45 protein-coding genes (1 of these 45 running past the window's edge) are annotated in these 57,671 nt (G+C 67.8%); 16 read left to right on the forward strand and 29 right to left on the reverse strand.

What is annotated here, in order from left to right:
- The 3 genes from BMX32_RS17450 to BMX32_RS17460 all read right to left on the reverse strand — a co-directional run.
- Positions 1 to 1,536: ESPR-type extended signal peptide-containing protein (locus tag BMX32_RS17450; protein WP_280140861.1), on the reverse strand; the 1,536-nt coding region annotated here is incomplete at its 3' end.
- A gap of 227 nt (positions 1,537 to 1,763) precedes the next feature.
- Complete coding sequence (locus BMX32_RS17455; RefSeq protein ID WP_089981264.1) at positions 1,764 to 3,728, reverse strand: PA domain-containing protein; 1,965 nt, start codon at positions 3,726 to 3,728, stop codon at positions 1,764 to 1,766.
- The gene (locus BMX32_RS17460; protein ID WP_089981265.1) at positions 3,725 to 4,162 is read right to left on the reverse strand and encodes a post-PEP-CTERM-1 domain-containing protein; all 438 of its coding nucleotides are present in this window, start codon (positions 4,160 to 4,162) and stop codon (positions 3,725 to 3,727) included. Before BMX32_RS17460 ends, BMX32_RS17455 begins: the two co-directional genes overlap by 4 nt.
- A gap of 604 nt (positions 4,163 to 4,766) precedes the next feature.
- On the opposite strand from BMX32_RS17460, the gene BMX32_RS17465 reads away from it, so the two are divergent.
- A complete protein-coding gene (locus BMX32_RS17465; protein WP_089981479.1) occupies positions 4,767 to 5,552 on the forward strand; it encodes a TatD family hydrolase in 786 nt (261 codons plus the stop codon).
- Positions 5,553 to 5,562: 10 nt separating this feature from the next.
- Here the strand turns inward: BMX32_RS17465 and BMX32_RS17470 are convergent, their stop codons facing one another.
- The 3 genes from BMX32_RS17470 to BMX32_RS17480 all read right to left on the reverse strand — a co-directional run bounded on the left by BMX32_RS17470 (position 5,563) and on the right by BMX32_RS17480 (position 9,353).
- Complete coding sequence (locus tag BMX32_RS17470) at positions 5,563 to 7,221, reverse strand: Na+/H+ antiporter (protein WP_089981267.1); 1,659 nt, start codon at positions 7,219 to 7,221, stop codon at positions 5,563 to 5,565.
- 354 nt (positions 7,222 to 7,575) lie between these two features.
- A complete protein-coding gene (locus BMX32_RS17475; protein ID WP_089981269.1) occupies positions 7,576 to 8,460 on the reverse strand; it encodes an EamA family transporter in 885 nt (294 codons plus the stop codon).
- A 107-nt stretch (positions 8,461 to 8,567) separates the two neighbouring features.
- Positions 8,568 to 9,353 (reverse strand): AMP nucleosidase, encoded by a 786-nt coding sequence (locus BMX32_RS17480; RefSeq protein ID WP_089981272.1) that lies wholly within the window; start codon positions 9,351 to 9,353, stop codon positions 8,568 to 8,570.
- Between the two features lie 194 nt (positions 9,354 to 9,547).
- On the opposite strand from BMX32_RS17480, the gene BMX32_RS17485 reads away from it, so the two are divergent.
- Positions 9,548 to 10,492: a DegV family protein gene (locus tag BMX32_RS17485; RefSeq protein WP_170843729.1), complete on the forward strand. Its 945-nt coding sequence runs from the start codon at positions 9,548 to 9,550 to the stop codon at positions 10,490 to 10,492.
- Between the two features lie 2 nt (positions 10,493 to 10,494).
- Positions 10,495 to 11,139, forward strand: a complete 645-nt coding sequence (locus tag BMX32_RS17490; RefSeq protein WP_089981274.1) for a hypothetical protein — start codon at positions 10,495 to 10,497, stop codon at positions 11,137 to 11,139.
- Positions 11,140 to 11,199: 60 nt separating this feature from the next.
- On the opposite strand, the gene BMX32_RS17495 is transcribed toward BMX32_RS17490, so the two are convergent.
- Positions 11,200 to 12,603, reverse strand: coding sequence for an Hsp70 family protein (locus tag BMX32_RS17495; RefSeq protein WP_089981276.1), 1,404 nt, complete (start codon positions 12,601 to 12,603; stop codon positions 11,200 to 11,202).
- 77 nt (positions 12,604 to 12,680) lie between these two features.
- Positions 12,681 to 13,463, reverse strand: coding sequence for an SDR family oxidoreductase (locus BMX32_RS17500; protein WP_089981278.1), 783 nt, complete (start codon positions 13,461 to 13,463; stop codon positions 12,681 to 12,683).
- A 103-nt stretch (positions 13,464 to 13,566) separates the two neighbouring features.
- Here BMX32_RS17500 and BMX32_RS17505 point away from each other — a divergent pair, with 103 nt between their 5' ends.
- Complete coding sequence (locus tag BMX32_RS17505; RefSeq protein ID WP_089981280.1) at positions 13,567 to 14,367, forward strand: ABC transporter ATP-binding protein; 801 nt, start codon at positions 13,567 to 13,569, stop codon at positions 14,365 to 14,367.
- Between the two features lie 44 nt (positions 14,368 to 14,411).
- On the forward strand, positions 14,412 to 14,624 hold the full coding sequence (locus tag BMX32_RS17510) for a hypothetical protein (RefSeq protein WP_089981282.1): 213 nt from the start codon (positions 14,412 to 14,414) through the stop codon (positions 14,622 to 14,624).
- 27 nt (positions 14,625 to 14,651) lie between these two features.
- Here BMX32_RS17510 and sppA read toward each other — a convergent pair whose 3' ends face one another.
- Positions 14,652 to 16,571 carry a signal peptide peptidase SppA gene (gene sppA, locus BMX32_RS17515; RefSeq protein WP_089981285.1) on the reverse strand — a complete coding sequence of 640 codons (1,920 nt, stop codon included), beginning with the start codon at positions 16,569 to 16,571 and terminating at the stop codon, positions 14,652 to 14,654.
- Positions 16,572 to 16,624: 53 nt separating this feature from the next.
- The gene (locus BMX32_RS17520) at positions 16,625 to 18,013 is read right to left on the reverse strand and encodes an MATE family efflux transporter (protein ID WP_089981287.1); all 1,389 of its coding nucleotides are present in this window, start codon (positions 18,011 to 18,013) and stop codon (positions 16,625 to 16,627) included.
- Positions 18,014 to 18,102: 89 nt separating this feature from the next.
- Between BMX32_RS17520 and BMX32_RS17525 the strand changes: the two genes are divergently transcribed.
- The 3 genes from BMX32_RS17525 (at position 18,103) to tal (ending at position 22,921) form a co-directional block, all read left to right on the forward strand.
- Positions 18,103 to 19,266, forward strand: coding sequence for a DUF3667 domain-containing protein (locus BMX32_RS17525; RefSeq protein ID WP_089981290.1), 1,164 nt, complete (start codon positions 18,103 to 18,105; stop codon positions 19,264 to 19,266).
- 372 nt (positions 19,267 to 19,638) lie between these two features.
- A complete protein-coding gene (locus tag BMX32_RS17530; protein WP_089981291.1) occupies positions 19,639 to 21,810 on the forward strand; it encodes a primosomal protein N' in 2,172 nt (723 codons plus the stop codon).
- Between the two features lie 130 nt (positions 21,811 to 21,940).
- The gene (gene tal / locus BMX32_RS17535) at positions 21,941 to 22,921 is read left to right on the forward strand and encodes a transaldolase (protein ID WP_089981294.1); all 981 of its coding nucleotides are present in this window, start codon (positions 21,941 to 21,943) and stop codon (positions 22,919 to 22,921) included.
- 92 nt (positions 22,922 to 23,013) lie between these two features.
- On the opposite strand, the gene BMX32_RS17540 is transcribed toward tal, so the two are convergent.
- The 7 genes from BMX32_RS17540 to rpoH all read right to left on the reverse strand — a co-directional run bounded on the left by BMX32_RS17540 (position 23,014) and on the right by rpoH (position 33,335).
- The gene (locus tag BMX32_RS17540) at positions 23,014 to 24,408 is read right to left on the reverse strand and encodes a coniferyl aldehyde dehydrogenase (RefSeq protein ID WP_089981297.1); all 1,395 of its coding nucleotides are present in this window, start codon (positions 24,406 to 24,408) and stop codon (positions 23,014 to 23,016) included.
- 59 nt (positions 24,409 to 24,467) lie between these two features.
- Positions 24,468 to 25,883, reverse strand: coding sequence for an efflux transporter outer membrane subunit (locus tag BMX32_RS17545; protein WP_089981299.1), 1,416 nt, complete (start codon positions 25,881 to 25,883; stop codon positions 24,468 to 24,470).
- A complete protein-coding gene (locus tag BMX32_RS17550) occupies positions 25,870 to 27,045 on the reverse strand; it encodes an efflux RND transporter periplasmic adaptor subunit (protein WP_089981301.1) in 1,176 nt (391 codons plus the stop codon). The genes BMX32_RS17545 and BMX32_RS17550 overlap by 14 nt, the downstream gene beginning before the upstream one ends.
- On the reverse strand, positions 27,035 to 30,238 hold the full coding sequence (locus BMX32_RS17555; RefSeq protein WP_089981303.1) for an efflux RND transporter permease subunit: 3,204 nt from the start codon (positions 30,236 to 30,238) through the stop codon (positions 27,035 to 27,037). Before BMX32_RS17555 ends, BMX32_RS17550 begins: the two co-directional genes overlap by 11 nt.
- Positions 30,239 to 30,355: 117 nt before the next feature.
- Positions 30,356 to 31,729 (reverse strand): sensor histidine kinase, encoded by a 1,374-nt coding sequence (locus BMX32_RS17560; protein WP_089981305.1) that lies wholly within the window; start codon positions 31,727 to 31,729, stop codon positions 30,356 to 30,358.
- The gene (locus BMX32_RS17565; protein ID WP_089981307.1) at positions 31,707 to 32,387 is read right to left on the reverse strand and encodes a response regulator transcription factor; all 681 of its coding nucleotides are present in this window, start codon (positions 32,385 to 32,387) and stop codon (positions 31,707 to 31,709) included. The genes BMX32_RS17560 and BMX32_RS17565 overlap by 23 nt, the downstream gene beginning before the upstream one ends.
- Before the next feature lie 87 nt (positions 32,388 to 32,474).
- Positions 32,475 to 33,335 carry an RNA polymerase sigma factor RpoH gene (gene rpoH / locus BMX32_RS17570; protein ID WP_089981309.1) on the reverse strand — a complete coding sequence of 287 codons (861 nt, stop codon included), beginning with the start codon at positions 33,333 to 33,335 and terminating at the stop codon, positions 32,475 to 32,477.
- Between the two features lie 231 nt (positions 33,336 to 33,566).
- On the opposite strand from rpoH, the gene BMX32_RS17575 reads away from it, so the two are divergent.
- Both BMX32_RS17575 and BMX32_RS17580 read left to right on the forward strand, forming a co-directional pair.
- Positions 33,567 to 34,199: a nucleoside/nucleotide kinase family protein gene (locus BMX32_RS17575; RefSeq protein WP_089981311.1), complete on the forward strand. Its 633-nt coding sequence runs from the start codon at positions 33,567 to 33,569 to the stop codon at positions 34,197 to 34,199.
- A 25-nt stretch (positions 34,200 to 34,224) separates the two neighbouring features.
- Positions 34,225 to 35,640: a sugar porter family MFS transporter gene (locus BMX32_RS17580; protein ID WP_089981315.1), complete on the forward strand. Its 1,416-nt coding sequence runs from the start codon at positions 34,225 to 34,227 to the stop codon at positions 35,638 to 35,640.
- 6 nt (positions 35,641 to 35,646) lie between these two features.
- Here the strand turns inward: BMX32_RS17580 and ung are convergent, their stop codons facing one another.
- The 5 genes from ung to BMX32_RS17605 all read right to left on the reverse strand — a co-directional run bounded on the left by ung (position 35,647) and on the right by BMX32_RS17605 (position 40,821).
- On the reverse strand, positions 35,647 to 36,351 hold the full coding sequence (gene ung / locus BMX32_RS17585; RefSeq protein ID WP_089981317.1) for a uracil-DNA glycosylase: 705 nt from the start codon (positions 36,349 to 36,351) through the stop codon (positions 35,647 to 35,649).
- A complete protein-coding gene (locus tag BMX32_RS17590) occupies positions 36,348 to 37,187 on the reverse strand; it encodes a response regulator (RefSeq protein WP_244511601.1) in 840 nt (279 codons plus the stop codon). The genes ung and BMX32_RS17590 overlap by 4 nt, the downstream gene beginning before the upstream one ends.
- Positions 37,188 to 37,208: 21 nt before the next feature.
- Complete coding sequence (gene ftsX, locus BMX32_RS17595; RefSeq protein WP_089981320.1) at positions 37,209 to 38,195, reverse strand: permease-like cell division protein FtsX; 987 nt, start codon at positions 38,193 to 38,195, stop codon at positions 37,209 to 37,211.
- The gene (ftsE, locus tag BMX32_RS17600) at positions 38,192 to 38,881 is read right to left on the reverse strand and encodes a cell division ATP-binding protein FtsE (protein WP_170843730.1); all 690 of its coding nucleotides are present in this window, start codon (positions 38,879 to 38,881) and stop codon (positions 38,192 to 38,194) included. Before ftsE ends, ftsX begins: the two co-directional genes overlap by 4 nt.
- Positions 38,882 to 39,078: 197 nt before the next feature.
- Entirely contained in the window at positions 39,079 to 40,821 is a 1,743-nt protein-coding gene (locus BMX32_RS17605) for a DEAD/DEAH box helicase (RefSeq protein ID WP_089981322.1), read from the reverse strand.
- 373 nt (positions 40,822 to 41,194) lie between these two features.
- Here BMX32_RS17605 and trxA point away from each other — a divergent pair, with 373 nt between their 5' ends.
- From trxA to BMX32_RS17620, 3 genes are all read left to right on the forward strand, one after another.
- Positions 41,195 to 41,575 carry a thioredoxin TrxA gene (gene trxA, locus BMX32_RS17610; RefSeq protein WP_343123865.1) on the forward strand — a complete coding sequence of 127 codons (381 nt, stop codon included), beginning with the start codon at positions 41,195 to 41,197 and terminating at the stop codon, positions 41,573 to 41,575.
- 170 nt (positions 41,576 to 41,745) lie between these two features.
- On the forward strand, positions 41,746 to 43,527 hold the full coding sequence (rho, locus tag BMX32_RS17615; protein WP_089981331.1) for a transcription termination factor Rho: 1,782 nt from the start codon (positions 41,746 to 41,748) through the stop codon (positions 43,525 to 43,527).
- A gap of 172 nt (positions 43,528 to 43,699) precedes the next feature.
- The gene (locus tag BMX32_RS17620) at positions 43,700 to 45,070 is read left to right on the forward strand and encodes a glutamate--cysteine ligase (RefSeq protein WP_089981336.1); all 1,371 of its coding nucleotides are present in this window, start codon (positions 43,700 to 43,702) and stop codon (positions 45,068 to 45,070) included.
- An 89-nt stretch (positions 45,071 to 45,159) separates the two neighbouring features.
- Here BMX32_RS17620 and BMX32_RS17625 read toward each other — a convergent pair whose 3' ends face one another.
- Positions 45,160 to 46,587, reverse strand: a complete 1,428-nt coding sequence (locus BMX32_RS17625) for an OmpP1/FadL family transporter (protein ID WP_089981339.1) — start codon at positions 46,585 to 46,587, stop codon at positions 45,160 to 45,162.
- 234 nt (positions 46,588 to 46,821) lie between these two features.
- Between BMX32_RS17625 and BMX32_RS17630 the strand changes: the two genes are divergently transcribed.
- Together BMX32_RS17630 and BMX32_RS17635 are read left to right on the forward strand one after the other, a co-directional pair.
- On the forward strand, positions 46,822 to 47,124 hold the full coding sequence (locus BMX32_RS17630; RefSeq protein WP_089981343.1) for a YcgL domain-containing protein: 303 nt from the start codon (positions 46,822 to 46,824) through the stop codon (positions 47,122 to 47,124).
- Between the two features lie 90 nt (positions 47,125 to 47,214).
- Positions 47,215 to 50,640, forward strand: a complete 3,426-nt coding sequence (locus BMX32_RS17635) for an ankyrin repeat domain-containing protein (RefSeq protein ID WP_089981346.1) — start codon at positions 47,215 to 47,217, stop codon at positions 50,638 to 50,640.
- Position 50,641: 1 nt separating this feature from the next.
- Here the strand turns inward: BMX32_RS17635 and BMX32_RS17640 are convergent, their stop codons facing one another.
- The 3 genes from BMX32_RS17640 to ugpC form a co-directional block, all read right to left on the reverse strand.
- The gene (locus BMX32_RS17640) at positions 50,642 to 52,453 is read right to left on the reverse strand and encodes a monovalent cation:proton antiporter-2 (CPA2) family protein (RefSeq protein ID WP_089981348.1); all 1,812 of its coding nucleotides are present in this window, start codon (positions 52,451 to 52,453) and stop codon (positions 50,642 to 50,644) included.
- A gap of 76 nt (positions 52,454 to 52,529) precedes the next feature.
- Positions 52,530 to 53,519 carry a porphobilinogen synthase gene (gene hemB, locus BMX32_RS17645; RefSeq protein ID WP_089981351.1) on the reverse strand — a complete coding sequence of 330 codons (990 nt, stop codon included), beginning with the start codon at positions 53,517 to 53,519 and terminating at the stop codon, positions 52,530 to 52,532.
- A gap of 86 nt (positions 53,520 to 53,605) precedes the next feature.
- Positions 53,606 to 54,700 (reverse strand): ABC transporter ATP-binding protein, encoded by a 1,095-nt coding sequence (gene ugpC, locus BMX32_RS17650; protein ID WP_089981353.1) that lies wholly within the window; start codon positions 54,698 to 54,700, stop codon positions 53,606 to 53,608.
- 226 nt (positions 54,701 to 54,926) lie between these two features.
- On the opposite strand from ugpC, the gene BMX32_RS17655 reads away from it, so the two are divergent.
- Positions 54,927 to 55,988: a glucokinase gene (locus BMX32_RS17655; protein WP_089981355.1), complete on the forward strand. Its 1,062-nt coding sequence runs from the start codon at positions 54,927 to 54,929 to the stop codon at positions 55,986 to 55,988.
- 73 nt (positions 55,989 to 56,061) lie between these two features.
- Here the strand turns inward: BMX32_RS17655 and BMX32_RS17660 are convergent, their stop codons facing one another.
- From BMX32_RS17660 to BMX32_RS17670, 3 genes are all read right to left on the reverse strand, one after another.
- A complete protein-coding gene (locus BMX32_RS17660; RefSeq protein ID WP_089981357.1) occupies positions 56,062 to 56,349 on the reverse strand; it encodes an addiction module antidote protein in 288 nt (95 codons plus the stop codon).
- Positions 56,249 to 56,665, reverse strand: coding sequence for a type II toxin-antitoxin system RelE/ParE family toxin (locus BMX32_RS19070; protein ID WP_343123866.1), 417 nt, complete (start codon positions 56,663 to 56,665; stop codon positions 56,249 to 56,251). Before BMX32_RS19070 ends, BMX32_RS17660 begins: the two co-directional genes overlap by 101 nt.
- Positions 56,666 to 56,746: 81 nt before the next feature.
- A protein-coding gene (locus BMX32_RS17670; RefSeq protein WP_089981361.1) for a DEAD/DEAH box helicase crosses the window boundary here: on the reverse strand, positions 56,747 to 57,671 show its final stretch. 2,087 nt of this gene lie beyond the right edge of the window; only the last 925 of its 3,012 coding nucleotides appear in the window; the start codon falls outside the window, past its right edge — the gene reads right to left on this strand; it ends in the stop codon at positions 56,747 to 56,749.

Below are 57,671 nucleotides of genomic sequence, written 5' to 3' on the forward strand. Positions count from 1 at the left end.
CAGCGCCACCGAGTTCGTGCCCAGCGCCCAGGCGTTCGCACCCAGCGCCGTGCCGTTGTCCGCGAGTACCCAGCTGCCCGAGCCGATCGCCGTGGCGTTCACCGCCTCGATACCGAACAGGCCGAAACCCGTCTCCGCGTAGTTGCCGATCGCGACGCTGCCTTCGCCCGCCGCGCTCGCGCCGCCACCGATCGCCGTCGAACCGGCGCTGTAGGCCGCCGTGCCGTAGCCGACCGCCGTCGACAGCTCGCCATCGGCGAACGCCTGCGCACCGTTCGCGACCGCACCCGCACCCGACGCCTGCGAGAGGAAACCGCTCGCCGTCGACTGCTCGCCCTGCGCGAACGCCGCCGTGCCCAGCGCCGTGGCGAACTGGCCTTCGGCCTGCGCGCTCGAACCCACCGCGGTCGAGGCCAGGCCGGACGCCTTCGCCGGACCCACCGCCTCGCCCGTCGCCGAATACGTGATCAGCGGATTGCCGTCCGCATCCAGCGCCTGACCGCCGATCGCCGTCGCGCTGTTGGCGGACGCTTCCGCACCCGAACCGTACGCCGCGCTGTTCTGGCCCGACGCCACCGCGCCGTAGCCGGTCGCCGTGGACTGCACGCCGACAGCCGTCGCACCCGAACCGAACGCGCTCGCTCCTTGCGCGCCGGCGAACGCGCCGGATCCGGCGGCCGTCGCGTTCGTGCCGTTGGTCTGCGCGTCGTCGCTGCCGTCGCCGAGACCGGTCGCGGCGAAATAATGATTCGCGTCGTCGACATCCGCGGCCAGCTGATTCACCTGGTTCGACACACCGTCGACGCGCGTGGTCAGCGTGTCCACGCGTGCCGAGACGCCACCGACCGTCGTCGATACCTTGTCCAGCTGACGCTTGTTCACCGCATCGGTGTCCTGCGTGCCGTCGGCGACGTGCACGAGCTGGCGATCTTCGTTGACCTTGCCGATCGACACCGTGTTCGCGCGATCGGCGATCGAGCCGTCGCCGAGCGCGACGGAGTTCTTCGCCGTCGCGCGCGAATCAGTGCCGAAGGCCGACGCCGCCGAGCCGCTGGCGAACGACGACTCGCCGATGGCCGTCGCACCCGTGCCGCTGGCGCGCGCGTTCTGACCGATCGCCGTCGACCACAGTCCATCGGAACGCGCCCCCTGGCCGATCGCGGTCGACCACGAGCCGTCCGACAGCGCCGCCTGGCCGAGCGCCACGCTGTACGCGCCGCTGGCGACCGCCGCGGTGCCTACCGCGGTGCTGTAATCGCCGGCCGCCTTGGCGGCGGTGCCGCAGGCGAACGCGTCGTTGCCTTTCGCGACGGGCGACTTGCCCTGGATGCCGAGGAGGTAACCGCCGCAGATGTTGCCCGCCTGTGCAGGCGAGCTGCCCAGCGCCAGCACGATGCCGGCGGCCAGAGGCAGCGCGGCCATCGCGGCGCGCACACGTCGGGACGCACCGCCCTTGCCGTTGGCACGTGCCAGTTCCGAGGCAACGACCAGGATGCCGAGCGATTTGTTCCAGACCTTGCTGTAGATGGTATTCACGTCAACCTTCCTCCCGGGAATGTCCGCATGTATTCGATGGAAGCGCAGGCGCGCCACGCGCTGCCCGTCGCCGGTCCGTCGCGACAGCGGCGGACGATCAGTCCTTCATGACCGGCGGCGATGCCGTCGGGCCTTCGATGCGATGAGTCGAACCCCTGCCCGCGACGCGGGCCCCCTTGCCAAGGAGAGAGGCCCCGGCGAACCGGGGCCTCTGACCTTGTCGTGCGTTACTTCGAGTACGTACCCAGCACGCTGACGCCGGAGTACGCCTTCACGCCCTTCACCGTGAGCGTCCAGACACCGGCCGCCGGGTTGGTCGCCGTGAACGCCTCGCTGTTACCCGCCTTGTTCGGCTGGTCCTTGACCACGCCGGCAGGGTTGGTCACGGAGATCGACACGTCGCCGGATCCGCCGAACGTGCGCAGGCCGAGGGTCTTCTGACCCGTGGGCACCGTGAGCACGTACACCTTGGTCGAACCGGCCGCACCCGCCGCCGTCTTGGCGACGTTGTTGGTGAGCTCGATACCCGGAGGCGGCGGCGGGGCACCCCACGCGGTGAACTGCGCCTGGGTATTCGCGTTCGACAGACAGATGTTCAGGCTCGACGCCTGCGCCGCGTCGATCAGGCCATCGCTGGCGAGCTTCGCGGCGTATGCTGTCATGCCCGAGCGATAGACGTCGACGTTGGCGGCGTTCGCGGCGATGATCCTGGCGTTGGCGATCACGTTGGCACCGATGACGAGACCGCCCGGGACGAGGCGCGGGATGCCGGTATCGCAGGTGAGCAGCGTCTGGTTGCTGCGATCGATGCCCCAACCGATGTCCTGGAACAGCGCCGGGGTCAGATCGAGGTCGATCTCACCGCGGAGGTCCTGATTGATCGCGTACTCCATGATCGCGTTCGGCGTCAGGCGCGTGTCGTAATGCGAGAACGACGAGCCCGGCGACAGCACCGCCGGCGCGTAGATCAGCACACCGTCGGCGTTCGTGCCGGCGAGACCCGTGCCCTTGCCCACGCTGCCGGTGAGGCCGGCGAGGTTCGCCTTCAGCTTCGCGCCATCGGCCTGGCTCACGAGGATCACCGGAATGTTCACCGGCGATGCCGGCGTGCCACCCGGGGTGACGCCCGCGGCCTGGTTGTTGGCGAGAAGCACGGCGGTAGCGCCGGCGGCCTGCGCATTGAGCGACTTCACCGTGAAGTCGCACGAACCACGATCGATCAGCGCGACCTTGCCGGCGACGGCGGACGCGTTGGTGATCGCCGCGCAGCCGTCGTTCGGCACGGCCTGCACGACGCTGCCCGTGAAGTTCGACGCGGTCGCGGTCGGACCGAAGCTGGCCTGCGCGAACCCGTATTCGCCCACCGCGGCGGCGGGTGCGGTGACGCGATAGACGTCGGGCAGACCCAGGGCGAGCGGCGCTTCGCTGATGACGGTGGCGCCCGAGAATGCGAGGTGGCCGTCGTCGAGCGCGGCGCTGACACGCTGCGCCGGCGTGAGGTTGTTCCACAGCACGCCATCGTGCTTCACGTAGGTACCGTAGATGTTCGGGTACGAACCGGCGCCGCCCGGGAAATCCTCGCCCGTCTGGAGGTCGGTCAGGTCGAGGAAGCCGAGGCCGTGGCCCATCTCGTGCAGCACGACGTTGAGGAAATCGATCTGTCCCGCGGGCACCTGGTGGTCGAGGCCCATGTACCACTTCGAGCCTTCGATACAACCCGGCGAACCGAGCGCGCCGTTGAACTGGCTCTGGATGTCGGCGTTACCCGGATCGAGGTCCTCGCCTGCGAGCGCGTCGGCCGTGGGACCGGCGTACCAGGTGTCGGCGAGCGCGCCGGGTGGCAGTGTGGCGTCGGCGTTGAAGGTGAATACGGAGAGCGGGCCGGACGAACCGAGCACGCCACCGGTGGCGTCGCACTCCAGGGGCTCGAACGTGGCGTTGTTGATGATCGTCACGTTGCTCTTGAGGTACGAGCCGTGGATCTGCGCCGCGAAGGTGAAGACGTTCAGGGCCTGCTGGCCGAACGTGGTACCCGGATTGCCGCCGACCGGAGCGGCCGGCGTGGGATCGTCGAGACCCTGTCCGGTGCCGACATCCTGATTGACGATCTTGATTTCGGCGGCGTTGACGCTGATGGCGCCACACAGTCCGGCGGTGAGGAGGGCTGAGTAGAGGAGGCCGCGGCGGATCATCGGGTTGCCTCCGGGGCCTGCGGCGCGGCCGGAACGGCCGCGTCGTCGTGCTTGATGGTGATCGTGCCGTCGGCGGCACGGGTGGCGACGAGGCTCGTCATGCGCGACTGCGGCAGGCGTACGCCCGTGGCTTTCACGCCGTTGCTCAGCGTCACCTTGCGCAGCGTGGTCTTCGCGTCGGCGTTGGTCAGCGGCTGACCCGACGTGGCGGAGAGCCGTGCCTGGCGGGCCTGGAACGCCCTGGAGTACGCGGCGCGCTCGGCGGCGGTCGGTTCCCGCAGCTTGCCGGTCGCCGGATCGATGGCTACCTGGACGCCCGCGGCACGCGGAGCGGCCTGGGCCTGCGGCGCTTCCGCGGCCTGCGCCGCCGTCGCCACGGTGAACATGCCCGTCAGCACGAGGCCAAGCGCCTGTGCCAGTGTTCGTGAAGTCATTACCAGTACCTCCCTAGTGCGGCGCCGGGACCCCTCCCTGCACGCCCACCGGCGAAGACCCCCTCGCCGGCGTAAACACTCGAGGATTCGACGTTCCCCTCAACGCAAACCCTGCCCGCCGCCGCGGCTCGCGCGGCGGCGTTCGATCAAGACGCGCTCTGAAAGCCGGGAACGCCGGCCGGACGAAGGGATGCGACGAAGGTGCCCGGGGAACGTCCCGGAACGGGCGAGGCGACGAACGGCCTCGCGGCGCTTGCGTTTACCATCTGCACTACCCCTTGCCCCGTGGTACTTCAGCAGGCGGCCAATTGCAGGCCGCCTTCCCTTTTGGTGCCCTGTGGACACCCCCTGCGAAAAAGGTGGTTCCGGGTCGTTCTGTCCATCGATCAACGCGACGCCTTTTTGGCGCCCGTCGTTGGAACGTAGCAGCACGAAAATGCGAACGTCAATCTTTTGACGGGCGTTTTCATGTCGTCCGAACGGCCTATGCGAAAATCCCGCAAAAACGTCGGCCGGACGGCTAAACCCACATCGATTCATGGCCTTGCGTGGCGATAACGAACGCCTGTCGCATACCGCCCAAACCTTCAAAGCGAAAGAAAACATGGACTTGATCGACATCGGTGCCAATCTCACTCACGAATCCTTTCGTCAGGATCTTGACGCCGTCCTCGAGCGCGCGACCGCACATGGCGTGGGCCGCATGGTGGTCACCGGCGCGTCGCGGGAGGGCAGTCTTCACGCACTGGAACTCGCGAAGGCGAGCGGTGGACGCCTTTTCGCCACCGCGGGCGTACATCCGCATCACGCCGTGGAATACGACGACGCCACGGACGCGCAGCTGCGCGAACTGGCCGCCGCGCCGGAAGTGCGCGCGGTCGGCGAAACGGGGCTCGACTACAACCGCAACTATTCGCCGCGCGACATCCAGCGCGACGTCTTCGAACGGCAGCTGCGGATCGCGGCGGATCTCGGCAAGCCGCTCTTCCTGCATCAGCGCGACGCGCATCACGATTTCCTCGCGATCCTAAAGCGGTATCGCGACCTCGTGCCCGCGGCAGTCGTTCACTGCTTCACGGATACCGGCGAGGCACTGCGCGATTACCTCGACCTGGACTGCTACATCGGCATCACGGGCTGGATCTGCGACGAGCGCCGCGGGGCGCACCTGCGCGAGCTGGTGAAGGCCATTCCGGCGAACCGCCTGTTACTGGAAACGGACGCGCCCTACCTGCTCCCCCGTACCATCCGCCCGATGCCGAAGGACCGTCGCAACGAACCGATGTATCTCGCGCATATACGCGACGAAGTGGCACGGGATCGCGGCGAGTCGCGCGAAGCGCTCACCGAATCGTCGACGCGTGCGGCGGAGACGTTCTTCGGGATTTAAGGTATGCCGTTCACTCGGCATGCAACCCGGTCAACGACGCCTCCGCGAGATCCAGCTCGCGGATCAGCGCACGCAGCGTTTCATCGTTGATGCGATGACTGCGTCGCAGGTCGAAGAGTTCGCGGCGTTCGGCGCGGAGCGCCGCGAGCCGCATGATCCGTTCCGTGCCGGCTTCCGCCCGTGCCTTCTCGGGCACGTCGCCCTCCTCGCCCGCCGCCTCCAGCCGCTGCTGGTAGTCCCCAACCACACGCGCGGCGACACGCGACGCCAGTGCGATCGCCTTCTCGTCGCGCGTCTCCTCCACGCGCTTCTGCTCTTCCGCGATGCCACGCAACGCGGCTTCCGCGCTCAGTGCGCGTGCCATGCGCTCCTCCTTCACCCGCGGATCTTCCCCCGGAAGCTTCAGCTTCTTCGCGGACAACGGTAGTCCGATGGCACCGATGAGCAGCGTGGCGAGGATGACGCCGGTGGCGAGGAAGATCATCAGGTCGCGGGTCGGAAACGGCACGTCTTCCGCTTTCATGAGCGGGATCGACAGCACGCCCGCCAGCGTGATGGCGCCGCGCACGCCCGCGAGTGCCGCCGTCCACATGAGCCGCGTGCCGACCTTCGGCCGTTGTTCGCCGCGATGCAGCGCACGCATCAGCACGAACCGAAGCGACAGCCACACCCACACGAAACGCAGCACGATCAGCGCCAGCGTGATCGCGGCGACGTAGGCCGCGAGATACCAGAGCTCACCACCGCCGGCCTGCGCGAGATCGAGCTTCGCGTTGCCGACGATGCCGGGCAATTGCATGCCGAGGAGAACGAAGATCAGGCCGTTGAACGTGAACTCGACCATCGACCACACCGCCACGCTCTGCACGCGCGTGGCGACATAGCCACCTTTCGACACGTCGGTGAAGTTCACCGTCATGCCTGCCGCCACCGCGGCGAGGATGCCCGACACCCCGAAGTGTTCCGCCAGCAGGTAGGCCGCGAACGGCATGAGCAGCAGGAGGCTGACCTGGCTCGCGGGATCGACCTCGCTGCTCCAGCGCACGAGGCGGCGACGCACGACGCCGAACGCCGCGCTCACGAACACGCCCGCGGCCACGCCGCCGAGCGCCGTGAGTGCGAAATCGCCCGCCGCCGTGGTCAGCGAGAAATGCCCTGTGAGCTCCGCGGCCACCGCGAACTGCAGCGCGACCAGGCCCGACGCATCGTTGAGCAGCGCCTCGCCCGAGAGAACGTGCATCAGCCGCGGCGGAATCGTGGCGTGGCCCGTGATCGAGGTCACCGCCACCGCGTCGGTCGGCGACAGCACGGCGGCGAGCGCGAACGCCACGGCGAGCGGCACCGTCGGTATGAGCCAGTGCACGAAGTACCCGACGCCCACGATCGTGAAGAACACGAGCCCCACGGCGAGCGCGAGGATCGGACCCCGCAGGAGGAACAGTTCGCGCTTGGGTATCCGCCAGCCATCGGCGAACAACAGGGGCGGGATGAACAGAAGGAAGAACAACCCGGGATCGAACTCCACGTGCAGGCCAAAGGGTCGCGCGAGCAATGCGCCCGTGGCGATCTGCAGCAGCGGCAGCGGCAACCGGATGGGGAGAATGCGGACGACGGCGCCGGACAGCGCGACGACCAGCAGGAGGACGAGAATGGTGATGACGAGATCCATGCCGGAACGCTACCCGCGCACGGTGCGGGGAACAAGATCGCCATAGCAGATCGCGCAAGCCACGTCATGAGAATAGTGCGCGACTTCGTACGTCAGTAGCGGAAATGCCGACCCGTTCCCATCTCCGGACGTAACGGCCGTTACTCAGATTTCTTCCATATCGGCACCCTTCGCGGCCCCCTACGCTGGATTCCGGGAGCCAATCGTCGTTCTTGGATCCTGCGCTCTTGGCCGCTCCTTCGGGAGCGGTCCTTTTTCCGGACGATGCGTCCCGTCTCCGCACAACATGACGACCCCGGATTGCCGCCCGCTCCCACGGGCGGTCTTTTTTGTTCGCCTGCTTCGTACGTTCGGTCAGGCCGCGGCGGGCCGTTTCATGCGCAGCCATGGGGCAGCCACGAACATCGCGATGCCGGCAAGGATGACCGCGATGCCCGCCCATACATGCAGGGCGAATCGCTCGTCGAACGCGAGATACGACGTCACGATGCCCGAGACGGGCACGAGCAACGAGAGCGGCGCCACCGAAGCCGCCGGATACGTCTTCATCAGGTTGTTCCACACCAGGTAACCGAAGACGGTGGTCACATAAGCCTGGAACGCCACCGAACCGGCAGCGCGCCACGACAGTCCCGTCGCCAGCGAGGCGAAGGGCGCATTCCCCTCGTAAAGCCAGGTGAGCACGAACAGCGCCGGCGCGGAGAACGCGCTCGACCAGACGATGAACGCGAGCATGTTTTCAGGCCGATGTCGCTTCACGATCAGGTTGCATGCGCTCCAGCTCAGCGCGGCGGCGATCACGAGCGCCGCACCGATGGCCGTCGACGATGCCGGCGCACGACCGATCACGAGCGCCATGCCGCAGAGTGCCAGGATCATGCCGAGCACCTGAGGCATCCGCACCCGTTCCCGCAGGAATATCGCACTCAGCACCACGGTGAAGAACGCACTGAACTGAAGCAGCACCGACGAAAGGCCGGGCGACATCCCTCTCGCCATGGCGAGGTTCACCACCCACCACAGGCCGACGCCGAAGAGGATGCCGTACGACGCCAGCGCGGCGACGGGAACGCCGCGCGGCCTTTCGATGAAGAACACGAGCGGCAGCGCCGTGAACGTAAAGCGGAGCGCCGTGAGCAGAAACGGATCGAGATCGCGCAGACCCGCCTCGATCACGGAGAAATTACTGCCCCAGATCACCGTGACGAGTATGCCGAGTGCGAGGTCACGTGCCTTCATGCGGCCGTCCTTGATCGGGTCGTGGATTCATCGACGTGACCGTAGCCGATGCGACACCCCCCGCCCATGGAAGAAATCGCAAAGTTCGGCGCGCCCTGGCCGGAGCCCTATTCTCCGTCGTCCTCGAAGCGCAGGTGCTTCACGCTACGCCCATGGCGACGCACGAGCTTCAGCGCCTCGATGCCGACCTTGATGTGCCGCTCGACGAAGTTGGCGGTGACCGCGGCGTCGCTGGTTTCGGTCTTCACGCCCTCGGGGATCATCGGCTGGTCGGAGACCAGCAGCAGCGCGCCGCAGGGAATGTGGTTGGCGAAGCCGGCGGCGAAGATCGTCGCCGTTTCCATGTCGATGGCCATGCTGCGCGTGCGGCGCAGGTACTCCTTGAAGCCGTCGTCGTGTTCCCAGACGCGACGGTTGGTCGTGTAGACCGTGCCCGTCCAGTAGTCGTGCCCGAGGTCGCGGATCATGGTCGACACCGCGCGCTGCAGCTGGAACGCCGGCAATGCCGGCACCTCGGGCAGCAGGTAGTCGTTGGACGTGCCCTCGCCGCGGATGGCCGCGATGGGCAGCACCAGGTCGCCGATGGCGTTCTTGCGCTTCAGCCCGCCGCATTTGCCGAGGAACAGCACGGCCTGCGGCTCGATCACGCTGAGCAGGTCCATGATCGTCGCCGCGTTGGGGCTGCCCATGCCGAAGTTGATCAGCGTGATGCCGTCGGCGGTCGCGTTGGGCATCGGCCGGTCGCGGCCCCTGACCTCCACCCCGTGCTCATGGGCGAAGCGGTCCACGTAATGGCCGAAGTTGGTCAGCAGGATGTGCTGGCCGAAGTCATCCAGCGGCGTGCCCGTGTAGCGGGGCAGCCAGTTGGAGACGATCTCGTTCTTGGTTTTCATGTCGAATCCGGGTGCGCGTGCGCCGGCGACAATCGCCTTTACATGCCGACGGCGCGGTTACCGGCGACGCCACGCCGGCGGAGTGCCAAATTCATTCCTGCGAGTGTAGCATCCGGATCAGCGGGGGCGAGCTGGCAAGCACAGGGCGGGCCGGGCACCCCGGGGTCGATACGACCTTCGACGGGGGGTGACCGATGCGAATCGGTGTGGCGATTGATGCGGCCTGCGACGTGCCGCACGCGTTCCTGGAGCAACATGGCATCGCGGTGATGCCCATCGCGGTCAAGGTCGACCAGCAGCGCTTCAAGGACGATCGCGATCCGGCGGAAATCGAGCGCTTCCGCGCCCAGAAGCTGGGCAGCCGTAGCCATTCCGCCGAAACCGAGGCCAGTTCGGTCGAAGATGTGCAGAGCCTGTTCCTCGATCACATGGTCAAGGAATACGACTGCGTCATCTGCCTGACGATCATGGCCACGCGCAGCCCGATCCACGACAACGTGATCAAGGCGAGTTTCGCGATCCTGAAGCACTACCGCCCGGTCCGCGAAGCCGCAGGCATTGCCGGGCCGTTCCTGATGCGCGTGGTCGACACGCGGAACATCTTCGCCGGGGCCGCCTCGGCCGTGGTGGAGACCGTGCGCATGATCGAAGCGGGCAAATCCCCCGCCGAGGTCCGCGAGCGCGCCGCGCACATCGCCGACTGCTCGTACGGCTACATGTTGCCGCGCGACCTCAACTACCTTCGCTCGCGCGCCCGGAGCAAGGGCGATCGCAGCGTGAGCTTCCTCAGTTCGATGCTGGGCACCGCGCTCGACATCAAGCCCATCCTGCGCGCCCATCGCGGCGAGACGGCGCCCGTCGGCAAGGTGCGCGGGTTCGAGCATGGCGCCGGTGTGCTGTTCGATTACGTGACGAAGCGCGTGCAGGCGGGCCTGCTGGTGCCGACGCTCTCGCTCAGCTACGGCGGCGACCTCGACGACATGCGCAACCTCCCCGGCTACAACGCCGTCGTGCGCACCTGCGCCGAGGCCGGCGTGCAGATCCTCGAGAGTCCGATGGGGATCACCGGCATGGTGAACGTCGGCGAAGGCGCGATGACCATCGGCTTCGCCTCCGAAGACCACGTGGCCGATTTCTGATCATGGTGTCCGCGCGCACGCTGGTGGCGTTGGTCGCGCTCGCCGCCGCGGGCGCGGTGCCGGCAGGGACGGTCTACAAGTGCCAGGCGGGCGGACAGACGATCTACCAGCAGATGCCGTGCGCGAAGAACCAGCGGCAGCAGACGATCGAGCTGCAGGCATCGGCCCCGGCGGACGGCCGTGTGGCCCCCATGCCGTCCGCGCCGCCCCCGGCGGCGGCCGACGCACCGCCCCCACCCGCGCCGGCGATCGGCGCACCCCAACCGGTGCTGTACGGCTGCGTTCGCGCCACGGACGGCAAGCCCTACACCTCGACGAACGGACGACCCGAACCTTACTTCGCGCCCCTTGGCGTGCTCGGCGCGGTGAGCCGGCCGCTGGCCGACACCTACGGAAGCCCGGGTGCGGCGATCGCCTCAGCGCCCGAACTCAACCGCGGCAAGGGGAACGCGGCGGCAGTGGCGACGAGTAATTACGTGTGGGTACAGGACCAGTGCCGCCAGCTCAGTCCCGCCGAGGCATGCCGCGCGCTGCGCGACGATGCGGACGCGAACCAGCGATCGATCCGCAACGCGTTCAGAAGCGAGCGTGCGCCGCTCGAGGCGAAGGAAGCGGCGTTGCGCGAGCAGCTGCAGGGCTGCGGCTAGCGCCATCGCGAGCGATGCGGCTCGTGTGGGAGCGGCCTTGGCCGCGATGGGTGCTTGCCGCTACGGGGCGCCCGGCCACTCGACGGCGGCTACCGCGAGCCCCGACACCACACCGAGTGAGGGGTCGCCTTCCACCATCGGAATGCCTTCGAACGCCTCGCGCACGGCGGCCTTCACGATCGGCGAGCGCGACGTGCCGCCCGTCAGGAAGATGCTGTCGGGTACGCTCGGCCACTCCTGCCGCACCTCGTCGAAGAGGCGCCGCATGCGCTCGACGAACGGCTCGACCGCTTCGTGCATGTCGGCGCGCGCGATCACGACGCCGAGGCCGTCCTCGAGGAAACCGAGGTCGGCGTGCGTGTCGTCCTGCGCGCTCAGCGCGATCTTTCCGCGCTCGGCCGTCTGGTTGAGGCGCGTGGTGGCGCCCGGCTGCTGCAGCGCGCGCAGGCGCGACTGGTACGGCTCGTCGACGAAGCGGTAGTCCTGCTTGCGGAACTCGCGCTGCTTCGGCAGGTTGTGCACGCTGGCGGCTTCCACGAAGTGGTGCACCGGCACGCGCGTGACGTTGTTGCCGAGCTGCGGCATGAAGCTGTGCATGCTCAGGTTGATGTCGAGATCGGTACCGCCCTTGGCCAGACCCCAGGTGCGCACGATGCGCGGCATCGCGTCGCCGCCCAGCTCCGCGAACGCGACGTCGGTGGTGCCGCCGCCGATGTCGACGATCAGCGCGATCTGCCGGGTGGCGAGGCGCTTGTGGTAATGCATGGCCGCCGCGGCGGGCTCTTCGAGGAACGTGACGCCATCGAAGCCCGCGACGGCCGCGGCCTCGCGAATGATCGCCACCGCCTGCTCCGAGCCCTTGTCGCCCATCGAACTGCGGAAATGCACGGGGCGTCCGATCACCGCGGTGCGCACCGGCGAACCGAGCTGGCGGCTGGCCGCGAGCCGGATGTGTTCGAGGATGTGCGTGGCGATGTGCACGATCACCTTGCGCACCTGCGGATCCAGCCGGTATCCGAGCATCGATTTCGGGGATTCGATGAGGTTGCCGTCGCCGTATTCCAGATAGGCATCCACGGCCTCCTCGCCGAACAGCGCGTGCTGGAAGCTCTCGACGGTCGCCGTGGGCGACTCGGCGGCGCGGCGCTCCATCCACTGGCGACGGACGGTGCGCAGCGCGTCGCGGCGCAGATCGCTTTCCGAACGCTCGGTGAAGGCGCGGCCCTGCTGCTGCGCCTCGGTGGCGAACTGGCGCTGCTGCGCGCGCGCCGAACGGATCTGGCCCTCGACCTGCGCCTCGAGCTCGGGGGTGAGCCGGAAGTCGTTCGGATCGGGCACGACCTCCGGGAAGAACACGGCCGTGCGGAACTGCTTGGCGTCCCCGAAATGAATGTGCGTGAGCGTGTCGCCGACGAAGGTCGCGGCGGCGGAATAGCTCGTGCCGAAATCGATACCGATGTTCATGAGGCTCTCGGGTGTCGGGTCGGGCGGCGGGCGCGCGAAGGCGTCGCCGGCCGCGGGGAACCGGCAAGTTTAACCCCTCAGAACCCGTAGCGCAGGAAGCCGCCGTCGACGGCCACGATCTCGCCGGTCACGTAGCTGGACGCCGGCAGGCACAGGAAGGCCACGGCCCCGGCGACCTCCTCCGGTTCGCCGATGCGCCCCATGGGCGTGCGCGCCAGCACTTCCTCGAGGTACTCCACGTCGGCCAGGGCCGGCTCGCTGCGCTGCGTGCGGATGTACCAGGGTGCGACGGCGTTGACCCGGATGCCGTCCTCGGCCCATTCGCAGGCCAGGTTGCGGGTCATCTGGTGTAGCGCCGCCTTGGTCATGCCATAGGGGGAACCGGTGCGCACATGCGTGATGCCGGAGACCGAACCGATGTTCACGATCGTCGCGTTGCCGTGCTGGACGAGGTGCGGATACGCCGCACGACTCATTTCGTAGGCGGAGAACACGTTCAGCTCGAACAGGTCGCGGTATTCGTCGTCGTCGTAATCGAGGGTCGCCTTCGGCACGTTGCCGCCGACGTTGTTCACGAGGATCGAGAGGCTCATGCCGAGATCGGCGACCCAGTCGAACACAGCCAGCCGATCCTCGTGATCGGACAGGTCGGCGGCCATGCCGAGCACTTCCACGTCGGGACATTCCTCGGCGATCTCGTCGCGGACCTCCTGCAGCACCACCTCGTCGCGCGCCACGAGCAGCACGTCGGCGCCGAGCGCCGCGAGTTCGCGAGCGCAGGCGAAGCCGATGCCCTTGCTGGCACCGGTGACGAGGGCGGTCCGGCCGTCGAGGCGCCAGCTGGCGAGTCGTGGATGCATGGATCTTCTCCGAAACGTGACGCATGGATCGTACCGCGTGCCGGCCCGCCGCAGGAGCCGCCATGGCGACTCCTGCGAGGTCGCGGACGGGTATGCTGGGGCCATGCAGATCACGACGTCGCTCCTTTCCATCGATCGCGCCACCGTGCTGCGCGACGGTCGCGCGTTGCTCGACGCGCTCTCGCTCGATATCGCGCAAGGCCAGCACACCGCGATCCTCGGGCCGAACGGGTCGGGGAAGTCCACCCTCGTGAAGCTCATCGAGCGGCGCGTCTATCCGCTCGTGCACGACGACGGGACCCCGGTCGCGCGTATCTTCGGCCGCGATCGCTGGAACGTGGCCGAGCTGCGCTCGCTGCTGGGCGTGGTCTCGTCGGACCTGCGCCGGGAGTTCGAAGCGAGCAACGAGACGGCGCTGCACGCCGTGCTGTCCGGTTTCTTCGCGTCGATGACGCTGGGTCCCGACCATCGCGTGGACGACGCGATGCGCGATCGCGCGCTCGACTCCCTCGCGCGCGTGGGCGCCCGGCACCTCGCGTCGCGCGACGTGTCGACGCTTTCCTCGGGCGAGGCGCGGCGCGTACTGATCGCTCGTGCGCTCGTGCACCGGCCACGGGCACTGTTGCTGGACGAACCCTGCGCGGGTCTCGACCCCGGCACGCGGCGCCGCTTCCTCGACCTTCTGAGCGAACTGGCGCAGGAAGGCACGACGCTTGTGCTGGTGACGCACCACGTGGAGGAGATCGTGCCCGAGATCGGCCACGTGGTGATGCTAAGGGAGGGCAAGGTGCTGGCCGAAGGACCCAAGGCCGCGCTGCTCGCCGACGACCGACTATCCGGCCTCTTCGGCTGGGACATGGAAGTGGAGCGCTCGGGCGCGTTCTACGCGGCCCGATTGCGCTGACCGGACCGGCGCGCGAGACTCGGGCCTCCCGAAGGAAACACGACATGACGCACCGCATCCTGCTGCTGGCCCTTCCGCTCGCCTGCGCGGCGTGCTCGAAGCCTCCGCAACCGCACGATCCGCCGGCGCCGCAGGCCCGTGTGGAAACGCCTTGGGATTCCCTCGAAGCCCAGAAGAAGAAAGCGCAGGACGTGCAGAAGACCGTCGACGCGCAGGCGAAGGCGCAGGCCGCGGCCATCGACGCGCAGACGCAATGAGTGCGTCCGCGCCCCGGTGACGGCGATTCAGCGCGGCGCGCAGAAGCAGTAGGCGTACACGTGCGGCTTGCCGGCTTCCGCCGTGCGGAACAGCGCCCACTCCGGTGCGAGCTTCGGCAGCGCGGCCACCCATGACGGGAGGCGGACGCCCCACGACATGACCACGTGCGCTTCGGAGCTGTCGCCGACGCTGGTGAGGAAACGCTCGAACGCGCCCATCGGTTTTTCCGCGTAGCGCACGCTGAAGTCCTTGCCGAGCTTCGCCTGCTCCGCGGCGTCGCGGATCGCGTCGTCCAGGCTGCCCAGGCGATCGACGAGGCCACGGTCCAGCGCCTGCTGCCCCGTCCAGACGCGACCCTGCGCGATCGCGTCGATCGACGCGAAGTCCTTGCCGCGCGCCTTCGCCACGTTGCCGACGAAGTCGCGGTAGCCTTTGTCGATGATGCTCTGGATCAGCACACCGACGTTCGGATCGAGCGGCCGCGAGATGTCGAAGGCGCCGGCGAGCGGACTCGTGGCGACGCCGTCGCTCTTCACGCCGATTTTCGCCAGCGTGTCGGGCACCGTGAAGAACATGCCGAAGATGCCGATCGAACCGGTGATCGTGTTCGGTTCCGCGTAGATCCGGTTCGCGTTCATCGATATCCAGTAGCCGCCACTGGCGGCCACGTCGCCCATCGACACCACGACGGGAATGCCGGCCTCACGCGTGCGCTCGACCTCGCGGCGGATCTGCTCCGCCGCGTACACTTCGCCGCCCGGCGAGTTCACGCGCAGGACGAGCGCGCGCGTGCGCCGGTCGTTGCGCACGCTGCGGATCAACGCGGCGGTGGAATCGCCGCCGATCGTGCCCTGCGCCTGCTTGCCGCCGGTGATTTCGCCTTCGGCGACCACGACCGTCACGCCGTTGCCGGTCTGCAACATGTCGGCGTTGGTCAGCCCGCGATCCGCGAGATAACCCGACAGGTCCACCTGGCGGAAGCCCTGGTCCTTCTTGCCCGCCGGCACGCCGTCCTTGCGCAGCAACTGCACGAGCTGCTGTTCGGTGAGGATGCCGTCGACGAGTTTTTCTTCCTGGGCCAGTTCGGCCAGGCTGCCCTTCGCGTCGCGCACGCGCGTCGCGAGCTGGTCGATGTCGGCGCGCAGATCGTTCGCACCGATCCTGCGCATGGCCGACACTTCGTCGATCCACGTGGTCCAGAGGCCGCCGAGCCAGAACGCGTCGGCCTCCTTGGACTCCGGCGAAGCGTGATCGAGGATGAACGGTTCCGCCGCGCTCTTGAACTGGCCGACGCGGAACAGGTGCACCTGCACGCCGAGCCGGTCGAGCATGTCCTTGTAGAACAGCCGGTAGTTGGCCAGGCCCGTGGCGAGAATGCCGCCCTGCGGGTCGATGTAGACCTTGTCGGCGTGCGCGGCCAGGTAGTACTGACCCTGATCCATGTTGGCGCCCCAGGCGAGCACCGGCTTGCCGGCCTTGCGGAACCGGTCGAGCGCGGCACCGACTTCGCGCAGCGCCGCGAACCCGCCGGCCTGCATCCTGTCCGGGCGGAGCACGATGCGACCGATGCGATCGTCCTTCGCCGCGCTGTCGATGGCGCGGACGAGGTCGCGCACCTGCACCTGCTTGACGCCGTCGCCCGACATCCTGCCGATGGCGCGGGAGAACGGATCGGCGCTGTACTGCTCGACCAGCGCGCCTTCCGGCGCCAGCACCAGTACCGTGCGGTCGTCGACCGCGTTGCCGCGGCTGCCGATGACGATCGCCAGCACGAAGGCGGCCAGCAGGCCGAAGAAGATCACGTTGATGATGACCAGCCGCGTGATGTTGAGGCCCCGGCCCAGACCGAGCATGAAGCGGCCGAAACCATTGCCGCGCCGGCGCGGCGGCACGGGCTGGGGACGGTCCGGCAAGGGGGGCGGCACGGCGTCGTAACGGTCCGTCATCTAATCGGTTTCCTCGATAGTTGGGCGGAGCGTAGCGCGTCCGCCTGTCGGCATCACGTGTGGGAAGGCACAGGCGTGGCGATTTCGGGATCCTCGCGCCAGCGCCCCCTGGCACTGCTGCGCCAGAAACGCGCGAACAGCAGGATGGCGGCCATGCTCAGGCCGGCGATCAGACCCATCCACATGCCCCGCGCGCCCATGCCGTGCACGAACGCGAGGTACCACCCGATCGGCATGCCGACGCACCAGTAGGCGAACAGCGTGATGACCATGGGCACGCGGGTGTCCTTCAGGCCGCGCAGGGCGCCGTTCGAGGCCACCTGGATGCCGTCGGAGAACTGGAAGAACCCGGCGAGCACCAGCAGCTGCGACGCCATGGCGATGACGGCCACGTCGCTGGTATAGAGGCGCGCGATGGCGGCGGGAAAGAGCAGCATCACGCCCGATGAGACGCACTGCGTGACCAGTACCAGCGCGATGCCGGACATGCCCGCGTAACGCACGCCCGCGACGTCGCGCCGGCCGGCCGCGTTGCCGACCCTCACCGTGATCGCCATCGACAGGCCGAGGGGGATCATGAAGGCGACGGACGCCACGTTGAGCGCGACGTGATGACTCGCCGTCACGGTTTCGCCCAGCCGGCCGATCAGCAACGCCACCGCCACGAACAGACCGGCTTCCATCAGCAACGTGACCGCCATGGGCACGCCCACGTGCAGCAGCTGCGCGATCTGACGGCGATCGGGGGGCGCCATCCTCGTGCGCAGGTTGAGGTCGCGATAGTTACGGTGGTTCAGCACGTAGATGGCGAACCCGGTCATTTCCAGCCAGAGGACGATCGCGGTCGCGATACCGCTGCCGCGCGCGCCCATCACCGGGAAGCCGAGCTTGCCGTACATGAGCACGTAGCCCAGTGGCGCGAGCACGAGCAGGCCGCCGAAGCTGAAATACATCGAGGGGCGCGGCAGCGACAGGCCGTCCGACAGGCCGCGCAGCGCGAAATACGTGGTCAGTGCCGGCGCGGCGAACGCGATGGCATGGAGAAAGGCCTCGACGTCGGCGCGCATGGACGCCACCACGCCGAACAGCGACATCAACGGCGACGCGTGCCACACGCCGATGGCGAGCAACAGACCGAGACCCCACGCGATGTAGAGCGCCTGATGGAACACCGGACCGACCTCGCCGCGGCGCCCCGCACCGTCGAGCTGCGCCACCGTCGGCGGCACCGCCATCATCGTGCCGATGCCGGTGACGATGGCGAGCACCCAGATGCTCGCGCCCGTCACCACGGCCGCCTGCGTGTGCGCGCCCTGATGCCCGGCGAGCACGGCGTCGACGACGTTGGTACCGATGGCGGAGAGCTGGGCGACGATCATCGGCAGGGCCAGCCGGATGGTGGCGCCGATCTCACGCCGCGCGCGGGCGCGGTCGAGGGACATGGGGAGAGATGACCATTGGGGGCGGTCATTGTAGCGGCTGGCGTGCCATCATCCGACCCCGACAGGGGATCATCGGGGAACACCAGGGGATGAACGAACTCAAGCCGTCGCCCGTGCTGCTGTGCGCGAATTGCGCCACGCCGCTCCAGGGCGAGTTCTGCCACGAATGCGGGCAGTCGATGAAGAGCGTGATCCGGCCGGTCTCGCACATGCTCGAAGACGCCGGCGACCTCTTCCTGCACATGGACGAGCGCATCGTCCACACCCTGCCCCCGCTCTACACGAAGCCCGGCTTCCTCACCCTCGAGTACTTCTCGGGCCGGCGCGTCCGCTACGTGGCGCCCTTCCGGCTCATGTTCGTCTTCTGCCTGCTGGCGTTCTTCTTCGTCCACCTGGCTTTCAGCGGGGTGCACTTCGGGGACAAGGACGTCGAGGACGCGCTGGCCGACGACAACGCCTCGGCCATCGCGCACGCGACGACCGCCGACGAGGTACGCCGGTTGTACGAAAAGCAGGCGGAGGACATCGACGAGCAGATCGCCTCGCCCACGATGCCGACGGCGGCGAAGAAGGCCCTCGGGCTTGCGCAGGACGTCATCCGCGACACCGCGAACAAGCGCCTCGCCGAACTCAAGGCCGACCCCATCCCGGTGCCCGACGGTCACGTCGTCCGGCAGACGGGTCAGGGCGAACACGACTGGGCCCGCAGCCCCACGGTGGTGGACATCGCCTGGCTGCCGGACTTCGTGACGACGCGCCTCGCCGTCGGCATCGGTCATTTCAAGGCGAACCTCCAGCAGATCCAGGCGGGCGGCGAGGCGAAAGCCGAAGCCTTCCGCCGGATGGGCGAGGGCTTCTTCTCGGTACTACCCCAGACCATGCTGGTGATGATCCCGGTCTTCGCCCTGATCCTGAAGCTGTTCTACGTTTTCCGGCGGCGGCTCTACATGGAGCACGTCATCGTCGCGCTTCACAGCCACGCGTTCCTGTTCATCTCGCTGCTCGGCCTGATGGTGCTCGGCTTCGCCCGGGACGCGATCAAGCCCCACTTCTGGCCGGCGGCGACGCTCATCGGATTTGTTCAGGCGGCGATGTGGGTCTGGATGCCGCTGTACCTGCTGCTGATGCAGAAGCGGGTCTACCGTCAGGGATGGCCTATGACCATCCTTAAGTATTGGTTGATAGGCAGCGTCTATTTCTGGCTGCTTCTTTTCGCGGTCACGGTGGCGGTCCTGATCGGCGCGTCGCACTAGGATTTATTCCTACCGGGCAGGCGGTTGTACACAGGCCGGGCACCCCCTTCGCGTTTGTCAAGACTTTATGGACGGCGGATGAACAGGCCCCGGCATGGCAAGCATAAGTCATTGATTCAATGCCACATTTCAGCTTGGTTAAAATGTACGCAAGCTAACCGGAACGGCTCAACCATGCGGTCTGGATGCCCTCCATCCGAGTCTCATCCACAGACTTATCCACAGAGGTTGTGGATAACACGGAAAGCGTTCTGGGGGCGGGCACTTAGCTTTCATTCCTCTTTCGAGGGATCCCATTCGCAGCCAACCCCATGTGCCATTGGTCAATCATTGACCAGCAATATCGGCATATGCCATTAAACTAGGCCTCGCATGCTCACCCTCCGCGTCGCCCTTCCCGTACCGCTCCCCACGCTGTTCGATTACCTGCCCCCGGCGGCTGGCGAAGCGCAGGCGGGATCGCGCGTGCGCGTTCCGTTCGGCAAGGGCGAGATGGTCGGCGTCGTGGTCGATCCGGCGGCCGAGGCCGCGGTGGGCGCGAAACGGCTGAAGCCCGTGCTCGAGGTCCTCGATCCCCACCCGCTGCTCGATGCGGAGCTGCTCGCGACCCTCGGCTGGGCCGCCGACTACTGGGCCGGGGCGCCCGGCGAGGCGGTGGCCAACGCGTTGCCGCTCGCCCTGCGCGAGCCGCGCCCGCTGCCTCCGACCGGGCGGGAGGTCTGGTCGCTCACCACGCAGGGGCACAGCGCCCGCGACGCCGGCAGCCGCAAGGGCGGTTCGGCGGCGCTCCTCGATGCCCTGCACGGCGGTCCGCAGGCCGCGGACGATCTCACCGTGGCCATCCCCGGCTGGCGTGCCGCCGCACGGCGCCTGCTGGAGGCGGGGCTGGTCGCGCGACATGAATCCGACGACGCGCCACCGCTGGCGAGCACGGCGCCCGCGCCGGTATTGAGCGACGAGCAGTCGGCCGCGGTCGCCGCGATCGGCGAGGCGTTCCACGGCTTCCAGCCATGGGTGCTCGACGGCGTCACCGGCAGCGGCAAGACCGAGGTCTATCTGGCACTCATCGAGCGGGCCCTCGCCGAAGGCAAGCAGACGCTCCTGCTGGTGCCCGAGATCGGCCTCGCGCCGCAGACGGTGCGCCGCCTGCGGGAACGCCTCGGCGTGGCGGTCGAGGTCCTGCACTCCAATCTCGCCGAAGGCGAGCGTGCCCGGGCGTGGCTGCGCGCCCGCAACGGCAGCGCCCGCGTCGTGCTCGGCACGCGCTCGGCCGTATTCACGCCGCTGCCGAACGCGGGCCTGATCGTCGTCGACGAAGAGCACGACGCCTCCTATAAGCAGCAGGAAGGCTTTCGCTACCACGCGCGCGACCTCGCCGTGGTGCGGGCGAAGGCGCTGGGCGTGCCCGTGGTGCTCGGCTCGGCGACACCGTCGCTGGAAACCCTCGGCAACGTCGAGGCGGGCCGCTACCGGCGTCTCGTGCTGCGGGCGCGTCCGGGCGCCTCGCAATCGACGCGGGTGCAGATCGTGGACATGCGCGCCCAGCGCCTCGACCACGGCCTGTCGCCCACGCTCGTCCATGCGGTCGCGGCCTGCGTGGAGCGCGGCGAGCAGGCGCTGGTCTTCCGCAATCGTCGCGGTTACGCGCCCGTGCTGCTGTGCCACGACTGCGGCTGGCATGCCGACTGCCCGCGCTGCGAACGGCCGATGACCCTGCACGCGGGCAAGCGCCGGCTCATCTGCCACCACTGCGACAACACGATGTTCGTGCCGGCCGCCTGCCCCGCGTGCGCGTCGGCCAACCTCAGCCCGCAGGGCCAGGGCACCGAGCGGCTCGAAGAAGCCCTCACGGAGCGCTTCCCCGACGTGCCCGTGGTGCGCATCGACCGCGAGACCACCCGGCGGCGCGACGCCTTCGGCGACATCATGGACGGCCTGCGCGAGGACAAGCCCGCGATCCTGGTCGGCACCCAGATGCTCGCCAAGGGCCACGACCTGCCGAACCTCACACTGGTCGCCATCGTCGGCGTCGACGAGGGCCTGCACAGCATCGACTTCCGCGCGGGCGAGCGTCTGGCCCAGCTCGTCGTCCAGGTGGCGGGGCGCGCGGGACGTTCGAGCAAACCCGGCAGCGTCCTCCTGCAGACGCATCATCCGGACCACGCCATGCTGCACTCGTTGCTGCGAGGCGGTTACCCGGCGGTCGCCGCCGGCCTGCTGGAAGAGCGGCGGCTGCTCGAGCTGCCGCCCTATGCCCATCAGGTGCTGCTGCGTGCCGACGCCCTGGGCCGTGCCGAGGTCGACACCTTCCTCGCCGAGGCGCACGTGGCGATCGGGCCCCCGGGCGACCTGCGGATCGCCGGTCCCATGCCCGCGCCCATGCCCCTGCGTGCCGGTCGCCACCGGGGACAGCTGCTGGTGGAGGCCGGCACGCGCGGCCGGCTTCACGGCTTCCTCCGGCCCTGGCACCAGGCGCTGGCGGGCCTGCCCTCCGCCCGCAAGGTGCGCTGGTCGCTGGATGTGGACCCGATCGACCTCTACTGAGCGGTTGATTCCCGGCCTTCACGGGCGCACGTCGATAATGCATCGTGCGAACCGATACCTTCGGATGCCTGTATCTGTCGGTCGATCGGCGCGACAATAACCCCCTTATCAGGTAACGGAAGTCAAGAACGTGACCAGCCAACTCGAACAGCTCAAGAGCCTCACCACCGTCGTCGCCGACACCGGCGATTTCTCGGCCATGAAGGAATACAACCCGCAGGACGCCACGACCAATCCGTCGCTGCTCCTGAAGGCCGCGGGCATCGCCGAATACAAGGCGATCGTCGACGAGGCCGTCGAGTGGGCCGGCAAGCAGAGCGACAGCCGCGACCAGCAGCTGGTCGATGCGGGCGACCGCATGGCCGTGCTCTTCGGCCGCAAGATCCTGGAGATCGTGCCGGGTTACGTTTCCACCGAAGTCGACGCGCGCCTGTCGTTCGACACCGAAGCCTCGATCGCGAAGGCGAAGCGCCTGCTCTCGCTGTACGAAGACGCGGGCGTCGACCGCAAGCGCATCCTGATCAAGCTCGCCTCGACCTGGGAAGGCATCAAGGCCGCGGAGCAGCTGCAGAAGGAAGGCATCAACTGCAACATGACGCTGCTCTTCAGCTTCGAACAGGCGGTGGCCTGCGCCGAGGCCGGTGCGTTCCTCATCTCGCCGTTCGTCGGCCGCATCTTCGACTGGTACGTCGCGCACGGCGACAAGAAGACGTTCGAGCCGGCGGAAGATCCGGGCGTGAAGTCGGTCCGTCGTATCTACGACTACTACAAGATGCACGGCTACAAGACGATCGTGATGGGCGCGAGCTTCCGCAACATCGGCCAGATCCAGGCCCTCGCCGGCTGCGACCGCCTGACGATCGCGCCTGAGCTCCTGAAGGAACTCAGCGAAAACAACGACAAGCTCGACGTCGCGCTGAAGGACACCGGCAAGAAGGAAGAGCCGCCGAAGGAGAAGCTGTCGGAAGCGAAATTCCGCTGGGGCCACAACGAAGACGCGATGGCCACCGACAAGCTCGCGGAGGGCATTCGCAAGTTCGCCGTCGACCAGCGCAAGCTCGAGGAGCTGCTGGGCGCGAAGCTGAGCGAAGTCACCAAGGCGAGCGCGTAAGCGTCGAGTGACATGAAACGAAAAAGGGCCCCTCGGGCCCTTTTTTTGCGACTGTTTCTGTGGGAGCGCGCTTGCGCGCGAATCCTGTGCGATCAGCGGCGGATCTTGAACGCCAGCAGTCGCGAGACCATCTTCCCGTAGGGAGGCCGCAGCATCGCCGACACGTCGAAGCGCGACTGGCGGTACACCGACCGTGCATGGCTGAAGGTCCGGAAGCCATCGATGCCGTGATACGCCCCCATGCCGGACGGACCGACGCCGCCGAAGGGCAGATCGTCCATGGTCAGGTGCATCACCGTGTCGTTGACCGTGACGCCGCCGGCCACGATGCGCGCGAGCACGCGTTCCTGTTCCTCCGTGTGGTTGCCGAAGTAGTAGAGGCTCAGCGGTCGTGCGTGCGCGTTGACGTAAGCGATGGCGTCGTCGATGCGGTCGTAAGGCAGCACCGGCAGGATCGGCCCGAAGATCTCCTCGCGCATCACCTCCATGCCGTCATCGACGTCGAGCACGGCGACGGGTGCCATGCGCCGTTCGTCCGACGTGGCCCCGGCATGCAGGTCGATCACCGTGGCACCCTTGGCTCGCGCGTCGGCGAGATACGCGCGCAGCCGACCGCGGTGGCGATCGTTGACGATCGCCGTGTAGTCGGGGTTGTCCGCGAGCACGGGGAACATGCCCGTCACTGCCGCGCGGCAGGCGTCCACGAACGCGGGAATGCGCTGTCGTTCGACCAGCGCATAGTCCGGCGCGACGCAGACCTGTCCCGCGTTGAGCGTCTTGCCGAACATCAGGCGCTTCGCGGCGAGCGCGAGGTCGGCGTCGCAGCCGACGATGGCCGGCGATTTTCCACCGAGTTCCAGCGTCACGGGCACGAGGTTGGCTGCCGCGGCACGCATCACGTGCCGTGCGATCGATGTCGCGCCGGTGAACAGCAGATGGTCGAACGGTAACGACGCGAAGGCCGCGCCGACGTCGGCATCGCCGGTGAACACCGCGATCTCCGTGTCGTCGAACGCGCTGGCGATCATCCGCTGCATCAGCGCCGACGAGCGCGGCGTGAATTCCGACGGCTTGATCATCACGCGGTTGCCGGCGGCGAGGATGCCGGCCAGTGGCGCGAACGTGAGATTGAAGGGGAAGTTCCACGGCGACATGACGCCGACCACGCCCTTGGGTTGGTAGTCGATCCACGCGCGCGCGCCGAGCAGCGCGAGCGCCGCCGGCGACACGGCACGACGCTCCCGCCTCATCCATTGGCGCACGTGGCGCTTCGCGTGCTTCAGCGGTTCGATGGATGCCGCGACGTCCGTGACCAGCGACGCCTCGATGGAGCGATGGCCGAAGTCCTCGCGCAACGTGGCGGCGATCTCGTCGGCGTGATCGACGAGCAGACCGATGGCGCGATCGAGCCGGTCGATGCGGATGGCGGCCGATGGCGGACCATCGGCGAGCTGGGCGAGTTTCTGGCGGTCGAGGGTGGCGTGCATGGGTGCACTATACGGTGCAGCGACCCGCTCGCCGCCATGGCGGCGAGCTGTCCGCCGGGTTATCCGGCGTTACTCCACCCGCCGCCCAGCGCCCGGATCAGCTGCACGCTCGCGCGGAGCTGGCGCGTTTCCAGGTCGATCACGCTCCGACGGGCGTCGAGCGCCGCCGTCTGGGCCTGTACCACGTCGAGGTAACCCACGGCGCCTTCGCGGTAACGGTTGAGCGACAGGTCGACCGAGCGCTGCGCCGCATCCGCCGCCGCACGCTGGTCCGTCAGCGCCGTACCGAGATCGCGCAGCAGCGTGAGGTTGTCCTCCACCTGCGCGAACGCGTTCAGCACCACGGCGCGGTACTGCGCGCCGGCTTCATCGGTCGCGGCCTTGGCCGCCTCCACGCCAGCCTTGCGACGACCGCCATCGAAGACATTGAGCAGCAGGCTCGGCCCAATCGCCCAGAAGCGATTCGGCGCGGTGGCGATGCTGCCCCATTGCGAGCTCTGCCAGCCACCCTGCCCGTCCAGGGTCAGCTGCGGAAAGAACGCCGATCGCGCGATGCCGACGCGCGCATTGGCGGCGGCGGTCCGACGTTCGGCCGCGGCGACGTCCGGCCGGCGTTGCAGGAGGACCGACGGCACGTCGACCGGGATGGTCGGCACGGCGACGGGCGCGTCGTTCGTCGCCAACGTGAACTGCGACGCGGAGTCGCCCACCAGCACGGCGATGGCATGCAGCACCAGCGCGCGCTGCGCCTGGGCCTGGGTGAGCTGCGACCTGGCGTTCGACAGCTGCGTCTGCGCGCGCGCGACGTCGAGACCCGAGGCGATGCCGCCCTCGTGCCGCGACTGCGTCAGCTGCAGTGCCCGCGAGAACGCATCGATGCTTTCGTCCAGCACCTTGATCTGGCGATCGGCACCATTGAGCTGCAGGTAACTGTCCGCCAGCTGCGCCTGGAGGCTGAGCCGCGCGGAAGCGAGGTCCGCCGCGGAGGCCGCCTGCTCGGCGGTGCCGGCGGCGACCGTGTCGCGCACGCGCCCCCACAGGTCGACCTCGTAATCGAGCTGCGCCCCGATGGTGTACGAGTCGTAGATCGACGGCGAGGTCGCGCCGCGCAATGGACGCGTGTCGGATTCGCGATTGCGCGAGGCGTTGCCGTTCAGTCCGACGGTGGGGTACAGCCCCGCACGCACCTGTTTCGTGAACGCCTCGGACTGCTGGTAATGCGCCAGCGCCGCGGCGAGCGTCGCGTTGTTCGCCAAGAGCTTCGTCTGCAGATCGTCGAGGCGCGTGTCGCCGTAGAGCTTCCACCAGCCGTCGCGATCGAGGTGATCGGCCGGCTTCGCTTCCGTCCACGGTGTCGCCGCGTTCGCGTACTGCCCGGCCACCGGCACCTCGGGGGCCTTGTATGCCGGCGCGAGCGAGCACGCCGAAAGTCCCGCGACGAACAGCATCGCGATCGCGCGTTCAGGCCTTGCCATGGTCGCCTTCCGCTTTCTTCGGCGTGTTCACGCGCACCGTGTCGCCCGTGGCGAGACCGTCGGGTGGACTTTCGATCAGGCGGTCGCCCGCCGCGAGGCCCGAACCCAGCTGCACCGTCTTGCCGAAGTCGCGAACGATCGTCACGTCCTTGAACGCCACCTTGTTGTTCGCGTCGACGACCGCCACGCGCAGGCCCTTGTCGTCGAACACGAGCGCACTGGCCGGCACGCGGAGCAACGCGGCATCCGCCGGAAGGTCGAAGGTGACGCTCGCGTAGCCGCCGGGAAGCAGCCTGCCGTCCGCGTTGTCGACGGCCACCTGCACCAGCGTGGTACCGGAGGCGGCGTTGATCGCCGCCGAGCTCGACTCGACGACGCCCGTGAACGTCTTGCCCGGGTATTCCGGAACGGCGAGCTTCACCGTCGCGCCCTGGCGGATCGACGGTGCGTAGTTCTGCGGCACGTTGACGTACATGCGCAGCTTGCGCACGTCGGATACGACGAACAGCTCCTGGCCGCCACCACCCGCGTTGATGAGCGCGCCGACGTCGGTCTCGCGCGCGGTGACCACGCCGTCGAACGGCGCGACCAAGCGGGCGAAGCCCTTCAGTGCCTCGATGCGTTCGAGGTTCGCCTGCGCGGCCTGCGCGAGCGCGTGCTTCGCGTCGAAGTCGCCCGTCTTCTCATCGACCTCCTGCTTCGACACCGAGTCGGAGTCGCGCATCGCCTGCCAGCGCTTCGCGGTCGTGGCGGCGAGCGCTTCGTTCGCACGCGCGCTGGCGAGGTCCGCCTTCGCCTGCAGCAGCTGCTGGTCGAGGTCGGGCGTTTCGATCTCGGCGAGCAGTTCGCCCGCCTTCACCTTCTGGCCGATGTCTGCCTTCCACGATTTAAGGTAGCCGCTGGTGCGCGCGAAGATCGGCGCGCGGGCGTAGGCCTGCAGACGGCCCGGCAGGTTGAGGTCGCCGCCACCTTGCCCGCCCTCGGCCGTGACGACGTTGACGGTGGGCACGGCCTGGTCGTCCGTCCACTCGCGCAGGCGGCGCGAGTCGCTGGCACGCGTCGCGACACCCGCGACGACGATGGCGAGGACGACGATGGCACCGATGATGCCGGCGAGACGAAGACGGCGCGGCGGCGGGTTGTGCTGGATATCAGGCGACATGGACGGGCTCTCCGGAAGCGTTCGCCGGGGTGGTGGACGGGTGGCCGCGGCGGCCGTGGATGATGCTGAAGACGATGGGGACGAAGAACAGCGTCGCCGTCGTCGCGAAAATGAGGCCGCCGATCACGGCGCGACCGAGCGGCGCGTTCTGCTCGCCACCTTCGCCGAGGCCGAGCGCCATCGGCGCCATGCCGATGATCATCGCCAGCGCGGTCATGAGCACGGGCCGGAAGCGGACGAAGCCACCCTCGAGCGCCGCCTGGATGGCGTCGCCGTGTTCGGCGAGCTTCTCGCGGCAGAAGCTGACCACGAGGATCGAGTTCGCCGTGGCGACGCCCATGCACATGATGGCGCCGGTAAGCGCGGGAACCGACAACGTGGTGTGCGTGGCGAAGAGGATCCACACGATGCCCGCGATGGCCGCCGGCAGCGCGGTCACGATCACGAACGGATCGCTCCACGACTGGAAGTTCACCACGATCAGCAGGTAGATCAGCACGATCGCGCCGAGCAATCCGAAGATCAGGCCGGAGAACGCGTTGTTCATCGTCTGCACCTGGCCGAGCAGCGCGATGCTGGAGGCTTTCGGCAGCTCTTTCTTGTGCGCGTCGAGGATCTTCTGGATGTCTGCGGCGACGGCACCCAGGTCGCGGTCCTGCGTGGTCGCGAAGATCTCGACCATCGAGTTGATGTTGTACTGGCTGACCACGGCGTTCGTCGCGGTGCGCGACACCGTGGCGAGGCCGCCGAGGATCTGCGAGCCCGCGCCCCCCGTGCTCGGCGAGATCGGCACGTTCTCCAGATCCGGCAGGCTGTCGAGGCTGTACTGCGGCGTCTGCATCACGATCGGGTACGACACGCCGTTCTTCGGGTTGAGCCAGAAGGTCGGCGCCACCTGGCTGGAACCGGCGAGGTTCACACCGAGGCTGGTGGTGACGTCGCGCTCGGTGATGCCTACCTGCTGGGCACGGCTGCGATCGACGTCCACGTTGAAGCCGGGGGCCGCCTGCGACTGCTGGATGCGCGCATCGGCGACGCCGGGCACACGGCGGATATCGCGCAGCAGGGTATTCGCATAAGCGAAGTTGCCGGCGACGTTGGGACCGCGGATCTGCAGGTCGATCGGCGCGGGCGAACCGAAGTTCAGGATCTGGCTGATGATGTCAGCCGGCGGGAACGAGAACGTCGCGCCCGGGAACTGCCGGGGCAGCTTCTCGCGAAGCTCGCGCACGTAGTCCGCGGTGGGTGCGTGGCCTTCGTTCAGCGCGATCTGGATGTCGCCGTCCCACGAGCCGATCGTGCCGGTGTTGTTGTACGTCGTGTTGATGCCGGACGAGGACAGGCCGATGTTGTCGACGACGGTACCAAGCTCGTCTTTCGGGATGATCGTCCGCACGGCATCGCTGACGTGTGCGAACAGGCGCGCACTCTCTTCCACGCGCGTGCCGATCGGCGCGCGGACGTGCATGAGGATCTGGCCCGAATCCACGGCCGGGAAGAAGTTGCGGCCGAGCATCGGCACCAGCAGGAACGAGAGCAGCACGAAACCCATGAAGCCGATGGTGAATACCTTGCGGTGCGCCATCGCCGTCTCCAGCAGCACGTGGTAACCCGCGCGCATGCGTTCGAAGCGCTTCTCGAAACCGCGCTGGAAGCGCACCAGCGGATTGCGCGACGGTGTGCCGTGATCCCCGTGCGGGTCGTCGTGGCTGTGCGCCTTCAGCAGGTATTTCGACATCGTCGGCACGAGGGTGCGCGACAGGATGAACGACGCGATCATCGCGAACATCACCGCTTCGGCCATCGGCACGAAGAGGAAGCGTGCGACGCCTTCGAGGAAGAACATCGGCACGAAGACGATGCAGATGCACAGCAACGACACGAAGGCCGGCGTCACGATCTGCGCGGCGCCGTCGAGGATCGCCGTCTCGACGTCCTTGCCCTGCTCCAGGTGCCAGTTGATGTTCTCGATGGTCACCGTGGCGTCGTCGACGAGGATGCCGACGGCGAGCGCGAGGCCGCCGAGCGTCATGATGTTCATCGTCTCGCCGATCGCCGAAAGCGCGGCGATGGAGCCGAGGATGGCGAGCGGGATGGACGTGGCGATGATGATCGTGGAGCGCCAGCTGCCGAGGAAGAGCAGGATCATCAGGCTGGTGAGCGCCGCGGCGATCACGCCCTCGCGCGCCACGCCCTCGATGGCGCCGCTGACGAAGAGCGACTGGTCGCCGATCGGTGCGATCTTCAGGTTCGCGGGCAGCGCGTCCTTCATGGCGGCCGCGCGTTCCTTGATGCCCTTGATGATGGCGAGGGTCGAGGCCGAACCGTTCTTCAGCACCGTCATGAGCACCGAACGGTCGCCGTTCACGTGCACGATGTTGGTCTGCGGCGGCGATCCGTCGCGCACGTGGGCCACGTCGCGGATGTAGACCGTGGCGCCGTTGACGACCTTCACCGGCAGGTTGCCGAGTTCGTCGATGTCGGACGGCGAGTTGTTGAGCTGCAGCGTGTACTCGTAACGTCCGATCTTCTGCGTGCCCACCGGCGTGATCAGGTTCTGCGCGGCCAGCGCGTTCGCGACGTCCTGCGCGGACAGGCCCCGCGCCTGCAGCGCGGGCGGATCGATATCGATCTGCACCTGGCGCGTCTTGCCGCCGTACGGATACGGGATCGCCGCACCCGGCACCGACACCAGCTGCGGACGGATGATGTTGAGGCCGAGGTCGCCGAGATTCTGTTCGGTGAGGCCCTCGCCCGAGAGCGCCAGCTGGATGATCGGCACCGTCGACGCGCTGTAGTTGAGGATCAGCGGCGGCGTGGTGCCCTGAGGCAGCTGCCGCAGCAGCGTCTGCGCCACGGCGGTCACCTGCGCGTTGGCCGTGCGGATGTCGACGGTGGGCTGGAAGAAGATCTTGACGATGCCGAAGCCCTGGATCGAGTTGGCCTCGATGTGCTCGACGTCGTTCACCGTGGTCGTCAGAACACGCTCGAACGGCGACGACACACGCCCGGCCATCTGATCCGCAGGCAGGCCCGTGTACTGCCACACCACCGCGATCACGGGAATCTTGATGTCGGGAAAGATGTCCGTCGGCGTGCGCAGCGCGGCCAGCGGGCCGACGATCAGGATCAGCAAGGCGAGAACGACGAAGGTATACGGCCGCGTGAGAGCGATCCGGACGATGCCAATCATGGGGGACGGGTTCCGAGCGCGATGTTGCGTCGCGGCGAATTCTGCGCTCGGGGTCGGCTGAGGCGTAGTTAAGATTTATTTAGGGATGACGGACGCCTCGCGGAACCGGCAACGGCGCTAGCCGCTCGCGGGACACGTCACCGAGAACACCGCGCCCTTGTCGTCGCCACCCACCGACATCGAGTAGCCGTGCAGGCGGACGATGGCGCTGACGATCGCAAGACCGAGGCCACAACCCGGCTTGGCGCGGGATTCGTCGGCGCGGTAGAAGCGGCGGAAGACCGCTTCGCGTTCGTCGGGCGGGATGCCCGGGCCGGTGTCGGCGATTTCGATGCGTGCGGCGCCTGTGTCGTCCGTCGACGCCACGAGGCGCACCGCCCCGCCGTCGGGCGTGAACTTGATCGCGTTGCCCACGAGGTTCGCGCAGGCTTCGAACATCAGCTGGGGATCGCCGCGCAGGGCGGGTACCCGGCCGACGTGGAGCTCGAACGACTGCCCGCGGTCTTCCGCCAGCGGTGCGTAGAACTCATGGACGTGTCGCAGGACGTCGCCGATGTCCATCGGTGCGAAGCAGGCGCTGCGACGATGGTCTTCGAGTTCCGAGACCCGCAGGAGCGCGCGGAAGCGACCGAGCACCGTGTCGATCTCGGCCACGCAGGCTTCGAGCTGCTCGCCTTCCGGCTTCCCTTCGAACTGTTGCTGCAGGCGATAGAGCCGCGTGCGCATGCGCGTGAGCGGGGTGCGCAGATCGTGCGCGATGTTGTCCGTGACGCCCTTGACCTCGCCGAGCAGGCGTTCGATCTCGCCGAGCGTGGCGTTGACCGTGCCCGCGAGCAGGTCGACTTCGTCGCCGCTGCGACTGACGGGCAGGCGCACGGACAGGTTGCCGTCGCTGATCGGTTCCATCGCGCGCTGGATGGCACGAATGCGCCGCGCGGGGCCGCGCGCCAGCAGCACGCCGCCGAGCAGGCCCGGAATCAGTGTCAGGGTGAGACCCCAGAGCACGCCGCGACGGATGATCGCGCCGATGCCGTCGATCGTCGCGCTTTCCTTCGCCACGACGAGGCGCTCGCCGCCAGGCAGCCGCCGCGTGATGCCGAAGGCACGCGCGGTCACCTTGCGTGACGGACTGTCGAGCACCGCCTCCACCGCGCGGACGACGCCTTCCTCGTCGAGCTCTTTCGGCACGGCGCCGAGGTTGCCCGCGATGCGCCTGCCCTGCGCGTCGAACAGGCCGACCCACATGTAGCCCTGCACGTCGATCTCGCTCGCCGCCTCCACCGTGGCCGGCAAGCGGCGCGGTTCGGTGTTCTCGAGGTAGTGGATGCGCGCGATCAGCATCTGGTCGACGACGTTGCGCAGGTAGCGCGATGCCTCCCACTGCACGACGCCCAGCAGCATCACGCACCAGATGGCGAACAACGCGCCGTAGATGATGATCAGGCGCGAGGTGGCGGAACGCCAGGCGTCAGTCAGCGGGCGCAAGGACATACCCCGAGCCGCGCACCGTGCGGATGAGCGGCGTCTGGCCGGTGCCGTCGATCTTGCGACGCAAGCGGCCGATGTGGACATCGATCACATTGGTACCCGGATCGAAATGAAAACCCCAGACGTGCTCGAAGATCATCTGACGCGTCACCACCTGCCCGGCGTTGCGCATCAGGAATTCGAGCAGGCGGAACTCGGTGGGCAGCAGCGTCAGCGCCTGGCCGCCGCGCTCGGCATCGTGCCGCACGAGGTCGAGCTCGAGATCCGCGACGCGCAGGCGCGTCTCGTTCGCGGCCGGCCGACGACGGCGCAGCAGGACTTCGGCGCGCGCGGCGAGTTCGTCGGGCGCGAAGGGCTTGGTGAGGTAGTCGTCGCCCCCCGCGCGAAGGCCGCGCACGCGCTCGTCCACGTCGGACAGCGCGCTGATCATGAGCACGGGCGTGTCGACCGACCGCTGGCGAAGGGCCGACACGACGTCGATGCCATCCATGCCGGGCAGCATGCGGTCGAGAGTGATGATGTCGAAGCCGTCGGCGAGCGCGCGCTGCAGGCCGTCGCGGCCGTTGGCGACCCACTCGGCCACGAGGCCGTGCGCACCCAGCTCCGCGACGATGTCGCGGGCGGTCACTTCGTCGTCTTCGATGACCAGTGCCCGGGGCATCCGGCTTTCACTCCACGTGCGGTGACAACGGAAAACGGCCCCGCGCTGAGCGCGGGGCCGTCCGGATAGTACGCCAGTCGCTTCCGGTCAGGCGGCGATGGCGACGCGCATCTTCTTCATGGCGTTCGCTTCGATCTGACGGATGCGTTCGGCCGACACGCCGTATTCGTCCGCGAGATCCTGCAGCGTGGCCTTGTTGTCCTCGGCCAGCCAACGGCGCTGGATGATGTCGCGCGAGCGATCGTCCAGGTTGCCGAGGGCCGACGACAGCGCGCCCATCTGGTTGTTGCTCGCGTCTTCCTCGGCGAGGTTGTCGTACGGATCGGCACCTTCGTCGACCAGGAACGCGGCCGGTGCCGGCTTCTCGTCGTCGTCGGCGTCGGTCGGCGCCTCGAAGCCGATGTCGCGGCCCGAAAGACGCGACTCCATCTCGCGGACGGTGGCTTCCGGCACGCCCAGGTCGGCGGCGACCACGCGGACTTCCTCGGCGTTCATCCAGCCCAGGCGCTTCTTGCTCTTGCGCAGGTTGAAGAACAGCTTGCGCTGCGCCTTGGTGGTGGCGACCTTGACGATGCGCCAGTTGCGCAGGATGAACTCGTGCATCTCGGCACGGATCCAGTGGACCGCGAAGCTGACGAGACGCACGCCCTGATCCGGATCGAAGCGCTTCACCGCCTTCATCAGGCCGATGTTGCCTTCCTGGATCAGGTCCGAAAGCTGGAGACCGTAGCCGTTGTAGCCGCGTGCCACGTGGACCACGAAACGGAGGTGCGACATCACGAGCTGCTTGGCGGCGTCGAGGTCGGTGTCGTCGTGGAAGCGGCGGGCGAGCGACTGCTCCTCGTCAAGGCTGAGCACCGGGATGCGATGGACGGCCGAGATGTAGGAATCCAGACTGCCAACGACGCTCGGTAGCCCGTAGTTGCGGGTGGCGAGGGCTTGCGACATGTGTGGAACCTCCTGAAAGAGTCTCTGGGCAGATTAGCAGTCCCGGTATGAGACTGCTAACCCTTGCCGAAGTTCGCCTTCGGCCTTATCTGTACGCCATAGTACAGAAATGACCCTCCCAGGTCAATAGGTGTACTGATCGGTTCAGGAACCATTGGGCCGACGGGCGGCTTTGCCTGACGTGACGGGTTTCCATCGACGAAGCCCCGCAGGCGGTGCTACGGTCGCAATATGATCGATCCAAATGCCCGTGCACGGCTCGATGCCCTCCTGTCCGGAGGCGGCCGGCGCATTCTCGGGATCGCGGGCCTGCCGGGTGCAGGCAAGTCCACGCTGACCGCCGCCCTGCTTGCCGCTCTGGGTCACGTCGCGGTCGGCGTGCCGATGGATGGATTCCACCTCGCCAACGCGGAACTTCACCGGCTCGGGCGGGCCGATCGAAAGGGCGCGCCCGATACCTTCGACGTCGCAGGCTACATCGCACTTCTTCGCCGCCTGCGCTCGCCCGTCCCGGGCGAAACCATCTACGCGCCCGCCTTCCACCGCGAGATCGAAGAGCCGATCGCCGGCGAGATCGCCGTGCGCGCCGACACGCGCCTCGTCATAACGGAGGGCAACTACCTCCTGATGGACGACGACGGATGGCGCGATGCCCGGACGTGCCTCGACGAAGTGTGGTTCGTCGAGGTCGACGACACCCGTCGGCGGGCCCAGCTGCTCGAACGCCACGTCCGGTTCGGGCGCGACCGCCAAGCCGCGCTCGACTGGATCGAACACACCGACGAGCCGAACGCTCGACGGATCGCCGCCACGGCCCACCGCGCGGACTTCCATGTCCGTCTGCACCCGGACATGGCGTCATGATGCGACATCGACCATGGAGCCTTGCATGCATGCGGTAACCCAGGATCAACCGGCGGGCGCCACCGCCCCCGTTTCGACCGGCCTCGTGGTCGGCATCGCGACGATCGCCGCGCTCGGCGGCCTGCTGTTCGGCTACGACACGGGCGTGATCGGCGTCGCGCTGCTGGGCCTCGGCCGGCAGTTCGCACTCGACGACACGACCAAGCAGCTCGTCACCGGCGCGATCATCTTCGGCGCGCTGTTCGGCTGCCTGGTCACCGGGCCGCTCTCCGACCGGCTCGGTCGCCGGCGCATGGTGATCTTCGTGGGCGTGATCTTCGCCGTGGGCTCTATCGCCTCGGCGATGGCCACGGACGTGGCCTGGCTGATCGCCGCGCGCTTCATCCTCGGCCTGTCCGCGGGCAGCTCCACGCAGATCATCCCCGTGTACATCGCGGAAGTGGCGCCGCCGAAGCATCGCGGCAAGATGGTCACGCTGTTCCAGTTCATGGTGGTGTTCGGCATCACCGTGGCGTACTTCACCGGCTTCGCGCTGGGCGAACACTGGCGCTGGATGTTCGGCCTCGGCACCGTGCCCGCCATCGTCCTGCTGGGCGGCATGGGCTTCCTGCCGGAGAGCCCGCGCTGGCTCGTCGCCGAACGTCGCACCGACGAGGCCCTGCGCGTGCTCGAACGCGTGCGCGGCAGCGCCGCGGCGGCGCGCGCCGAAGTGGCGGAGATCGAAACGGTCGCGGAAAAGGAACCCACGGGCAGCTGGAAGGACATCGCCAGGCCGTGGATCCGGCCCGCGGTGATCGTGGGCGCTGGCATCTCGATGTTCTCGCAGATCACCGGCAACAACGCCCTCATCTATTACGCGCCCACCATCCTCACCAAGGCGGGCTTCTCCGACGAGGCGGCGGTGCTCGGGACCGGCGCCAGCACCGTGCTCGTCGTGGTCATGACGGTGATCGGCAGCTTCCTCGTCGACCGCATCGGCCGCCGTACCTACCTGCTGTGGATGATCCCCGGCTCGATCGTGGCGCTGGTCGTGATGGGCTGGCTGTTCCAGGGCCAGGGTCCCGCCACGGATGTCAGCCGCTGGGTCACCGTCGGCTGTCTCGCCGCTTACATGATGCTCAACTGCGGCAGCTTCGGCGTGTGCATCTGGCTGATCAACTCGGAGGTTTACCCGCTCTTCGTCCGCGGCAAGGGCGCCAGCCTCGGCGCGTTCAGCCACTGGACCTTCGACCTGATCGTGACACTCACCACGCTGACGCTGGTGACGTCGCTCGGCGCGACCCACACGTTCTGGCTATACGCGGCGATCTCGCTCTTCGCCTTCGCGTTCGTTTACTACCTCGTGCCCGAGACGATGGGCAAGAGCCTCGAAGAGATCGAGCACGAATTGCGCGAACACCGTTTCTATCCGTTCCAGCAGAAGCGGCTGGCAAAGAAGTAACGACGCTCAGGCGCCGGGCGATCCGGCGCCCCGCGGCAGCGACCAGTCGATCGGTGGTTCGCCGCGCGCTTCGAGCCACGCGTTCGCCTTCGCGAAATGCCCGCAGCCCATGAAGCCGCGATGCGCCGACAGTGGCGACGGGTGCACGCTGCGCAGTACGAGGTGACGACTGGTGTCGATCAACTGACCCTTCTTCTGCGCGTGACTGCCCCAGAGCATGAAGACGAGACCGTCGCGCTCGCGGTTGAGCGCGTCGATGGCGGCGTCGGTGAAGCCTTCCCAGCCCTTACCCTGGTGCGAACCGGCCACGCCGGCTTCCACGGTCAGCACCGCGTTGAGCAGCAGCACGCCGCGGTCGGCCCAGGGAGTGAGATCGCCATGGGCGGGACGCGGAAGACCGAGGCACGCCTCGATTTCCTTGAACATGTTCTGCAGCGACGGTGGCACGCGCACGCCGGGCCGCACCGAGAAACTCAGCCCGTGCGCCTGCCCCGGGCCGTGGTACGGATCCTGCCCGAGGATGACGACGCGCACGCGGTCGAAGGGCGTGTGCGCGAACGCGTTGAAGATCTCGGGTCCCGGTGGATAGATCGTCTTGCCACGCGCTTTCTCGTCACGGAGGAACGTGGCGAGCGCTTGCATGTCCGGGCGATCGAGGTAGCTGCCGATGCGCTGCTTCCAGCCTGGCTCCAGTTTCACGCGATCGTTCAATGCTCGACCCGGTCGCGCAGGTGCAACGCCACGCGAAGCTGGAACAGTAGCTTGGTGATGAGCAGTTTCTCTTCGACCGGTTTCTCGACCAGATCGTTGGCACCGGCGCGCAGCAGCGCCGCCTGATTGGCCGGGTTCTCGTCGCCGGTCATGATCAGCGTCGGCAACTGACCCTTGCCGTAGCCGAACTCGTTGCGGATGCGCTCGACGAGATCGCCGCCGGTGAGCTCGCCCTTGAGGCTGACGTCGGTCAGCACGACATCGGCACCGACCTCGCCGCGGAGCTTCGCCGCGCGCAGGTGGTCGAGCGCGTCTTCGGCGCTGATCACGTGGTGCACGGTCAGGCCGTACTTCTCCATCATCCGCCGCGTGGCCAGCGCGACGACGCGACTGTCTTCCACGTAGAGCACTTCGCCCTCCGCGCCGCCTTCCGGGCGCACGTAGCCGCGAATGAACTCGGCGAGCGCGCCGAAACCGAGCGATTTATCGAAGTAGTCGGTGACGAACTCGCCGAGCTCACGACGGTGCAGGCGCGCCTCGACGTCGCCGGACACCACGACGATCGGCATGTAGATCTGCGGGGTCGCCTCGCGGACGAAGCGGGCGAGTTCGAGGCCGTCCATGTCGGGCAGGCGCAGCGCGACGGTGACGAAGTCGAACACGCCACGCTGGAGTTCCGCCTGCGCTTCGGTCCCGGTGGACGCGCCGACGATTTCCACGCCCGGCACTTCCGCCGTGACGACGCGCGCGATCAGCTGGCGAACGACCTTCGAGCCGTCGACCAGCAGGATGCGCGGCGTGGCGCCGGCCACTCCCGAACCGATGTGATGTCCCACCGAATCCTCCCCCTTCCTTCGTCAGACCGCCGCGGCGCGGCGGATCTGCCTCGCGCTGACGAGCCGCGCACCGAGCCACCCCAGCAAAGCCGACGCGAAGGGTACCGAAAGCAGCAGCCACGCGGGGAGTGCGCCGAAGCTGACGCTTCCGTCGTACGCCGCGGCGAGCCGGCCCACCGGTCCCGCCATGGCGAGTTCCAGCACCGCGGCGAGCGCCACCGCCAGCACACCCGCGAGAAAACCGAGCCAGATGCCCGCGTAGAGATAGGGCCGGCGAACGAATGGACGGCTCGCACCGATCAGCAGCAGCACGCCGATCTCGGCGCTGCGGCTCTGGATGTCCACGCGGATGGTGTTGCCGACGACGAGCAGCGCCGCGACCCCCAGGAGCAGCGCGAGCAGGCCGACCGCCCGCCCGCCGACGCCGACCAGCGCATCGAGACGCTGACGCCATGCGCCGGTCTCCTGCACCATGTCGACACCCGGCGTGGCCTTCATGGACTCGACCAACCGGCCGATGTCGTCGGCGGAGAGGCCGGTCTTCGGCGTCACTGAGAGCACGTAAGGCAGCGGATTGGCGTCGAGCGATTGCAGCGCGCCGGAGAAGCCCTGCACTTCGGCCAGTTCGTCCAGGCCATCCTTCGGCGTGCGGATCGCGATCTGGCCTACCTCGGGCCGGCCGCGCAACGCCGACGCCGCCGTCTCTGCCATGCCGGCGTTGAGGCCCGGCTTCATGAACGCGCTGATCGACTGATTCTGGCCGAGCGCGTCGCCCATGCGCTGGACGTTGTCGAGCAGCAGATAGAACGTGAGCGGCAGCGCCAGCGCGACGCCCATCACCGCCACCGTCAGCAACGTGCCCAATGGACGCGCGCCGAGCCGGCGCAGGCTGATCGACATGCTCCACAGGTGATGTTCGCGCCAGGCCCCGACCGTGCGCGCACCGCTGCGGCGGGTCTTTTCCGGTTCGGGTGCGCGGCGGGCCTCGCGTGCGGCGTTCGTGTTCATACGACCTCCGTCGCGGGCACGTCCGCCACGAGTTTTCCGTGGTCGAGCACCACGACGCGTTTCTTCATGCGTTTGATCAGCATCAGGTCGTGGCTGGCCACCAGCACGGCGGTGCCCACCGCCTGGAATTCGGCGAACAGCGACATGATCTCCATCGCCAGTTGCGGGTCGAGGTTGCCGGTGGGTTCGTCGGCGATGAGCACCGCCGGCTTGGCCACGATGGCGCGCGCGATGCCCACGCGTTGCTGTTCGCCCGTGGACAGCGCTTCGGGCAATTGCTTCTCGTAGCTGAGCAGGCCCACTTTCTCGAGGGCCGCGCGAACACGGCGGCCGCGATCGGCCGGCGCCACGCCGCCGATGATCAGCGGCAGCTCGACGTTGGCGAAAACGGTGCGATCGAGAAGGAGGCGGTGATCCTGGAAGACCATGCCGAGCTTGCGGCGGATCTTCGGGATGTCGCCGGGGCGAACGGTGTTGAGCTTCTGCCCGTCGAGGGTGACCACGCCGTTGGTGGGGCGCTCGATCATGGCGAGCAGCTTCAGCAGCGTGCTCTTGCCCGCGCCGGAGTGGCCGGTGACGAAGGCCATCTCACCGGCGTCGACCTGGAACGACACATCGGTAAGGGCCTGGTGACCGCCCTCGTATCGTTTGCTCACCAGATCGAAACCGATCACCGCATCACCCATTGGCCCGTTGAGCCTCAGAGGATAAGGGATGTAGTGCCCGAATGGCGGCAAGCCGACGGCGTATTCATGCAGGAGCGCACCTGGGCGCGAACGTTCTTCGACTCACGACCCAGCTTGCGCGCCAGGTTGGACGACCGAGTCGAAAAGCCATCGTGCCCAGGTGCGCTCCTGCCGCAAGCGCACCGTTCGGGAGGCGATCAGCGACCGCCGAACAGGCGACCGATGCGGCGGAGCAGGCCGACCTTTTCGGGGGCCTTCGGTGCGGCCGGTGCCGGCGTGGCGACGGGACGCGCCGCCGTCACCTGACGCGACGGGCGACGGTTCGGGCCGGCCTGGCCATCGGCCTTGCGCGGCGCGGACGGCTGTCCGTCGACGCGCGCCGGCGTCGCGCCGTTGCCGGCCGTGCCTTCCGCGCCCTCGCGCGCCCCGCGACCGCGGCCGCCGCGACGGCGCCGACGCTTCTTCGGTGCCGACGCGTCGGCCATGGCTTCGGCGGCGGCCGGCAGGTCCGCCACGGTTTCGGCCACGACCACCGTCGTCATCGGCACCTCGGTCGGCGTCGCGGCAGGCCTGTCGTCGCGCGGGGGACGCGGGCGGCGCTCGCGCTCGCCCGAACGCTCGCCGGAGCGCGGGCCACCGCGACCGTTGCGACCGCCACCACGACCACCCTTCTCCGGCGGCGCGCCGCGCGTCGGGACATGGCCGCCGGTGTCGTTCGGATCGTCCACTTCATCCTGCACGCCATCGGCACGCGGGCGCGCGGCGGGCATCACGAGCATGCGTGCCTCGATCGACGCGGTGGGGATCTTCTGGTTGATGTAGGTCTCGATGTCCGGCAGGCCCATCGCGTAGAGGTCGCACGCGAAGCTGATCGCGTCGCCCTCGGCACCCAGGCGCGCGGTACGGCCGATGCGGTGGACGTAGTCCTCGGCATCCTGCGGGAGATCGTAGTTGAAGACGTGGCTCACGGCCGGGATGTGCAGGCCGCGCGCGGCGACGTCGGTGGCCACCAGCAGGTCGATCTGGCCTTCCTGGAAGCGCTGCAGGAGCTTCTGGCGCTTCACCTGCGGCACGTCGCCCGAGATCGCGCCGACGCGGAAATTGTGACGCTTCAGGCGGTCGGTGATGCGCTCGGCCGCGGCCTTGGTGTTGACGAAGATGATGCTGCGCTCGGCCTTGCTCTCTTCGAGCAGGTTGAAGAGCAGCGGCATCTTTTCTTCCTTCGACGGGAAGTAGACGACCTGGCGGACGCGGTCCGCCGTGACGTTCTCGGTCTCGACGACCAGCTTCTCGGCCTCGTGCATGTGCTCGTAGGCGAGCTCGAGCACGCGGTGGCTCAGCGTGGCGGAGAACAGCAGCACCTGGCGCTTCTCGCGCGCCGGGAGGCGGCGGAAGATGAAGCGCACGTCCTTGATGAAGCCGAGGTCGAACATGCGGTCGGCTTCGTCGATGACCATGACTTCGACGCTGCCGAAGCCGAACACGTCCTGCTTGTAATAGTCGAGCAGGCGGCCCGGGGTGGCGATGATGATGTCGCAACCGTCGCGCAGCTGCTGACGCTGCTTGTCGTAGTCGACGCCGCCGTAGATCAGCGCGCTGCGGAGACCGGTGGCCTTGCCGATGGTCTGGAAATCCTTCTCGATCTGGATCGCGAGCTCGCGGGTGGGCGCGATGACCAGCGCGCGCGGGTCGGAATCCTTGCGATCCGGATGGGCCGGATGCTTCAGCAGGCGATCCATCAGCGCGACCAGGAAGGCGAACGTCTTGCCCGTGCCCGTCTGCGCCTGGCCGGCCACGTCGCGCCCCAGGAGGGCGACCGGCAGCGTCAGCGCCTGGATCGGCGTGCAGCGCGTGATGCCGGCGGCGGCGAGGCCCTGCTGAAGCAGGGGATGGAGGTCGAGGTTTTCGTAGAAGACGTCGGTGAGTACGGTTTCGGACATGGAATGAAGGGCCTGGAGGCTTGCGCCGCGCTCATGCGGCGCTGTCCCGGCGGCATGCGTGCACCACGGGACGGAGAGTGATCCGGCCGGCGTCACGGGAGAGTCGGGAAGGGCCGGTTGCCAGTCCGGCGGCCTGTCGACGCGCCCGGCGCGCGAAGGCCGGAGGCGGAGGCGGCCGCCTGGAAGGTTCCCGCTGGCATAGGTGAACCGGCTGCGCGAGCCGGTTTACCTATGTCAACGGAAACCATTCGTCGACGACCTTGAATCGCTTGAATCGCGCCCCTAGTTCGGGTGGAATGAGGGCCGCCGGCCGCAATGGCCAAGACCTTCGGTTCCGGTTGGACCCGCGACATGGGGCTCCTAAGTGTAGCCGATGCCAGCGTCACGGTCGTCAACCCCCTTTTCCACCCCTCCACTGGAGACCACGGTGAGCGACAAGATCACCCATACGACCGACGCCGCCTTCTCGAAGGACGTCCTCGAATCCGACACCCCCGTCCTGCTCGACTTCTGGGCCGAATGGTGCGGCCCCTGCAAGGCGATCGCCCCCGCGCTCGACGACCTCGCCGGTGAGTACGAAGGCAAGGTCAAGATCGTCAAGATCAACATCGACGAAAACCAGCAGACCCCGCGCCAGTTCGGCGTTCGCGGCATTCCGACGCTGATGGTGTTCAAGGACGGCAAGGTCGCCGGCACGCAGATCGGCGCCGTGAGCAAGACCCAGCTTTCCCAGTTCATCGAGAAGTCGATCTGACATCTCTCCAGGGCTGAATCGTTCGCCCTGGCTTCCAGCCGCCGCGTGAGGCGCTTTACGGCGCGCCTCACGCGATGCTAGGCTCTAGGAGTTCGCCGGGACACCGCTTGTCCCCCCTGTCGCGAACCCTCTCCCTCTTTTCTTCCAACGGCGCCCCGTGAGGTTTGCCCGTGTCCGATATCGAAACCAAAGACTCCATCGACGCCAAGGGCGCCGGCGACCAGCCTGCGACCGAGCCGCGTCCGCGTACCCGCCGCAAGGCGCCGGCCGCCGAGGCCCCCGCGGTCGAGACCGGCACGCCGGCTCCCGCCAAGGCGGCTCCTGCGCCGGCGCCGGCCCCGCAGGCCGAGCTCCAGCTGGGTAACGCACCCTCGCCCGCTCCGGCCCCGGCACCCGCACCGACGCAGGGCGAGCCCCGCGACGGTGGCCAGCCCGGTCAGGGCGGCGGCCAGTCGCAGGGCCAGCAGGCGCGCGGCGACAACCCGAACCAGCATCAGAACAATCGTAACGACCGCAACGAGCGCGAAGGCCGCGGTCGTCGTCGTCGCAACGAGCGCAACAACAACCAGCAGCGCCAGGGCGGTGGCGGTGGCGGTGGCGGCAACAACGGCAACTACCAGAGCCCGCGCAACAACAACGGGTATCCCGTCGACGACGACGAGAACGCCGACGCGGGCAGCAACGATCGCCTGATCAACCTGACCGAGCTCAAGCGCAAGAACGCGATCCAGCTGCTCGAGTTCGCCGAATCGCTCGGCGTGCGCGAAGGCGTGGCCCGCCAGCGCAAGCAGGACGTCGTCTTCAACATCCTCAAGGCCCACGCGCGCTCCGGCGGCGGTATCTGGGCGGAGGGCGTGCTCGAGATCCTGCAGGACGGCTTCGGCTTCCTGCGCTCGGCCGACGAGTCGTACCTGGCCGGCCCGGACGACATCTACGTGTCGCCCAGCCAGATCCGCCGCTTCAATCTGCGTACCGGCGACTACATCACCGGCCGCGTCCGCCATCCGAAGGAAGGCGAGCGTTACTTCGCGATGCTGAAGGTCGACGACATCAACGGCGATCCGCCGGAGGCGTCGAAGAACAAGCTCCTGTTCGAAAACCTCACCCCGCTGTTCCCGCGCAAGGCCTTCAAGCTCGAGCGCGGCAACGGGTCGACCGAAGACATCACCGGCCGCATCCTCGACCTGGTGGCGCCGATCGGCCGCGGTCAGCGTGGCCTCATCGTCTCCCAGCCGAAATCCGGTAAGACGATGATGCTGCAGAACATCGCGCAGGCCATCCAGTACAACCACCCCGACGTTCACCTGATCATGCTGCTGATCGACGAGCGTCCGGAAGAAGTCACGGAAATCGCCCGCACCGTCCGCGCCGAGGTCATCAGCTCGACGTTCGACGAGCCGGCCGTGCGCCACGTGCAGGTCGCCGAGATGGTGATCGAGCGCGCCAAGCGTCTGGTCGAGCACAAGAAGGACGTCGTGATCCTGCTCGACTCGATCACCCGCCTCGCCCGCGCCTACAACACCGTGGTGCCGAGCTCCGGCAAGGTGCTCACCGGTGGTGTCGACGCCAACGCCCTGCAGCGTCCCAAGCGCTTCTTCGGCGCGGCGCGCAACGTCGAGGAAGGCGGCAGCCTGACGATCATCGCCACGGCGCTGACCGACACGGGCTCGAAGATGGACGAAGTGATCTACGAGGAGTTCAAGGGCACGGGCAACATGGAAGTGCACCTGTCCCGCCGCATCTCCGAGAAGCGCGTCTATCCCGCGATCGACATCAACCGTTCCGGCACCCGCCGCGAAGACCTCCTGATCGATCCCGATCTGCTCGCCAAGATCTGGATCCTGCGCAAGCTCCTCCACCCGATGGACGAACTGGCCGCGATGGAGTTCATGCTCGACAAGATGAAGAACACGAAGTCCAACGACGAGTTCTTCAATTCGATGAAGCGCTGATCCGCGCTTTGCCGACGACCGGAAAGGCCGCCCGCAGGGGCGGCCTTTCTCGTTTCACCGTCCCTGCATCCCATTTGTTACGCTGCCTCGCCGACGCACACCTTTTCGGGGTGCCCGGGCGTCCCCATATGGGCGCCATCGGCCTTCGAGCCTCCCCTTCAAGGAAAGTGACGTGTCCATACCCAGCGCCGCCAAGAGCACGCCCATCGGCGATCGCCACGACCTCGTGGCCTATCTCGCCAAGGGCGAAAAGCCGCGCGAGATGTGGCGCATCGGCACGGAGCACGAGAAGTTCGGGTTCTACACCGACGACCTGACACCCCCGCCGTTCGAAGGACCCCGTCCGGGCATCCGGGCGATCATGGAAGGCCTCGCGTCGCGCTACGGCTGGGACATCGCGCGCGAGGGCGATACGCCGGTCGCGCTGACCAAGGGCCTGGCCAACATCACGCTCGAGCCGGCCGGCCAGCTGGAGCTGTCCGGTGCACCGCTGGAATCGATCCACCAGACCTGCGACGAAGTGAGCGAGCACCTGAAGCAGGTGCGCTCGGTGGCCGAAGAGCTCGGCATCGGTTTCCTCGGCATGGGCTTCCAGCCGAAGTGGCGCCGCGACCAGATGCCGTGGATGCCCAAGGGTCGCTACAAGATCATGCGCGAATACATGCCGAAGGTCGGTTCGCTCGGCCTCGACATGATGACGCGCACGTGCACCGTGCAGGTCAACCTCGATTATGCGAGCGAAGCCGACATGGTGAAGAAGTTCCGCGTCGCGCTCGCGCTGCAGCCGATCGCGACGGCGCTGTTCGCCAACTCGCCGTTCACCGAAGGCAAGCCCAACGGCTTCAAGTCGTTCCGCTCGCACGTGTGGACGGACACCGACCCGCATCGCACGGGCATGCTCGACTTCGTTTTCGAGAAGGGCTTCGGTTACGAGCGTTACGTCGACTACATCCTCGATGTGCCGATGTACTTCAGCTACCGCGACGGCAAGTACGTCGATCTGTCCGGCCAGGACTTCAGGAAATTCATGCGCGGCGAGCTTCCGGCCCTGCCGGGCGTGAAGGCCAGCATGAAGGACTGGGCCGATCATCTGACGACCGCCTTCCCCGAGGTGCGCCTCAAGCAGTACCTCGAGATGCGCGGTGCGGATGCCGCGCCGTGGAACCAGCTGTGTGCCCTGCCCGCCTACTGGGTAGGCCTGCTCTATGACGACGTCGCGCTCGACGCGGCGTGGGATCTGGTGCGGGACTTCAGCAAGGCCGAACGCCACGCGCTACGCGACGGCGTGCCGAAACATGCGCTCGACCTGATGTTCCGTGGCCACAAGCTGCGCGAACTCGCGCTCGAGTCGCTGAAGATTGCCGACCATGGCCTGAAGCGTCGCAACAAGCAGGGCAACCGTGGCGTCGACGAGTCGGGTTACCTGGAACCGCTGCTCGAGATCGGGCTCTCGGGCAAGACGCAGGCCGACGTGAAGCTCGAGAAGTTCCACGGCGAGTGGAAGGGCAGCGTGGATCCCGCGTTTTCGGAATACGCGTACTGAGAGCGCGCCCCCACCAGGAGCACGAAAAACAGGCATAAAAAAACCTCCCCGTCGCCGGGGAGGTTTTTTTTTCGCCATGTATCGTTCGATCAGAACGCGTACTTGGCCGAGACGCTCAGCAGGTTGCCCTTGTCGTCGTTCTCGCCGACCAGACGGTCGCCCGTCGCGGTCGTCACGCCACCGATGTGCGCCTTGTTCACGAAGATGTGGGCGTAACCGGCGTTGATCTCGAACTTCTCGGTGGCCTTGTAGCCGACACCGAAGGCGAGCCACTTGCGGGTCGAGTCCGGCACGCGCGGCGAGCGCGTGTCGTCGTAGGTCGGGGTGCTGTCGACCGCGACACCGCCACGGACGGTGAACTTGTCGCTGACGTAGTACTCGCCACCGACCGACGCGAACCAGCTGTTGCGCCAGCTGTAGTCTTCGGTGGTCGCCGGCTGGTTCGGGTTCGAGTAGTTGACCGTGAGGTCCTGGAACGCGTCCCACTTGGTCCACGACAGGTCGAAGCCGAGGCCGAACTTCTCGTCCTGGTGCCAGAAGCTGGCGGTGGCGATCGCCGGCGTGGTGAAGCCTGCACGGCCTTCGGTGTGCGTGAACGGGCGCTGGCCGGTGCCCAGCAGGCGACCGATGGCCGGGTTCGACAGCACCGCCGTCACGTTGGACGGCATGGTGAAGTTACCCGTGCCTTCCAGGTTGTGCTTGATCTTGCTGCGGTAGCTGAGCGCGAGGCGATCGTTCGGGGTCAGCTTCCAAAGACCGCCGACCTGCCAGCCGTAGGCCCAGTCGTCGCCCTTGATCTTGGCGTAGCCGTCGCTGCCCGGCGGAACCACCGAGGCGTACTGGACGGCCAGCGCACGGGCGGCGGCGGGCGTCAGGGCGCCAGCCGCGGCGGCGCGCTGGATCAGGCCCAGGCCGACCGAGTTGTAGTTGATGGCGCTGGTCAGCTCGGCGCTGGTCTTCTGAGCGATGGCGCTGACGCCGACGGCGAAGTCGTCCGTCACGTCGAACGAGGCCGAGAGGGTCGCGTCGAACGACTTGAAGTCGGACTTCACGCCGTTGTAGCGGCCCTTCCAGTCGGAGTCGTATTCGGTCTTGAAGCCGAACGGCGCGGTCAGGCCGAGGCCGAAGTGCCAGCGATCGGCGACCTGCGTCGCGAAGTACAGGGCCGGGACCGGGATGGTCGTGCCGGCGTCGCCGCCGTTACCGCCGCTGATCGGGCGACCCTGTGCGTCCGTGGCCGTGCCATGGAACTTGGTGCTGAAGTTGATGCCCGTCACGTCGGCCTGGAAGACGTTGCCCTTGAGCAGCGTCATCGCGGCGGGGTTGTTGACGATGGCGGAGGCGTCGTCACCCGCGGCGGCGGAGCCGGCGAACGCGCGACCGAGCGCCTTGGCGCTGTTTTCCTTGAGCTGGAAAGCGCTGGCGTTGGCGGCCTGCGGAGCGACCAGCGCGCCGGCGATGGCCAGCGAAAGGGCGGCGGCGACCAGCGGACGGGACGAAAGGTTCAGCTTCTGCATTCGGAAGGCTCCTGCTTCTTGTTCTGATCGGGGGCGACTGGGTGACGCGGAAAACGTAAAACTTTCCCGTTTTCATACGCGCGTTTAACAATCTGGCAGCGAACTCTGGCTGATTTGACGTATTTTTTGCAAGTGCAGCTGCAACAAACATGAAACGGCCTGCGAATCGCATCACGTCATTTCCTGCGGTATTTGCTACCTTGAAAGGCCGGCCCCACAGCGAGACCTGCCGTCATGCACTGCTTCGTCTACGCCAGCCAGCGCAAGCCCGATACCTACCTCTGGGTGACCGAACGGGAGGGCTTCGGCGTCCTGCCCGAACCCCTCGCCCTGCTCCTCGGCGACCTGCGTTTCGCGCTCGAGGTGGAACTGACGCCCCAGCGGAAGCTGCCCAACGAAGACAGCGAACGCGTGATGGCGAATCTCGCCCGTCAGGGATGGCACCTGCAGTCGCCCTCGAATGAAACCCTCAGCGTCTGCAACCAGCCGAACCACAATCGCGAAATCGACCCGGACCAGGCCCTCGTCCGCGCCTGATACGGCCGGATACGTGCATGGGGTGAACGTGCAACGCGGGTTAACACGACGTTACCGCGAGGGCGTCATACGCTCCGTATACTCCCGCGCATGGCCAATCCCAAACGTCGTCGTCCCTCTCTGATCAAGGCACTGCCCTGGTTCCTCCCCGCCCTCGCCGCCGTCGCCTGCGCGGGGCTGACCGCCTCACCGCTCGCGCTGATCCCGCTGCTGCTCGCCAACGCCCTGGCCATGGGTGCGGTGTGTCACGCGATCGGGTTCGATCCCGAGCCGAGCTACCTGCGCACGGTGCTTCGGCGCGGGTCGGCCCACCTGGTGATGTTCATCGCCTATACCTTCGTGGTGTTCGTGCTGGTCGCGTGGCCACTGCTGAAGCTGACCCAGTCACCGAGCCTCGGCGCCGCCCTGCTGCTGGCCGCGACGCTCGTGGTGGCCCTCGCCGCGCTTTGGCGGGTCTGGCCCGCGTTCGGCCTGGTTTTTCTCTGGGACGACGCCTACCCCGAGGCGAGCGGCGACGGTTCGTGGATCTTCACCGCGGTGGCGCGTTCGATCTCGTTCGGTCGCCATCTGTCGGCCGAGGAACGCTTCTTCTCGCACTTCCTGCCCGCTTCGCTGGCCCTGCTGATCCTCGCGTTCTCCGCCGTGGCGCTGTCGGGCCTCTACGGCGTGCTGCCCGCCGAGATGCGCATCGCGGCGCTCGGCGTCTACGCGCTGGTGCTGCTGCCGCTGGGCTGCATGGTCATCGCCAACCGTACGCTGCGCGCCCTGCTCTGCGATCGCCGCGGCCACATCCGCACCGCGCGTGCCGAGCCGCGACGCCACGCCCACGAGCCGCTGGACACGCCGCGTGCACCGATTCCGGTACTAAGCAGCGAGGAAGCCCAGCCCGGTGTCCGCGACCACGCCTTGCGCGCCGCGGTGCGCGAGGGCGACATCGCCCGCGCCGTCGCGCTGGTGGAAGCCGGCGCGAACCCGGAAAGCGACGCGGCGCCGGGTGAGCGGGATCAGCGGCCCCTGCTCACGCTGGCCGCGCTCTCGCCCGATACCCGTCTCCTGCGCGCGCTCATCGCCAGGGGGGCCCGCGTGGATCGCGAGCACGGCGGCATGACCGCGCTGCTCGCTGCCAGCCGCGATAGCTGGCACGGTCGGCCGGAGGCCGTGCTGACGCTGCTGTCCAACGGCGCGAACGCCAGCGCCACCGATGCCGAAGGCAACACGGCACTGCACGGTGCCGTGCTCAGCGCCGAACCCACCGTCGCCGCCATGCTCCTTGATGCCGGCGCACCCGTCGACGCGGTGAACGCCGCGGGCGATACGCCGCTCGTCATCGCCTGTCGCGCGGCGAACTGGACCCTCGCGCGGTTCCTCCTCGAACACGGCGCGAAGCCCGCGCCCGTTGGCGGGGAACCCGCGCTGGTGGCGGCGGCGGGCATCGCCGACGACGACAGCGAAGGCGTCAAGGTGCTCATCCGTTACAAGGCGCCGGTCAACGCGACCGATGCGCTGGGACGCACGGCCCTGGTCACCGCCGCGGCCGAAGGCCACGAGCAGATCGCGCGGGCGCTGCTGCTGGCGCATGCCAACCCGAACCTCGCCGACCGCAACGGCACCACGGCATTGATGGAAGCCGCGCGCGCCGGTGCGCACGGCATCGTGCAGGCGCTCGCCGATGTGCACGCCGACGCATCGCCGCGCGACGGGCACGGCCGCGACGCGCTCACGCTGGCCTGCCAGTCGCCGCGCGCGCAGGCGGCCACCGTACGCGCGCTGCTCGCACTCGGCGCGCAACCGAAGGAGACCGGCGCGGACGGACGCAGCGCGCTCGATCACGCCGCCGCGGCGGGCCGCTGGGATTTCGTCGCGCTGCTCGATCCCGAAACGCCGCTGCCCAGCTCGCTGAGCGAATCGGTGGTGCCGGAAGCCGGCGCCGACTCGCCGGCACATCTCTACGATGCGCTGCGCTTTGGTCACTGGGCGGTCGCGTCCACCTTCGCCGCGAAGGTGCGCGAGTGGCCCGCCGCCCAACTGGCCGCCCTTTACGTCGACCTGGCGGGCGCCGGCTTCGATGCCGCCCGCGCGTGGCTGCTCGACCATGGCCTGCCGGCCGAGGCGCGCCTGGCCGCGCCCGTGGACGAAGAAGGCGTGCTTGGGCGCCGCCTCTTCGATGCGCTGCTGCCGCAGTTGCCGCAGTCGGCCGACGCGCTGCTGCAGCTGATGCGTGCCGGCGCCTCTCCGGCCGGTGCCGGTCTGCTCGGTCAGGCGATCTGCCGCCTCGACGGCGCGGACGAACGACTCACGCTGGCGATGCTGGAAGCGGGCGCGGATCCGTTCGGCCCCGACGCGCGTGGACGCACGCCCGTGCACATGGCCGCGGCGACGGGACGCATCGCGCTGCTCGGCGCTCTCCTCGCCCGCGGCATGGATCCCAACGTGCGCGACACCGGCGGTCGCACGCCGCTGCACGCCGCGCTCGAACATGGCGGCGACAATCTCCCGCTCGTGCGGCTGCTCGTGGCGAACGGCGCCGATCCCGAAGCGGCCGACGTGAACGGTGAAACGCCGTACGGGCTCGGCATCGGTCACGGCGACGTCGAGCGCTGGCTCAGCTGGGCCTCGTGGCCGTTGCCGCGCCGCGCACTGCGCGCGGATGATCTCCCCGCCGCGGCCGCCGCGGGCGACATGCAGGCGGTGGATCGCCTGCTCGAACTCGGCTTCGACGTCGACACCCGCGACCATCAAGGTGCCACCGCGCTGCTGCGCGCCGCCGGCGCCGGCCAGCGCGATGTCGCCGAACACCTGCTCGACGCGGGTGCCGATCCGGCCACGACCGCGGCATCCGGCGTCACGCCACTCGCCGCCGCCGTCAATGCGCGACGCGAGGCGGTGGTGGAACTGCTGATCGCGCGCGGCGTCGACGTCGACCAACGGTTGCCGGGTAACACCACCGCGCTGATGATCGCGGCCGCGCTCGGTTATCCCGACATCACCGACCTGCTGCTCGCCGCCGGCGCCGATGCCACCGCCGAAGATCTCCACGGGCACACCGCGTTGCACGCCGCCGCGCAGTACTGCTTCGGCAGCAACGACAGCCTGCGCGCGCGGCGCCTGCTCGACGCGGTCATCCGTAAGGGTGCCGACGTCAACAAGGCGGACAAGGACGGCGTCACGCCGCTCCTCATCCTGCTCGGTGCGCACATGCGTCCTGGCGCCAACGCCGACGCGACGCACCTCGGCGCGCTCGTGCCCGTGCTGCTCGATGCCGGCGCGGCCCTCGAACACGCCGATCACCGTGGCGTCAGCGCACTGCATGCGAGCGCGATGCACGCGCTGCTCGCACCGGCCCGCGTGCTGCTCCAGCGCGGCGCGAACCGCAATGCGGCGGACGCCTTCGGACGCACGGCCGGCGACGTGGCACGCCATCTCGGCTACGTGGACATCGCCCATGAGCTGGGCACGCGCGTGGGCGCGATTCCCAGCGTCAGGCAGACCCTGCGGCAACCGGCTCAGCCGGACTGAGCTACTTCCCGCCGTCGCGGACGCGCTCTTCGACGGCGTCCGCTTCGAACAGCTGCTGCAGGTCGTGCAGCGCTTCCTTCGTGGTCTGCACCAGCGCCGTCTCGTCGTCGTAGACCAGATACTGCGCCCTCAACACCTGATCGTCGTGCTTCTGGAAGCGTTCGATGCGGCTCTCGACGACGTCGGGCGGCATGTCGAGCGACTCCAGCACGTGGCGCGTCATCTCCAGGCTCGAGTAGAACGTCTCGCGTACCGGTTCCTCGACGCCGATGTCCATCAGGCGGAACGCGTGCTGGCGATTGCGCGCGCGGGCGACGATCTTCAGGTGCGGGTACTGCCGGCGCACGAGGCGCGCGGTACGCAGGTTCGCTTCCGGATCGTCGGTGGCGATGACGAACACCTCGGCCTTGTCGGCCTGCGCGGCGCGCAGCATTTCCGGGCGACCGGGGTCGCCGAAGAACAGCGACGTGCCGCCGAACCGGCGCGAGGTCTCGACCTGCTCCACGGAGCTTTCGAGCGCCACGAACTGGATGCCCTGCGCGCGCAGCACGCGGGCGACGATCTGCCCCATGCGCCCGAAGCCGGCGATGATGACGCGCGGCGTGTCGGCCTCGATGGCGTCGAATTCGCGATCGGGCTTGCGCGCGCGCTCGTGCACCAGGCGCGAGGCCAGCAGCACGAGCAGCGGCGTCAGCGCCATCGACAGCGAGATGGCCATGACCATCAGGCCGCGCTGGCTCGCGTTGATGATGAGGTTCTGCTGCGCGAGGTTGAGCAGCACGAAGGCGAATTCGCCGCCGCAGGCGAGCACCGCGGCGAGCCTGACCGAATCGGCCATGCTGAGCGCACCGACCAGCCGGCCCAGCGGCAGGATCAGCGCGGCCTTCACCGCGAGCAGCAGCGCCACCATGCCGAGCACCAGCAACGGCTTGGCGGCGAGCATGCCGAGATCGACGGACATGCCCACGCTGACGAAGAAGAGCCCGAGCAGGAGGCCCTTGAACGGTTCGATATTGGATTCGAGCTCGTGGCGGTACTCGGAATCCGCCAGCAGCAGGCCCGCGAGGAACGCGCCCAGCGTGGTCGAGATGCCGGCCAGTTCCATCAGCCACGCCGTGCCCATGACCACGAGCAACGCCGTCGCCGTGAACACCTCGGTGCTCTTCGCGCGCGCGACGAAACGGAAGACGTGACGCAGCAGCAGGCGGCCGCCGACGATCACCGCGAGGATCGTGCCCACGACGCGCACGACGCTCGCGATGTCCGGCGCGGCGTGCGCGTCGTGGCCGATGGCACCGCCCAGCAGCGGAACCGCGGCGATCAGCGGGATCGCGGCGAGGTCCTGGAACAGGAGAATCGCGAACGCCTGCCGCCCGTACACCGAGCCGGCTTCCTTGCGCTCCGCCAGGATCTGCAGGCCGAACGCGGTGGACGACAGCGCGAGACTGCCGCCGACGATGGTCGCGGCTTTCCAGGTCAGGCCGAAGAGGAAGTAACCCATCGCGCCGAGCGCGATGGCGCAGGCGAGTACCTGCAGCGTGCCGCTGCCGAACACGGCGCGGCGCATCACCCAGAGGCGCGAGGGCGAGAGTTCGAGGCCGATGACGAAAAGCATCAGCACCACGCCGAAATCGGAGATCGCCGCGACGCCTTCGGTGTCGCTGACCAGGCCGAGCGCGGACGGGCCGATGGCCACGCCCGCAAGCAGGTATCCGAGGACGGCACCAAGCCGGAAGCGCTTGGTCAGCGGCACCGCGATCACGGTCGCCAGAAGAAAGACGACCGCCGTCTCCAGAAAGTGATGCCCATCCATCCCGCGACTCCCACAGTGTCGCCGGGGATTATGTCATGCGGGCAGGCGCGGGTTTTGCATAATCCAGTGACACGCCTCAGCCTTTGAGCCAGCGCGCCACATCGACCGCGAAGTAGGTGAGGATCGCATCCGCGCCGGCGCGCTTCATCGCGAGCAGCGACTCCATCACCACCGCCTTCTCGTCGAGCCAGCCGTTCTGCGCGGCCGCCTTGATCATCGCGTACTCGCCGCTCACCTGGTACACGAACGTCGGCGCGCCAAAGGTGTCCTTCACCCGGCGGACGATGTCGAGGTACGGCAGGCCGGGCTTGACCATCACCACATCGGCGCCTTCCTGGAGATCGAGCTCCACTTCGCGCAGGGCCTCGTCGCTGTTGCCGACGTCCATCTGATAGGTGTGCTTGTCGCCCTTGCCGAGGTTGGCCGACGAGCCGATGGCGTCGCGGAACGGCCCGTAGAAGCTCGACGCGTATTTCGCGGCGTACGACAGGATGCGCGTGTGGATGAAGCCGGCGTCCTCCAGTGCTTCGCGGATGGCGCCGATGCGGCCGTCCATCATGTCGGACGGCGCGATGAAATCGATGCCTGCTTCCGCCTGTGCCAGCGACATCCGGATCAGCGCATCGACGGTCGGCTCGTTCATCACGTAGCCATCGGCATCGATGAGGCCGTCCTGCCCGTGCGTCGTATACGGATCGAGGGCCACGTCGCCGATCAGGCCGAGGCCGGGGAACCGCGATTTCAGGGCGCGCGCAGCACGCTGGAACAGGCCGTCGGGGTTCCACGCCTCGCGCGCGTCTTCGCTCTTCGCCGCCCCGTCCACCGACGGGAACAGCGCCAGCGCCGGAATGCCGAGCGCCACGCACTCCTCGCCGAGCTTCAGCAACTCGTCGATCGACAGCCGCTCGACGCCGGGCATCGACGGCACCGGCTGGCGCACGCCCTCGCCCTCGACCACGAAGGCCACCATGATCAGGTCGTTGACGGTAAGCACGGTCTCGCGCATCAGAGCGCGGGAGAAGGCGTCGCGACGCATGCGGCGCATACGGACGGCGGGAAAGGTCATGGGACGGGCCTGTTCGTTGGCGATTCGCCCATTTTACCCCTCTCGCGCCCGGTCACGGGCGGCAAAGCGTCGCGGGGCGCGCGGCATCAGTCCGCGATGCGGACCGTGGTCTCCGGATCGAAGAAATGCAGGCGCTCCGGCAGGAACCCGAGCGCGACGTCGCTGCCCGGCTGCACGGTGGAGCTCGGCGGAACGCGCGCGACGATCTCGTCGTCGCCATGACGCATGTTGAGGAACACTTCGTTGCCGACCGGCTCGACCACATCGACATGCGCGCGCAGGCGCTCCACGACGCCGGCGTGGTCGGCGACGGAGAGAAGATCCTCGGGGCGCACGCCGACGATGAGCGGCTTGTCGACGTACGCCGCGAGGCCCGGCGCGTCGCTGCCCAGCGACATGCGCCCTTCCTTCATCTCGAGCACCAGGCCGTCCTCGCGCCGGAGCGTGCCGTGGAAGAGATTCATCGCCGGGCTGCCGAGGAACCCCGCGACGAACAGGTTCACCGGCTTGTTGTAGAGATTCATCGGCGTGTCGAGCTGCTGGATCACGCCACCGTTCAGCACGACGATGCGCTGACCGAGCGTCATCGCTTCGATCTGGTCATGCGTGACGTAGACCATCGTCGCGCCGAGACGGCGATGGATGCGCGCGATTTCCACGCGCGTCGAGAGCCGCAGCTTCGCGTCGAGGTTCGACAGCGGTTCGTCGAGCAGGAATACCGCCGGGTCGCGCACGAGCGCGCGACCGAGGGCCACGCGTTGACGCTGGCCGCCGGACAGGGCCGCCGGACGGTGATCGAGGCGCTCGTCGAGACCGAGCATGTCGGACGCACCCGCCACGCGGCGGTCGATCTCCTCTTTCGCCACCCCGCGCAGACGCAGACCGAAGCCGAGGTTTTCCCGCACGGTCATGTGTGGGTAGAGCGCGTAGTTCTGGAACACCATCGCGATGTCGCGATCCTTCGGCGCGACGTCGTTCACGACGCGACCGTCGATCGACATCGTGCCGCCGCTGATCGATTCCAGCCCCGCGATCATCCGCAGCAGCGTGGTCTTCCCGCAGCCCGACGGGCCGACGAGCACCAAGAGCTCGCCATCGGCGATCTCGAAGCTGGCCTCTTTCAGGGCGACGTGCCCGTTCGGATAGACCTTGCGTACCTTGTCGAGACGAACCGCTGCCATCGTTTGTTCTCCGGTGGGGTGCCCCCGGGCGGCGGGCCGAGCCTGCCAATGCCCCGGGCAATGGGGTATTCTGCCGACGTAATCGTTTACGTCATAGTGTCGGCATGGAGGGCCGCGGGGAGGCGCACCGCATGCCGTGAAACGGCACCGGGAGAAGCCTTCACTAGACGCCAGCCCCCATGCGAGGCACCCTTGCGTGCTTCCGTGACACGACAGGTTCTCCAACATGGCCAACGTTAGCGCCCCGGCGCCGACCCTGCTCGCCGATCTCGGCGGCACCAACGTGCGTTTCGGCATCGCGCATCCGGATGAAGATCAACCGCTTATCGAATCGAGCGTCCGGAAGTACCACGTGAAGGACTATGCCTCGATGGCGGACGCCGCGCGGCTGTACTTCAAGGAGACCGGTCACGAAGCGACCCGCGCGATCATCGCCGCGGCCGGCCGTATCGATGGCGGTGAGACCGTCAAGGTCACGAACAATCCATGGGCCATCTCCGCGAAGAGCCTCGCGAAGGAGCTCGACCTCGAGTGGGTGCACCTCGTCAACGACTTCGCTGCGCAGTCGATGGCGGTGATGCTGATGAGCCCCGACAAGATCGTCGACGACATGGGTCATCGCGAACTCGAACAGATCGGTAAGCAGCCGGTGCCCGTCATCGGTGCGAAGGACGAGCAGACGTTCGTCGTCGTCGGTCCGGGTACGGGTCTCGGCGTCGGTGGCCTGCTCATCCGCGGCGACAAGGTCAGCGTGCTGCAGACCGAGGGCGGCCACGCCGGCTTCGCCGCGCACAGCACCGAGGACATCGAGATCCTGAAGGTGCTCAACCTTCGCTATGGACGCGTGTCCAACGAACGCCTGATCAGCGGCCAGGGCCTGAAGAATCTCTACGACGCGATCTGCGAAATCGCAGGCCAGAAGCCCGAAGAGAACATCACCCAGGAAGAAATCACGAAGCGCGCGAACCGGCCGGGCGAGGAAAAGGAGGACGGCTGCTCGATGTGCACGCGCGCCGTCGAATCGCTCGCCGGCATCTTTGGCAGCGTGGCCGGCGATCTCGTGCTGACCCTCGGCGCATGGGACGGTGTCTACCTCACCGGCGGCATGACGCCGATCCTACTGCCGTGGATCCAGGAGCATTTCCGCGAGCGCTTCGAGGCCAAGGGCCGTTTCCGCGACACGATGGAAAAGGTGCCGACGCAGGCGATCATGAATCCGGAACCCGGCCTCATCGGCGGCACGGCGCTCGCGATCGTGGAAGCCGGCGGCACGCCGCTGCGTCGCTGATCGCGCACATCGTCGTTCGTCGTCACCCCGATGCCCGGCTCACGCCGGGCATCGTCGTTTCAGGCCTGCGACCTCAGCCGCCGACGCGCAGCTGCACGCCAAGCGCGCGCATCACGCGCATGACGGTGGCGAATTCGGGATTGCCTTCGTTCGAAAGTGCACGATAAAGGCCTTCGCGCGAGATGCCGGTGGCGCGCGCCACGCTGCTCATGCCGCGCGCACGCGCGATGTCACCCAGCGCGGCTCGCACAAGACTGCCATCACCGGGATCGTCGGCGAGGCATGCGTTGAGGTAAGCGGTCTGATCGGCTTCGGTTCGAAGATGATCCGCGGCATCCCAGCGGGTGAACGTCTCTTTCATGCTTTTTCATCCCATGCCGCGGCAATGTGTATGCTTGCTGGATATCCGCCTGCTGACTGCGCTTGTCGCCGCCCGTCAGCAGGACGACGAGCGTCGATGCGCGATGGATGTAGTACAGGCGATAACCCGGCCCATGATCGATGCGCATTTCCCTGACACCGCAACCGACGTGCTTAACGTCGCCCGGATGCCCGAGCGACATGCGACGCACTCTCGCGAGGATTCGCGCCACCGCCATGCGATCACGAAGGCGGGAAACCCAACGGCGAAATGTTTCACTCTGGACGATTTCATACATGGATCGACCGTAACCCATAAGTTACGCTATGTGACCCATGGATTACAAGTGTCGCGTCCGGCGACTACGGTGTATCGCGAACCGCTTGAAGCGCTGCGATCAGGCCGATGGCGCGAGCAGGGCGTCGAGGTCGCTTTCGTCGAAGCTGAGGCGCTCCCGGCTACCGCCGCCTTCGAGGACCGCGTCGGCGAGTTCGGCCTTGCGGGCCTTGAGCTCCTCGATACGCTCCTCGACCGTACCGGCCGTGATCAGGCGATAGACGAAGACCGGCTTGTCCTGACCGATGCGGTGCGCGCGATCGCTGGCCTGCGCTTCGGCCGCCGGATTCCACCACGGGTCGTAGTGGATGACGGTATCGGCGCTGGTCAGGTTGAGACCCACGCCGCCCGCTTTTAGCGACAGGAGGAACAGCGGTACTTCGCCGTCCTGAAAACGCTGCACCGGTTCGGCACGGTCGCGCGTTTCGCCCGTGAGCGTGACGTACGCGATGCGCCGGCGATCCAGCTCGTGCGCGACGAGCTTCAGCATCTCGGTGAACTGGCTGAAAAGCAGCACGCGACGGCCTTCGGCGAGCAACGCCGGCAGCATGTCCATCAGCAGTTCGAACTTCGCGGACTCGCGCACGCCACGTGCGGCTTCGAGTTTCACGAGACGCGGATCGCAGCAAACCTGGCGCAGCTTCAGCAGCGCGTCGAGCACCACGATGCCGCTGTGCGCGATGCCGCGCTGCGCGATGACCTCGCGCAGTTCTTCGGCGAGCGACAGGCGCAGGCTCTCGTAGAGGTCGCGCTGCTTCGGCTCCATCACGACGCGGCGCGTGATCTCCGTCTTCGCGGGCAGCTCGGACGCGACCTGCGCCTTCGTGCGACGGAGAATGAACGGCGCGATACGACGATTCAGGCGATCCTGGCAGTCGATGTCCTGATGCTTCTCGATGGGCACGCGATAGTGCCTGCGGAAGGCGCCTTCGTCGCCGAGCAACCCCGGCACGGCAAGATCGATCTGCGACCAGAGTTCGCCCAGA

It is taken from the genome of Luteibacter sp. UNCMF331Sha3.1 (genome assembly GCF_900109915.1).
In the GTDB taxonomy this organism is placed as follows: Bacteria; Pseudomonadota; Gammaproteobacteria; order Xanthomonadales; family Rhodanobacteraceae; genus Luteibacter.

Bases quoted from the DNA above. Each gene is read 5' to 3' on its own strand.
- BMX32_RS17560 (WP_089981305.1), bottom strand. From the start codon at position 31,729: ATGTCCTTGCGCCCGCTGACTGACGCCTGGCGTTCCGCCACCTCGCGC.
- BMX32_RS17640 (WP_089981348.1), bottom strand. From the start codon at position 52,453: ATGGATGGGCATCACTTTCTGGAGACGGCGGTCGTCTTTCTTCTGGCG.
- BMX32_RS17630 (WP_089981343.1), top strand. From the start codon at position 46,822: ATGCACTGCTTCGTCTACGCCAGCCAGCGCAAGCCCGATACCTACCTC.
- BMX32_RS17495 (WP_089981276.1), bottom strand. From the start codon at position 12,603: ATGAACATCGGTATCGATTTCGGCACGAGCTATTCCGCCGCCGCGACC.
- ftsX (WP_089981320.1), bottom strand. From the start codon at position 38,195: ATGAACACGAACGCCGCACGCGAGGCCCGCCGCGCACCCGAACCGGAA.
- sppA (WP_089981285.1), bottom strand. From the start codon at position 16,571: ATGACGGACCGTTACGACGCCGTGCCGCCCCCCTTGCCGGACCGTCCC.
- BMX32_RS17625 (WP_089981339.1), bottom strand. From the start codon at position 46,587: ATGCAGAAGCTGAACCTTTCGTCCCGTCCGCTGGTCGCCGCCGCCCTT.
- BMX32_RS17455 (WP_089981264.1), bottom strand. From the start codon at position 3,728: ATGATCCGCCGCGGCCTCCTCTACTCAGCCCTCCTCACCGCCGGACTG.
- BMX32_RS17460 (WP_089981265.1), bottom strand. From the start codon at position 4,162: ATGACTTCACGAACACTGGCACAGGCGCTTGGCCTCGTGCTGACGGGC.
- BMX32_RS17550 (WP_089981301.1), bottom strand. From the start codon at position 27,045: ATGTCGCCTGATATCCAGCACAACCCGCCGCCGCGCCGTCTTCGTCTC.
- BMX32_RS17520 (WP_089981287.1), bottom strand. From the start codon at position 18,013: ATGTCCCTCGACCGCGCCCGCGCGCGGCGTGAGATCGGCGCCACCATC.
- BMX32_RS17475 (WP_089981269.1), bottom strand. From the start codon at position 8,460: ATGAAGGCACGTGACCTCGCACTCGGCATACTCGTCACGGTGATCTGG.
- ftsE (WP_170843730.1), bottom strand. From the start codon at position 38,881: ATGGGTGATGCGGTGATCGGTTTCGATCTGGTGAGCAAACGATACGAG.
- BMX32_RS17490 (WP_089981274.1), top strand. From the start codon at position 10,495: ATGGTGTCCGCGCGCACGCTGGTGGCGTTGGTCGCGCTCGCCGCCGCG.
- BMX32_RS17505 (WP_089981280.1), top strand. From the start codon at position 13,567: ATGCAGATCACGACGTCGCTCCTTTCCATCGATCGCGCCACCGTGCTG.
- BMX32_RS17565 (WP_089981307.1), bottom strand. From the start codon at position 32,387: ATGCCCCGGGCACTGGTCATCGAAGACGACGAAGTGACCGCCCGCGAC.
- BMX32_RS17465 (WP_089981479.1), top strand. From the start codon at position 4,767: ATGGACTTGATCGACATCGGTGCCAATCTCACTCACGAATCCTTTCGT.
- BMX32_RS17500 (WP_089981278.1), bottom strand. From the start codon at position 13,463: ATGCATCCACGACTCGCCAGCTGGCGCCTCGACGGCCGGACCGCCCTC.
- BMX32_RS17540 (WP_089981297.1), bottom strand. From the start codon at position 24,408: ATGCACGCCACCCTCGACCGCCAGAAACTCGCCCAGCTCGCCGATGGT.
- BMX32_RS17605 (WP_089981322.1), bottom strand. From the start codon at position 40,821: ATGTCCGAAACCGTACTCACCGACGTCTTCTACGAAAACCTCGACCTC.
- BMX32_RS17580 (WP_089981315.1), top strand. From the start codon at position 34,225: ATGCATGCGGTAACCCAGGATCAACCGGCGGGCGCCACCGCCCCCGTT.
- BMX32_RS17480 (WP_089981272.1), bottom strand. From the start codon at position 9,353: ATGAAAACCAAGAACGAGATCGTCTCCAACTGGCTGCCCCGCTACACG.
- BMX32_RS17525 (WP_089981290.1), top strand. From the start codon at position 18,103: ATGAACGAACTCAAGCCGTCGCCCGTGCTGCTGTGCGCGAATTGCGCC.
- BMX32_RS17660 (WP_089981357.1), bottom strand. From the start codon at position 56,349: ATGAAAGAGACGTTCACCCGCTGGGATGCCGCGGATCATCTTCGAACC.
- BMX32_RS17575 (WP_089981311.1), top strand. From the start codon at position 33,567: ATGATCGATCCAAATGCCCGTGCACGGCTCGATGCCCTCCTGTCCGGA.
- BMX32_RS19070 (WP_343123866.1), bottom strand. From the start codon at position 56,665: ATGGGTTACGGTCGATCCATGTATGAAATCGTCCAGAGTGAAACATTT.
- BMX32_RS17555 (WP_089981303.1), bottom strand. From the start codon at position 30,238: ATGATTGGCATCGTCCGGATCGCTCTCACGCGGCCGTATACCTTCGTC.
- rpoH (WP_089981309.1), bottom strand. From the start codon at position 33,335: ATGTCGCAAGCCCTCGCCACCCGCAACTACGGGCTACCGAGCGTCGTT.
- BMX32_RS17635 (WP_089981346.1), top strand. From the start codon at position 47,215: ATGGCCAATCCCAAACGTCGTCGTCCCTCTCTGATCAAGGCACTGCCC.
- BMX32_RS17530 (WP_089981291.1), top strand. From the start codon at position 19,639: ATGCTCACCCTCCGCGTCGCCCTTCCCGTACCGCTCCCCACGCTGTTC.
- hemB (WP_089981351.1), bottom strand. From the start codon at position 53,519: ATGACCTTTCCCGCCGTCCGTATGCGCCGCATGCGTCGCGACGCCTTC.
- ugpC (WP_089981353.1), bottom strand. From the start codon at position 54,700: ATGGCAGCGGTTCGTCTCGACAAGGTACGCAAGGTCTATCCGAACGGG.
- trxA (WP_343123865.1), top strand. From the start codon at position 41,195: ATGCCAGCGTCACGGTCGTCAACCCCCTTTTCCACCCCTCCACTGGAG.
- BMX32_RS17485 (WP_170843729.1), top strand. From the start codon at position 9,548: ATGCGAATCGGTGTGGCGATTGATGCGGCCTGCGACGTGCCGCACGCG.
- BMX32_RS17510 (WP_089981282.1), top strand. From the start codon at position 14,412: ATGACGCACCGCATCCTGCTGCTGGCCCTTCCGCTCGCCTGCGCGGCG.
- BMX32_RS17545 (WP_089981299.1), bottom strand. From the start codon at position 25,883: ATGGCAAGGCCTGAACGCGCGATCGCGATGCTGTTCGTCGCGGGACTT.
- BMX32_RS17470 (WP_089981267.1), bottom strand. From the start codon at position 7,221: ATGGATCTCGTCATCACCATTCTCGTCCTCCTGCTGGTCGTCGCGCTG.
- BMX32_RS17655 (WP_089981355.1), top strand. From the start codon at position 54,927: ATGGCCAACGTTAGCGCCCCGGCGCCGACCCTGCTCGCCGATCTCGGC.